Source organism: Streptomyces sp. NPDC004788 (genome assembly GCF_053601115.1).
The window spans coordinates 1-57,671 of sequence record NZ_JBSGBF010000031.1 but is presented as its reverse complement, the minus strand read 5'-3'; the positions used below and the strand labels follow the sequence as shown (position 1 = coordinate 57,671).

At 73.5% G+C, this 57,671-nt stretch carries 46 protein-coding genes; 17 read left to right on the top strand and 29 right to left on the bottom strand.

What is annotated here, in order from left to right; translation table 11 throughout:
- Positions 1-19 precede the first annotated feature (19 nt).
- The 8 genes from ACWEJX_RS16385 to ACWEJX_RS16350 all read right to left on the bottom strand — a co-directional run bounded on the left by ACWEJX_RS16385 (position 20) and on the right by ACWEJX_RS16350 (position 13,542).
- Positions 20-139 (bottom strand): ALQxL family class IV lanthipeptide, encoded by a 120-nt coding sequence (locus tag ACWEJX_RS16385; RefSeq protein ID WP_451608114.1) that lies wholly within the window; start codon positions 137-139, stop codon positions 20-22.
- Positions 140-210: 71 nt separating this feature from the next.
- Entirely contained in the window at positions 211-324 is a 114-nt protein-coding gene (locus ACWEJX_RS16380) for an ALQxL family class IV lanthipeptide (RefSeq protein WP_451608113.1), read from the bottom strand.
- 79 nt (positions 325-403) lie between these two features.
- Complete coding sequence (locus ACWEJX_RS16375) at positions 404-517, bottom strand: ALQxL family class IV lanthipeptide (RefSeq protein ID WP_451608112.1); 114 nt, start codon at positions 515-517, stop codon at positions 404-406.
- Positions 517-2,361 (bottom strand): prolyl oligopeptidase family serine peptidase, encoded by a 1,845-nt coding sequence (locus tag ACWEJX_RS16370; RefSeq protein ID WP_451608111.1) that lies wholly within the window; start codon positions 2,359-2,361, stop codon positions 517-519. The genes ACWEJX_RS16375 and ACWEJX_RS16370 overlap by 1 nt, the downstream gene beginning before the upstream one ends.
- Positions 2,358-5,228, bottom strand: coding sequence for a class IV lanthionine synthetase LanL (lanL, locus tag ACWEJX_RS16365; protein WP_451608110.1), 2,871 nt, complete (start codon positions 5,226-5,228; stop codon positions 2,358-2,360). The genes ACWEJX_RS16370 and lanL (ACWEJX_RS16365) overlap by 4 nt, the downstream gene beginning before the upstream one ends.
- Positions 5,229-5,568: 340 nt before the next feature.
- Positions 5,569-8,538, bottom strand: coding sequence for a helix-turn-helix transcriptional regulator (locus ACWEJX_RS16360; protein WP_451608109.1), 2,970 nt, complete (start codon positions 8,536-8,538; stop codon positions 5,569-5,571).
- 193 nt (positions 8,539-8,731) lie between these two features.
- A complete protein-coding gene (locus ACWEJX_RS16355) occupies positions 8,732-11,320 on the bottom strand; it encodes a SpoIIE family protein phosphatase (RefSeq protein ID WP_451608108.1) in 2,589 nt (862 codons plus the stop codon).
- Between the two features lie 227 nt (positions 11,321-11,547).
- The gene (locus tag ACWEJX_RS16350) at positions 11,548-13,542 is read right to left on the bottom strand and encodes a ricin-type beta-trefoil lectin domain protein (RefSeq protein ID WP_451608107.1); all 1,995 of its coding nucleotides are present in this window, start codon (positions 13,540-13,542) and stop codon (positions 11,548-11,550) included.
- Between the two features lie 202 nt (positions 13,543-13,744).
- Here ACWEJX_RS16350 and ACWEJX_RS16345 point away from each other — a divergent pair, with 202 nt between their 5' ends.
- Complete coding sequence (locus ACWEJX_RS16345; RefSeq protein ID WP_451608106.1) at positions 13,745-14,401, top strand: TetR family transcriptional regulator; 657 nt, start codon at positions 13,745-13,747, stop codon at positions 14,399-14,401.
- A 53-nt stretch (positions 14,402-14,454) separates the two neighbouring features.
- Here ACWEJX_RS16345 and ACWEJX_RS16340 read toward each other — a convergent pair whose 3' ends face one another.
- Complete coding sequence (locus ACWEJX_RS16340; protein WP_451608105.1) at positions 14,455-14,931, bottom strand: ATP-binding protein; 477 nt, start codon at positions 14,929-14,931, stop codon at positions 14,455-14,457.
- A gap of 285 nt (positions 14,932-15,216) precedes the next feature.
- On the opposite strand from ACWEJX_RS16340, the gene ACWEJX_RS16335 reads away from it, so the two are divergent.
- Genes ACWEJX_RS16335 through ACWEJX_RS16325 form a run of 3 tightly spaced genes read left to right on the top strand, consistent with a single transcriptional unit; the run spans position 15,217 to position 18,361 of the window.
- Complete coding sequence (locus ACWEJX_RS16335) at positions 15,217-16,473, top strand: extracellular solute-binding protein (protein ID WP_451608104.1); 1,257 nt, start codon at positions 15,217-15,219, stop codon at positions 16,471-16,473.
- Positions 16,474-16,508: 35 nt separating this feature from the next.
- Positions 16,509-17,495: a carbohydrate ABC transporter permease gene (locus tag ACWEJX_RS16330; RefSeq protein WP_451608103.1), complete on the top strand. Its 987-nt coding sequence runs from the start codon at positions 16,509-16,511 to the stop codon at positions 17,493-17,495.
- The gene (locus ACWEJX_RS16325; protein ID WP_451608102.1) at positions 17,492-18,361 is read left to right on the top strand and encodes a carbohydrate ABC transporter permease; all 870 of its coding nucleotides are present in this window, start codon (positions 17,492-17,494) and stop codon (positions 18,359-18,361) included. Before ACWEJX_RS16330 ends, ACWEJX_RS16325 begins: the two co-directional genes overlap by 4 nt.
- A gap of 30 nt (positions 18,362-18,391) precedes the next feature.
- Here the strand turns inward: ACWEJX_RS16325 and ACWEJX_RS16320 are convergent, their stop codons facing one another.
- Complete coding sequence (locus ACWEJX_RS16320; protein WP_403789884.1) at positions 18,392-19,177, bottom strand: DeoR/GlpR family DNA-binding transcription regulator; 786 nt, start codon at positions 19,175-19,177, stop codon at positions 18,392-18,394.
- A 186-nt stretch (positions 19,178-19,363) separates the two neighbouring features.
- On the opposite strand from ACWEJX_RS16320, the gene ACWEJX_RS16315 reads away from it, so the two are divergent.
- The 4 genes from ACWEJX_RS16315 to ACWEJX_RS16300 are packed head-to-tail and all read left to right on the top strand — an operon-like array spanning position 19,364 to position 23,024.
- On the top strand, positions 19,364-20,236 hold the full coding sequence (locus tag ACWEJX_RS16315; RefSeq protein ID WP_451608101.1) for an SIS domain-containing protein: 873 nt from the start codon (positions 19,364-19,366) through the stop codon (positions 20,234-20,236).
- Positions 20,237-20,253: 17 nt separating this feature from the next.
- Complete coding sequence (locus ACWEJX_RS16310; RefSeq protein WP_451608131.1) at positions 20,254-21,222, top strand: ROK family protein; 969 nt, start codon at positions 20,254-20,256, stop codon at positions 21,220-21,222.
- The gene (locus ACWEJX_RS16305) at positions 21,219-22,154 is read left to right on the top strand and encodes a 1-phosphofructokinase family hexose kinase (protein WP_451608100.1); all 936 of its coding nucleotides are present in this window, start codon (positions 21,219-21,221) and stop codon (positions 22,152-22,154) included. Before ACWEJX_RS16310 ends, ACWEJX_RS16305 begins: the two co-directional genes overlap by 4 nt.
- 9 nt (positions 22,155-22,163) lie before the next feature.
- Positions 22,164-23,024, top strand: coding sequence for a class II fructose-bisphosphate aldolase (locus ACWEJX_RS16300; protein WP_451608099.1), 861 nt, complete (start codon positions 22,164-22,166; stop codon positions 23,022-23,024).
- A gap of 363 nt (positions 23,025-23,387) precedes the next feature.
- Here the strand turns inward: ACWEJX_RS16300 and lanL (ACWEJX_RS16295) are convergent, their stop codons facing one another.
- The 4 genes from lanL (ACWEJX_RS16295) to ACWEJX_RS16280 all read right to left on the bottom strand — a co-directional run bounded on the left by lanL (ACWEJX_RS16295) (position 23,388) and on the right by ACWEJX_RS16280 (position 28,797).
- Positions 23,388-25,997, bottom strand: coding sequence for a class IV lanthionine synthetase LanL (gene lanL / locus ACWEJX_RS16295; RefSeq protein ID WP_451608098.1), 2,610 nt, complete (start codon positions 25,995-25,997; stop codon positions 23,388-23,390).
- Positions 25,998-25,999: 2 nt separating this feature from the next.
- Positions 26,000-26,182 carry an SflA family class IV lanthipeptide gene (locus tag ACWEJX_RS16290; RefSeq protein WP_451608097.1) on the bottom strand — a complete coding sequence of 61 codons (183 nt, stop codon included), beginning with the start codon at positions 26,180-26,182 and terminating at the stop codon, positions 26,000-26,002.
- A 158-nt stretch (positions 26,183-26,340) separates the two neighbouring features.
- Positions 26,341-27,795: an MFS transporter gene (locus ACWEJX_RS16285; protein WP_451608096.1), complete on the bottom strand. Its 1,455-nt coding sequence runs from the start codon at positions 27,793-27,795 to the stop codon at positions 26,341-26,343.
- Positions 27,796-27,852: 57 nt separating this feature from the next.
- Positions 27,853-28,797, bottom strand: a complete 945-nt coding sequence (locus ACWEJX_RS16280) for an NADP-dependent oxidoreductase (protein ID WP_451608095.1) — start codon at positions 28,795-28,797, stop codon at positions 27,853-27,855.
- 101 nt (positions 28,798-28,898) lie between these two features.
- On the opposite strand from ACWEJX_RS16280, the gene ACWEJX_RS16275 reads away from it, so the two are divergent.
- The gene (locus tag ACWEJX_RS16275; protein WP_451608094.1) at positions 28,899-29,921 is read left to right on the top strand and encodes a GlxA family transcriptional regulator; all 1,023 of its coding nucleotides are present in this window, start codon (positions 28,899-28,901) and stop codon (positions 29,919-29,921) included.
- A 64-nt stretch (positions 29,922-29,985) separates the two neighbouring features.
- Here ACWEJX_RS16275 and ACWEJX_RS16270 read toward each other — a convergent pair whose 3' ends face one another.
- Positions 29,986-31,128, bottom strand: coding sequence for a carboxylate-amine ligase (locus ACWEJX_RS16270; RefSeq protein ID WP_451608093.1), 1,143 nt, complete (start codon positions 31,126-31,128; stop codon positions 29,986-29,988).
- 140 nt (positions 31,129-31,268) lie between these two features.
- Here ACWEJX_RS16270 and ACWEJX_RS16265 point away from each other — a divergent pair, with 140 nt between their 5' ends.
- From ACWEJX_RS16265 to ACWEJX_RS16250, 4 genes are all read left to right on the top strand, one after another.
- A complete protein-coding gene (locus ACWEJX_RS16265; protein ID WP_451608092.1) occupies positions 31,269-32,702 on the top strand; it encodes an NAD(P)/FAD-dependent oxidoreductase in 1,434 nt (477 codons plus the stop codon).
- Between the two features lie 297 nt (positions 32,703-32,999).
- Positions 33,000-34,532 (top strand): Re/Si-specific NAD(P)(+) transhydrogenase subunit alpha, encoded by a 1,533-nt coding sequence (locus ACWEJX_RS16260; RefSeq protein WP_451608091.1) that lies wholly within the window; start codon positions 33,000-33,002, stop codon positions 34,530-34,532.
- A 1-nt stretch (position 34,533) separates the two neighbouring features.
- Complete coding sequence (pntB, locus tag ACWEJX_RS16255; RefSeq protein ID WP_451608090.1) at positions 34,534-35,952, top strand: Re/Si-specific NAD(P)(+) transhydrogenase subunit beta; 1,419 nt, start codon at positions 34,534-34,536, stop codon at positions 35,950-35,952.
- A 214-nt stretch (positions 35,953-36,166) separates the two neighbouring features.
- On the top strand, positions 36,167-37,375 hold the full coding sequence (locus ACWEJX_RS16250; RefSeq protein WP_451608089.1) for an MFS transporter: 1,209 nt from the start codon (positions 36,167-36,169) through the stop codon (positions 37,373-37,375).
- A 241-nt stretch (positions 37,376-37,616) separates the two neighbouring features.
- Here ACWEJX_RS16250 and ACWEJX_RS16245 read toward each other — a convergent pair whose 3' ends face one another.
- From ACWEJX_RS16245 to ACWEJX_RS16180, 14 genes are all read right to left on the bottom strand, one after another.
- Positions 37,617-38,408: an ABC transporter permease gene (locus ACWEJX_RS16245; RefSeq protein ID WP_451608088.1), complete on the bottom strand. Its 792-nt coding sequence runs from the start codon at positions 38,406-38,408 to the stop codon at positions 37,617-37,619.
- A complete protein-coding gene (locus tag ACWEJX_RS16240; protein WP_451608087.1) occupies positions 38,405-39,397 on the bottom strand; it encodes an ATP-binding cassette domain-containing protein in 993 nt (330 codons plus the stop codon). Before ACWEJX_RS16240 ends, ACWEJX_RS16245 begins: the two co-directional genes overlap by 4 nt.
- Before the next feature lie 167 nt (positions 39,398-39,564).
- Positions 39,565-40,404: a DUF4097 family beta strand repeat-containing protein gene (locus tag ACWEJX_RS16235; RefSeq protein WP_451608086.1), complete on the bottom strand. Its 840-nt coding sequence runs from the start codon at positions 40,402-40,404 to the stop codon at positions 39,565-39,567.
- A gap of 72 nt (positions 40,405-40,476) precedes the next feature.
- Positions 40,477-41,022 (bottom strand): hypothetical protein, encoded by a 546-nt coding sequence (locus ACWEJX_RS16230; RefSeq protein WP_451608085.1) that lies wholly within the window; start codon positions 41,020-41,022, stop codon positions 40,477-40,479.
- Between the two features lie 257 nt (positions 41,023-41,279).
- Positions 41,280-41,741: an N-acetyltransferase family protein gene (locus tag ACWEJX_RS16225; RefSeq protein ID WP_451608084.1), complete on the bottom strand. Its 462-nt coding sequence runs from the start codon at positions 41,739-41,741 to the stop codon at positions 41,280-41,282.
- A gap of 57 nt (positions 41,742-41,798) precedes the next feature.
- The gene (locus ACWEJX_RS16220; protein ID WP_451608083.1) at positions 41,799-42,482 is read right to left on the bottom strand and encodes a response regulator transcription factor; all 684 of its coding nucleotides are present in this window, start codon (positions 42,480-42,482) and stop codon (positions 41,799-41,801) included.
- Positions 42,479-43,717: a sensor histidine kinase gene (locus ACWEJX_RS16215; RefSeq protein WP_451608082.1), complete on the bottom strand. Its 1,239-nt coding sequence runs from the start codon at positions 43,715-43,717 to the stop codon at positions 42,479-42,481. Before ACWEJX_RS16215 ends, ACWEJX_RS16220 begins: the two co-directional genes overlap by 4 nt.
- Positions 43,718-43,740: 23 nt before the next feature.
- Positions 43,741-44,475, bottom strand: a complete 735-nt coding sequence (locus tag ACWEJX_RS16210; RefSeq protein WP_451608081.1) for a hypothetical protein — start codon at positions 44,473-44,475, stop codon at positions 43,741-43,743.
- A 361-nt stretch (positions 44,476-44,836) separates the two neighbouring features.
- Positions 44,837-46,309, bottom strand: coding sequence for a hydrogenase large subunit (locus ACWEJX_RS16205; RefSeq protein WP_451608130.1), 1,473 nt, complete (start codon positions 46,307-46,309; stop codon positions 44,837-44,839).
- Positions 46,310-46,492: 183 nt separating this feature from the next.
- Positions 46,493-48,169, bottom strand: a complete 1,677-nt coding sequence (locus tag ACWEJX_RS16200) for a proton-conducting transporter transmembrane domain-containing protein (protein ID WP_451608080.1) — start codon at positions 48,167-48,169, stop codon at positions 46,493-46,495.
- On the bottom strand, positions 48,169-48,870 hold the full coding sequence (locus ACWEJX_RS16195) for a hypothetical protein (RefSeq protein ID WP_451608079.1): 702 nt from the start codon (positions 48,868-48,870) through the stop codon (positions 48,169-48,171). The genes ACWEJX_RS16200 and ACWEJX_RS16195 overlap by 1 nt, the downstream gene beginning before the upstream one ends.
- On the bottom strand, positions 48,867-49,832 hold the full coding sequence (locus tag ACWEJX_RS16190; RefSeq protein ID WP_451608078.1) for a respiratory chain complex I subunit 1 family protein: 966 nt from the start codon (positions 49,830-49,832) through the stop codon (positions 48,867-48,869). Before ACWEJX_RS16190 ends, ACWEJX_RS16195 begins: the two co-directional genes overlap by 4 nt.
- The gene (locus ACWEJX_RS16185; protein WP_451608077.1) at positions 49,829-51,910 is read right to left on the bottom strand and encodes a proton-conducting transporter transmembrane domain-containing protein; all 2,082 of its coding nucleotides are present in this window, start codon (positions 51,908-51,910) and stop codon (positions 49,829-49,831) included. The genes ACWEJX_RS16190 and ACWEJX_RS16185 overlap by 4 nt, the downstream gene beginning before the upstream one ends.
- A complete protein-coding gene (locus ACWEJX_RS16180) occupies positions 51,907-52,389 on the bottom strand; it encodes an NADH-quinone oxidoreductase subunit B family protein (RefSeq protein ID WP_403789908.1) in 483 nt (160 codons plus the stop codon). Before ACWEJX_RS16180 ends, ACWEJX_RS16185 begins: the two co-directional genes overlap by 4 nt.
- Positions 52,390-53,022: 633 nt before the next feature.
- Between ACWEJX_RS16180 and ACWEJX_RS16175 the strand changes: the two genes are divergently transcribed.
- The 4 genes from ACWEJX_RS16175 to ACWEJX_RS16160 all read left to right on the top strand — a co-directional run.
- Complete coding sequence (locus ACWEJX_RS16175; protein WP_451608076.1) at positions 53,023-53,613, top strand: hypothetical protein; 591 nt, start codon at positions 53,023-53,025, stop codon at positions 53,611-53,613.
- A gap of 241 nt (positions 53,614-53,854) precedes the next feature.
- Positions 53,855-54,580, top strand: coding sequence for a response regulator (locus ACWEJX_RS16170; protein WP_451608075.1), 726 nt, complete (start codon positions 53,855-53,857; stop codon positions 54,578-54,580).
- A gap of 920 nt (positions 54,581-55,500) precedes the next feature.
- Complete coding sequence (ctaD, locus tag ACWEJX_RS16165; RefSeq protein ID WP_451608074.1) at positions 55,501-57,156, top strand: aa3-type cytochrome oxidase subunit I; 1,656 nt, start codon at positions 55,501-55,503, stop codon at positions 57,154-57,156.
- Positions 57,153-57,671 (top strand): hypothetical protein (locus ACWEJX_RS16160; protein ID WP_451608073.1); only part of this gene is annotated, 519 nt, incomplete at its 3' end. The genes ctaD and ACWEJX_RS16160, both read left to right, overlap by 4 nt.

The window sequence follows — 57,671 nt, the reverse complement described above, 5'->3', positions numbered from 1 at the left end:
CGCGGCAGTCGCCGGGGTCCTACTCGCCGCCGGTGGCGAGGCAGGTGGCGGGGCAGCTGACCGAGCAGGAGAACTGGCAGATGAGGGCCTGCTCCTCTTCGGCGGGAAGCTGCTGCAGGGCGTCGAGGTCGAGCTGCATGGTGATCACCTTTCAGTAAGGGGGTGCGGCGGCGCTCCGGCGGAGGACCGCGTCGGGTCGGGCGACGGTCGTCAGGACGCGTCGGCCGAGGTGTAGGGGCAGGTCATGCTGCAGGTCCAGCCGCAGATGGCGGCCTGCTCCTCCTCGGTGGGAAGCTGCTGCAGGGCGTCGAGGTCGAGCTCCATGGGTGGTCACCTCCTTTCAGGGGGGGGTGAGGTGCGGCAGTCCTCCGGCGGAGGACCGCGGCGGGCCGGGCGACGGTCGTCAGGACGCGTCGGCCGAGGTGTAGGGGCAGGTCACGCTGCAGGTCCAGCCGCAGATGGCGGCCTGCTCCTCCTCGGTGGGAAGCTGCTGCAGGGCGTCGAGGTCCAGCTCCATCAGTGATCACCTCCTCTCGGGACGGGTGCTGCCGGTACGGATCCGGGCGGGCCGGGGTGGCCCTCTCCGGTGAGGAACCGCACCACCGATGCGACGACCGGATCGGCGGTTCCCGTCCCGAGCGCGGCGTGACCGCGGTCGGGAAGCTCCAGGTAGTGGAAGTCGGTGCCGGGGCGGCGGCCGAGGGCCGCGAGCCGGGCGGCCAGCGCCCTCGAGTGGGCGACCGGTGTCGAGTCGTCACGGGCGCCGTGGACGAGGAGCAGCGGCGCTTCCAGGGCGGGGGCCAGGCGCTCCGCGTCCCGCGGCCCGAGCCGGTCGTGCAGGACCGTCAGCCCGTCCAGACGCTCGACCATGCTGCGGATCTGCGCTCCGCCGTCGGCGTGCAGCCGCGGACCGGACAGGAACGGCGCCACGGCCGCGCAGGCCGCCCAGCCGCCGGGTTCGGCCGCCGCCGCGATCAGGGCCAGGAAGGCTCCGTAGCTGACCCCGTACAGGGCCGGCCGTCCGCGTCCCGTACCGCGTTCGCGGGTCAGGAAGCGTCCGACGGCGGTGACGTCGGCCAGGTCCGGGCCGCCCCACGCCCCCTTGACGGCCAGCGTGTGGGCGGCGCCGTAGCCCGTGCTGCCGCGCTGGTTGAGCGCGACCACGGCCGGGCCGGCCGCCGCCAGCGCCTGCAGGAACGGGTCGAAGGCGAGGGTCCAGCGGCTGTTGGGGCCGCCGTGCAGGGCGAGCACGACCTGTCGGGCGGTGCGCCAGTCGGGCCCGTACACCACGGCTTCCACCGGACCGTCCGCCCCGGGGAAGGTCTCCAGGCGGGCCGGAAGGTGGCCGGGACGGGCCGGTTCGGGGAGTTCGAGGGCGGTGCCGGCGGGCGGCACCCAGGCGAGGGCGCGCGGCCGGCCCGGGTCGGAGTGCGGCAGCCACAGCCCGTTCCTGGTCCACGCCGCCGTCGGCAACAGGTCCCCCGGCGGCATGTCGACGTGCCGGGCGTGGCCGGAGACCGGGTCCAGGAGAGTGAGGTGCGACCTGGCCCCGGAAGCGGTGAGCAGGGCCAGCCGGTCGCCGTCCGGGTCCAGCGCGAGCGGGTGGACGGCGCCGGGGAGACCGGTGTCGCCGTGGACCGCGCGCGGGGGCGCTTCGCCGTCCAGGTCCGCCAGGGCGAGCCGGTTGCCCTCGGGGGTGAGCCGGGCGAGCAGCACCTGTCCGGCGGCCGCCGCCAGCACATGGGCCGGATCGCTCAGCACCGTCAGGTCGCGCAGGCCGCCGTCGCGCAGGTCCAGCACGAGCGGCCGTGAGACCCCGTCGAGCAGGCGGGTGAAGAGCACCCGGTGGCCGAGCACGATCCCGCCGAGCAGCTTGCCCGGGACCCGGGCCAACTCCTCGAAGCGGGGCCGCTCCTCCCGCACCGCCACGACGAGCGTGTCGGGTGCGGCGCCGCCGCTCACGCCGAGGGCCAGGAGTCCCGGCCCCTCGGGTGCCGGAAGCAGCCGCAGCGGCCGCCCGCCGGGCACGGAGAGGGTGTCCCGGTGCCCGTCGGCGGTCAGCCGGGCGAGCGACTGCGCGCCGCGCGCCCCGTACCAGGAGGACAGCACGCTCGTGCCGTCGAGGGGCAGGAGCTGGGTCCAGGTGGGATCGGTGCGCAGGCCGGTCCGCAGTTCGAGGCGGGGACCGGTGGGGCCCAGACGCCAGCCCTCGGCGAAGTGGCGCCCGTCGGTGTCGGTCGCCACGCAGGCGGCCCGCAGGCCGTCCGCGGAGAACTTGAAACTGGTACGGGTCGTCACCTCGGCGCCGGTCGGCGCGGCCCGGTGTCCGTCCGGCGGCAGGACCGCGGTACGGGCGCTCACGGCCGCACCTCCGTACAGCCGTCCTGCTCGCCCCGCGCGGACGCGGGGGTCGCCGTGGCCGCCGGACCGTCGGCCATCCAGGGCCGCGGTCCGCCGTGCCGCAGCCGGAGCAGGAAGCCGACGACACCGCTCAGACCGACGTTCCAGTCGGCGGTGACGTCCCGTCCGCTCTCGTCGGCGACGAGCAGGCGGCCGTCCCGGACGGTGTGCCGGGCGTACAGCGACGCCGCCAGCTCCTGCGCCCAGTCCCGGTACGGACCGCCGACCGCGTCGGCGAGGTCGAGCAGGAACTCTCCGTTGCCGGCCAGGCCGTGGCAGGCGGCGGTGGACGAGTTCCACCGCATGCCGCGGACCGCGATCGCGGCCTGCTCGGCGGCGAGCAGGTGGGCGGGGTCCTGGGTGTCCTGCCAGAGCCGGACCAGGAACGTCCCGACACCGGACGCGCCGCTGCACCAGTGGTACAGCATCCCGCTGCCGGGCGCGTCGTCGCGGTCGGTGCGCCAGCGGGCGCCCCACGGACCCCGTTCGGCTTCGGCGACAAGGGTGTTGCCGGCATCGACGGCGGCATCGAGGTACGTCCGCTCGCCGGTGGCCCGGGCCGCGGCCAGCAGCGTGTACCCGACGCCGGCGACGCCATGGGCGAAGCCGAGGTGCCGGATGCCCGCGAGGGCCGAGTCGAAGTCCTTGGGGACCGGCCAGTAGACCCGGTCGCCGTCGTACTCGGCGGCGGCCAGCAGGGCGTCGGCGGCCTCGGCCGCCCGCCGGCGGAACTCCTCCCGTCCGGTGGCGTGCCACAGATGGAGCTGGGTGAGCGCGCTGCCGGCGGTGCCGTGGCAGACGTCCGGGTTGGGCCAGCGCACCGGCAGGGCCAGCGCCAACTCGGTCGCGTGCGCGGCCAGTTCGGGGTCGTCGAGGCGGCGCGCGGCGTCGTGCAGCGCCCAGGCGGTGCCGGCGCGGCCGAAGTACAGCCCGGGCAGCGGCTGCGGCACGTCGGTGCGGCGGCGGTCGAGCCAGCCGGCCACCCGCGCCATGGCGGCGCGCAGGTCGTCGCGGTCGCCGGCGGGGCCGGCGTGGATGTCGGCGAGGGTCAGCAGGCCGAGCACGCCCGCGGCGCCGTGCTGCACGTTGCAGGCGTCGCTGGTGCTGCCGAATCCCGTACTGGGCCACAGCCGCGGGGTGTCGTCGCCCGGGTCCGGGAGGGTGGCCAGCAGATGGGCCAGTCCGTCGTCGACGAGGAGCTGCTGCATCCGGGGGGCGAGCCGGTCGGAGGGCAGCCGCCCGTCCGGAGAGCCGTCGCCCGAACCGCCGCCCCGGGGCCGGTCGTTCGCCGGGCCGTCGACGTCGAGCCCGTCCAGGAACTTGCCCAGCCGGGCGAGGGTCCAGCGTGCTTCCGGCGCGTCGCAGGTCAGTCCGAGCACGGCGGGCGCCAGCAGCCGGGCGGCCCGGTTGCGCACCCCGCTCATGGCGAGCAGGCCGGCGAGCTGCGGCCGCCGGGACGGTGACGCGGGGCGGTCTTCCGGGAAGGCGGGGGCGGTGCCGACGGCCAGGTAGAAGAGGACCGCGCCGAGCGCGTACAGGTCCGACTGGAGGCCGGGCGCCGGGCCGAACCGCGGCCCGCGGGCCAGCTCGGGACCGGCGAACCCCTCGGTGAATCCGCGGGTGGTCCACTGCCCGGGGCGGACCGCGAGCTCCGGGTCGATCAACCGCAGTCCGCCGTCCGGGCCCACCATGACGTTGTTCGGGGTGAAGTCCCGGTAGACCATCCCCCTGGCGTGCACCTGCGCCAGCAGCGCGGCGAGCCGGCGGGCCGTCTCCACCACCCGCGCCGGCTCCAGGCCCGCCAGCCGGTCGGTGCGGTCCAGCTCGTCCTGCACCCACTGGGTGAGGGTGCTCCCGGGCAGGGACTCCTGGACGAGGAAGGTGTGGCCGTCGAGGTCGAACAGCTCGACGTGCCCTGCGGCGATCCCGTCGAGCTCCGTGAGCGCGGCGGACTCGCGGCGCAGCACGTCCCGGGCGTCCTCGCCCGTCACCCGGGTGCCGACGTGCGCCCGGGCCTGCTTGACCACCACCTCCGCGCCGGTCCGGTGGTCGAGCGCCCGGTAGATGCCGCCCCGGGCCGAGTGCCGGATCGCCTCGCGGATCTCGTACCGGTCGACGAGCAGGACCGGCCCCGGAGTCCTGGGCGCGGCCGGTGCCGGAGTCCGGGGCGTGGCCGGTGCCGGAGTCGTGGAATTCCCCGGCTCCGCCGGGAAGGGCGACACGGCCCAGGCCGGCGGGGAGAACCACGGCTTGCGCAGGTCCTCCATGGTGGTGCCGTCCGGCGCCTGGACCCGCAGCTGGTGGCTGCCGTCGTTGGTCAGCACCGGCACCCCGCCGTACACGCCGTAGCGGTAGTGCACCAGGCTGCCCGGGCGCAGCCGCCGGTCGGAGAGGATGGCCGGGCCGGGCAGTCCGGCGGTGGCCTCGTCCAGGGCGGCGGCCAGCGTGCGCAGCTGCTCGTCGTCCGCCGGGTAGCAGGTGACGATCTTGCCGCACTGGGCGCGGTCGTAGCGGTCCGAGGTCATCTCCTCGACCACCGCGATGCTCTTGGCGAACTTGAAGCCGCAGCCGGCCGCGACCAGGACGGTCGCCGCGCGGTGCACCACCTCGGGAGCCGAGAGCCGGGTCGCGGACAGGTGCAGTTTCCAGCCCTGGATCCGCTCCTTGCGCCCGGGCGGCATCACCCGGCACCAGACGTCGTCCTCGGTGACGGTCCAGTCGTGTGCGTCGTGCTCGGCGAGGACCGCCTGCGCCAGGCCCCGCAGACGGAAGCCGCCCGCCGATCCGGCCGTGGCGCTCCGCTCGCTCGACCCTCCGACCTGCTGCACCTGCTGCCTCCCGTCCTCGTGCCGCCCCGGTGTCCGCCGGGCACGGGAAGGAAGCTAATGCGGCGGGTGCGCATCGCAGATCGTGGATTCCCGCAGGCCCAACCCGTATTGGGCGGCCCTCGGCGGGGCTGCGGGAAACCACGACACGTACGTACGGGAGTACGTGCCGGGGTACGTACGGGAGTCCGGGAAACGCGTCGGCCCCGGCGCCTTCCCGTGGTGCTGCGGGAAGGCGCCGGGGCCGCTGATGGAGCCGCATGGGGCCGCTGATGGGGCCGTATGGAGCCGCTGTCGGGCCGCTGTCGGGCCGCTGTCGGGACTCTGCCGGGACCGCTTCGGGTCAGACGGAGTCCAGGGCCTTGGCGAGCGCCCCGCGCCGGGCGATGCCCAACTTGTTGTAGACGCGCGTCAGATGCGTTTCCACGGTGCGGACGCTGACGAACAGCCGGGCGGCGATGTCCTGGTTGGTGAGCCCTTCGAGGACCAGGCCCGCGATCTCGCGTTCCCGGGCGGACAGGACGGAGTCCGCCGGTCCGCCGGCTCTCGGCGCGGACGGCCCGTGGTCCTGTGGGCGTTCGTCCTCCGCACGCCCCGACCGGAACGGCCGGTGCTCGTGCGGGCGGCCCCCGGACGGGGAGGGCGAGAGCGCGTACGCGTCACGCAGCTGCGCCGCCGTCCTGCGCAGGCCGTGCGCGCCGGCCCGTTCGAACTGGCCCTCCGCGGCGTCGACCGCCCGGGCGAAGCCCTCCGCGTGCCCCAGGGTGCCCGCGGAACGGGCCGCCACGAGGTACGCCTGACCGGCCTTGACCGGCATCCCGGCCGCCGCCAGCCGTTCGCCGGCCCGGCTCGCGAGATCCGCCGCCCACTCGTGCTCGGCGCGCACGGCCGCGAGCCTGGCCTCGGCGAGCTGCGCCACGGCGGCGGTGATCGCCAGACCGGGGACCGGGATACGGGTCGCCTGCGCGACGTGCCCGGCGACCGCCTCGACGTCCCCTTCACGGGCCCAGAACTCGGCCGCGAGGGCGTGGCCGTTCACGGACATCGGATCGGTGCGCTCTCCGTTCGGAGAGCCGAGGAGCCGGACCGCCTCCGTCGGCGGGATCAGAGTGCCGAGGGCCAGCGCGGCCTCGATCCGGACGTGCCGGACGAAGCCCGCCCACATCCAGGTCTCCGGCTCCGGGTAGCCCTCCAGGAGGGCCAGGGCCGGCGCGGCGGCCTCGGGGCCGGCTCCCCACATGACGGCCCGCAGCCGCAGGGCCGCCGCCGGCGGCAGCATCTCCGTGGTGCCGAGTGCCCGGCCCAGTTCGAGCGCCGCGTCCGCGGCCGCCAGCGCCTCCTCCATGGGACCGGACTGGACCAGCAGCGCCGCGCGAACGGAGTGCAGTTCCGGGAGCATGTAGCGGTGCCGGTGGGTCTCGGCGAGCGCGATGGCCTCCTCGACCCGGCGCGCGCAGCGGTTCGGACGCTCCAGCAGGATCTCCGCCCAGCACAGGTCGGGCAGTCCGCCGAGGAGCCGCAGCCGCTCGCTGCCCGTGAGGCAGTCGGCCAGGCGCTCCGCCGAGTCGAGTGCGTCGACGGCGCCCGTGACGTCCCCCCGGATGATCAGACAGAGGCTTTTGAGGGTGTCGGCGGCCGCGGCGAGCTCGGGGCGGTCCGACGGGATGTCGAGGGTGGCGAGTCGGCCCAGACATCGCTCCCATCCGCCGAGCATCATCTCCCGTCTGGCCAGGCTGATTTCGGCCTCCACCGGCGCGCCCGGCCGGCCGGCCGCCGCCTTCTCTGCAAGGGCTGCCGGGCCTGCCGTACCGCACTGCCGGCGCGTGAACGGTCCCGAGCCGGCCGGTGCGTCCTTGGCGGCTCCGGTCTCGCGCAGCAGCCGGTAGGCGCGCTCGCCCCGGCCGCGCAGCCGCTCGCCCAGGGCGAGGAGATCCGCCGCGGCCGTCGAGCCCCCCGCCGAAGCGGTGAGCAGCGGACGCAGCACCCCGGCGGCTTCGTCGAGCCGGCCGGTGACCGTGAGCGCCCGCCCCAACAGCACGGCGGCCCGCCGCAGTTGATCGCTGTCGCCCCGGTCGCCGAGCACCCGCAGGACGATGCGCAGGCGCCGGATGCTGGTCTCGGGCGCGTCGTGCAGCTCCGCCCGGGCGATGTCGATCAGCCGGGCCAGCTCGTCCCCGGACGCCGTGTGGGCCAGGTGTTCGACGTGCGCGGCCCAGGCACCGGGGGCGGCGCCGCGCCGGTCGAGGTGGGCGGCGGCCCGCCGGTGCGCCTCGACCCGCCAGGCCGGGGCCGCGACGCGGTAGCCGACCGATCCGAGAAGCGGTCTGCCGAACCGGTACCACCCGGCGCTGCCGACCACGCAGCCGTGGTCCGCCAGTTCGTCCAGGGCGGTGCCGACCTCGCGCTCCGGCAGGCCGGCCACCTCCGCGACGAGCGCCGGGTCGAACTCCGCCCCGGCCACGGCGGCGGCCTGCAGCACCGCACGGGCGAGGGCCGACAGGCCGCCGAACTCGCCGAGCAGGTCGGGGTCCGGGTGCCAGCCGTCGAGGAGGCCGGCCGGCCGGGGGTCGCCCGCGGCCAGTTCGGCCGCCAGCTCGTCGGCCAGGTCGGCCGGGAGCCCGGCCGTCAGGGAGTGCAGGGCGCGCAGCTGGCGGGGGTTGCCGCGGCCCGCCGCGACGAGCCGGCGCTCGCGGGCTGGCGGGGCCCCGGGCAGCAGCAGGCCGGCGTCGGCCGGGGCGAGCGGGCCGAGCGCGATCCGCAGCGCCACGGCGTCCCCGAGGGCCCGCGCCAGCCACGGCGGACAACCTCCGGAGCGGTGCGCGAGCACGAAGCCGAGCCGCTGGTCGGCCGGCCCGCGTAACAGGTGTTCGAGCAGCCGCAGGGACTCCTCGTCGGCCCACTGGAGGTCGTCGAGGACCAGGACCACCGGGGTGGGACCGGCGTTCTCCAACAGGGCCTCCCGCAGCCTGCGGTGCCTGCGGTGGCGCTGTGACGCCACCGCGACCGGCTGCTCGCCGAACTCCTCCAGCAGGTCCAGCGCCGAGGTGCGGTACAGGGCGTGCATCAGCAGCCCGTAGGGTACGTCGGCGTCGGCCGGCGTGGCCGCCGCCCGCAGCACCACGCGCCCCGCCGACGCCGCCCGCTCGCCCACGGCCGCGAGCAGCCGGGTCTTGCCGACGCCGGCCGTCCCCTCGACCACCGCGACCCTGCTCGTTCTACGGCCGTCGGTCAACAGCCGCACGAGCTGGTCGAGTTCACCGTCCCGCCCGACCAGCGGTACCGACGGCGCACTGGTCGTGTCCGCCGTCGTCACCGCATCCGTCACCGTTCGAAACACCAACATCTCCCCTGATGCCAGCGGGCACGGTGCCGACCGCCCGTCCAGGACGATCGCCACCAGACCTTCACGTCTCGCCCGTAAGATCCCCCGAACTGAGGCCGATCATCGCTTCCGGTCGCCCTTCCTGTCGAGAGGCCGATCGGCTGCGGATGGCCGGGGCCGCGAGCTAGGAGAGCGGCCGGTCGCCGGCGGGCAGGGCCTGTTCGGCCCAGATGACCTTGCCTTCGGCCGTGTAACGAGTGCCCCAGTGCTCGCTGATCTGCGCCACGAGGAACAGTCCGCGGCCTCCCTCGTCGGTGCCGGCCGCGTAGCGCAGGTGCGGGGCGGTACCGCTGCTGTCCCACACCTCGCAGGTCAGGGTGCGATCGCGCAGGAGACGCACGCGGACCGGCGCCGCGCCGTACCGTATGGCGTTGGTGACGAGCTCGCTGAGGATCAGTTCGGTGCTGAAGGCGAGTTCCTCCAGGCCCCACTCCTGGAGCTGCTCGGCCGCGCGGCTGCGCACGGCGCCGACCTCGCTCGGGTCGAACGGCACGTCCCACTGGGCGACCTCCCCGGGCCCCAGGGTGCGGGTCCGGGCGATGAGCAGCGCGATGTCGTCGGACGGCTGACCGGGGAGCAGGGCGTCGAGTACGGCGCGGCGGCTGGCGTGCGGGTCCCGGTCGGGGTGGCTCAGCGCCGCGCGCAGCTCTTCCACGCCCTCGGTGATGTCCCGGCTCCGCTCCTCGACCAGCCCGTCGGTGTACAGGACCAGCTGACTGCCCTCCGCCAGGTGCAGCTCCGCCGTCTCGAAGGGCATGCCGCCGAGACCCAGCGGAGGGCCCGCCGGCAGTTCCGAGATCGTCGTCGTGCCGTCCGGGGCGACCACGAGCGGTGGCATGTGTCCGGCCCGTGCCATCGTGCAGTTCTGGGAGACCGGGTCGTAGACGGCGTACAGGCAGGTCGCTCCGAGGACGCCCCCGTTGGGGGCGGTGCCGTCGCCTTCCCGGTCCATGCCCTGGACGAGGTTGTCGAGCCGGGCGAGGAGTTCGTCGGGCGGCAGGTCGAGGGAGGAGAAGTTGTGCACCGCGGTCCGCAGCCGCCCCATGGTGACCGCGGCGTGCAGGCCGTGCCCGACGACGTCTCCGACGACGAGCCCGACGCGGCTGCCCGGCAGCGGGATCACGTCGAACCAGTCTCCGCCCACTCCGGACTGCGCGGGCTGGTAGAAGTGCGCGACGTCCACGGCGCTCTGCTCGGGCAGGTCCTGCGGCAGCAGACTGCGCTGGAGCGTCACGGCGAGGTTGTGTTCGCGGGTGTAGCGGCGGGCGTTGTCCATGGTGACCGCGGCGCGGCCGACGAGCTCCTCGGCGAGGGACAGGTCGTCCTCGTCGAAGGGTTCCGGCTTCTGCGACCGCCAGAAGTTGACCACCCCGAGCACGACGCCCCTGGCTCTGAGCGGAGCCGCGATGAGCGAGTGGATCCCGTAGTCGACGATCGCCGACGTCCGCTGCGGATCCTGGGCGTGCCAGCCCGGCGCGTTGTCGAGGTCGGGTACGAGTTCGGCCGCGCCCGTGCCGTATCCGCGGGCCTGTGGCGTGGACGGCAGGAAGTCGATGAGGGTGCCGAGCGGATACAGCGGGTGATCGGAGCGGATGCCGTCGACCGCCGTGCGCCGCATGTCGGCGCCCGGGCCGGGCTCGTCGCCGTTCAGCACCGCCTCCGCCAGGTCGACCGTGACGAAGTCCGCGAACTGGGGAACGGCGACGTGTGCCAGTTCCTCCGCGGTGCGCACGACGTCCAGCGTGGTCCCGATGTCGCCACCGGCGTCGTAGAGGAGCTTGAGCCGCCTGCGGGCCGTCTCGGCCCGGCTGCTCAGGAGCTGCATCTCGGTGGAGTCGCGGATCGTGACCGCCGAGCCCCGCGGGCGGCCCCCGGGGTGAGTGGGCCGCTGATTGACCACGAGCAGCCGGTCTCCGGCCTCCAGCACCTCGTCGGTGGCCACCCGGCCGGAGAGCAGCAGGTCCGCCATCCGGCGCTCCAGGCCGACCTCGTCGACCGAGCGTCCCTCGGCGTCGTCCGGCAGGCCGAGCAGCCGTCGGGCCTCGTCGTTCGCCAGCAGCAGCCGTCCTTCGCCGTCGGTGATCAGCACCCCTTCCCGGACGGCGTGCAGCACCGCGTCGTGGTGCTCGTACATCCGGGTCATTTCCTCGGTGCCCAGCCCGTGGGTCTGGTGGCGGAGTCTTCGGCTGATCAGCGCCGTGCCAATGGTGGCCAGCGCCAGACCGCCGGCGATGGACAGCAGGACGACCGGCAGCTGCCGGTCGGCGATGCCGGTCACGCTCTTCACCGTCAGACCCGCCGAGACGAGGGCGACGACATCGCCGTGGGGCGAGGTGACCGGCACGATCGCCTGGATCTCCTTGCCGAGCGGCCCGTGCACGCTCTCGGTGTGCACCTGTCCGGCGAGCGAGGGTCCGATCGTGCCGACGAACCGCTTGCCGATGCGGTCGGGCTGCGGGTGGCTGTAGCGGATGCCGTGGGTGTCCATCACCACGATGAAGTCCACCCCGGCGGCCTTGCGGGTCTCCTCGGCGAGTGGCTGCAGGATCGAGGAGGGGTTCGGCGTCTTCAGCGCCTCCTGCAGACCCAGGGACTTCGCGAAGGTCTGCGCCACGGAGACCGATCGGTCGCGCGCCTCGCGGTCGACGTCGTGCCGCGACTGCAGCACCAGGGCCGCCAGGGCCCCGGCGGCGAGCAGCACCACGATCGCCACCTGAAGGACGAAGACCTGCCCGGCGACGCTTCCGAATCTTCTGCCTAGGTTCGACCGCACCGGCACGGCGGACACGAGGGACAGGACGCGCTCACAACCCCAGTTGTAGCACCTTCACGCGGCCAGGTCCTCCGGTGCTCACGGTGCGCGTCGGGACCGCCGCACAGGGTCTCCGCTCGACTCAGGGGGTGCGGACGCCGGTCCGCACCCCGTCGGGCCGGTCGCGGTCAGGCGGCCGGCGGAGCGTTGAAGGGGGCGGCCCAGGTCTGGTTGGTCTGGATCGCGCTGGGGGCGGCGCCGCAGGTGTACACGCCCACGGGGGTACCCGGCGTGGTGGCGCCGGCGTAGACGTCGAGGCAGAGGTTGGTGCCGGCGAGCTTCAGGTTGCCGTCGCGGTTGTAGCTCCAGGTCTGGTAGCCCGGGGCGGACCCGCAGGCGGCGACGCCGACCCACTGGCCCTGCTGGCCGTTGATCACGCCGGCGGAGGCGGAGCTCTGGGCGGTCAGGCAGAGGTTGGCGGTGCCGGCCTGGAGCAGCAGGACGGAGCCGTTCGCGTTGCGCTGCCACTGCTGGTTGGAGCCGCCGGAGCAGTTGTAGACGTCGACGGCGGTGTTGGTCGTGCGGGACTGGTAGTTGTCCAGGCAGAGCGAGGCCTTGGACCAGCTGCCGCGGGAGGCGGTGATCTGGCCGCGCGGGGTGGCGGTGGAGCCGGCCGGCGGGGTGACCTTGAGCATCGCGCTGTCGTGCGAGCCGATGGTGAGCGTCACCGACCCGGCCGAGGTGCTGGTGGAGTGCGCCCACAGGTCGCGCACGGTGTAGTTGCCGCCGCCGCTGCTGAAGCCGAGGGAGGCCAGGTCGAGCGTGTAGCCGGCGGAGGCGGCGCCCTTGTTGAGGACGACCACGGCCCGGCTGCCGTCCGCCAGCGGCTTGACGACCACGTCGATGCCGTTGGACGCCGCCGGGGTGCCGTCGGCGTTGGCGCCGCCGCCCGAGACGCGGTAGCCGCCGGCGCCGAGCGGGTCCTGGTCGACCGCGATGACCTCGGGGTTGCCGAGGATGCCGATGGAGGCGTTGAGGTGCGCCGCCTCGGCCGGATGGGCCGCGATGTAGGAGGGCTCGAACTTGCGGGCGTCGGTGGAGATCACCAGCGGCGCGGCCATCGCGGAGAACAGCGACATCTGGCTGCGCTCCTCGGCGGTGGTCATGCCGTTGTCGCCGATGAGCAGCATGTCGGCGTCGTTCCAGTTGCCCGGACCCTGGTAGCGGGCCAGCTCCAGGGTGCTGTCGACGCTCTGGTAGGCGCCGAAGTTGTAGCCGGACTGCACGCCCAGCGGCTGGTTCCAGGGGTCGGTGGCGCCGTTGTCGTAGTCGTTGTAGATGTCCGGGCCGACGCGCCAGAGCTGGCCGAGACCGCGCACCCAGTTCATCGCGCTGAACTTGGTGGAGCCGTTGCCGTACGCGGCGGGGGCGGAGATGTTGAAGACCACGTTCGGCTTCGGGGTGCCCGCCTTGTTGGCGTTGGTGACGGCGGTGCTGAGGGCGTTCGCCATCCGGGTGTCGAGCGTCTGCATGGGCTCCTGCTGACCGCAGTTGTCGTACTTGAGCGTGTCGACGCCCCAGGAGACGAAGGAGTCGGCGTCGGCCTGCTCGTGGTACTCGCTGCCGTTGGCCTGGTTGGGCGAGGTCGGCGTGGTGGTGGAACAGGTGTGGGTGCCGGACGTCTCGTAGATGCCGAACTTCGCCCCGAGGCTGTGCAGATACGCGCCGTAGGCGGTGAGCTCGTAGTCGAAGCCGGGCTGCTTGGTGCTGTCGCGGACGTCGGTCCGGGCGCCCCAGTTCGCCGCGCCGTGCAGATAGCCGGAGCTGTTGCGGTACATCCAGCAGTCGTCGACGGTGATGGTCTTGTACCCGGCCGCGATGAGGCCGGCGTCGGCGAGGCCCTTGGCGTTGTCCTGCATGTACTGCTGGAACGAGTAGTTCAGCCGCGGGGAGCCGTCCAGCGGGGCCTGCGGTGTGCAGGTGGACCGGGCCCAGTTGTTGAAGCCCATCGGCGGAGCGGCGGCCAGCGGCCCCTGCGGGGTGGCGGCCGAGGAGTAGTTGGCGGCCGGGGAACCGACGCCGTCGTCGGCGACGGCGGGGCCCGCGGCGAACGCGGAGGCGGTGACAAGAAGAGCGGTGCTCAGCAGGACCGGTGCGGTCCTCCGGGGAATGCGCTTGTGCACGAGGGGGGTCCTTCCCTTGATGAGTGAAGATGCGTTAAGTAGGTTCTAACGCTCAACTTCAATCACTGGTGCGCAAAGCTTCGAGGGTCGCCAGGCGCGCCGTCAAGGTGTCGGAGGAAGGCCGTCGAGGTGTCCGCGGAAGCGGCGGCGCCAGGGCGGGGGCGCGAGGATTTTCCGGGCGCGCTCTGGCTAGATTGCTCGGGTGAGCACACGACGACCCCGGGGCCCGTACGCCAAGACCGCCGCCAAGCGGCAGGTGATCCTCGACGCGGCACTCGCCGCCTACGCCGAGGCCGGCAGCCGGGGCGTGTCCGTACGGGACATCGCCCAGCGGGTCGGGATGACCGACGCGGGCGTCCTGCACCACTTCGGCAGTCGTGAGGCGCTGCTCACGGCGGTGGTCGAGGCCCGTGACACGGCGGCGTCCGAGGCCTACAGCCCGGAGACGGTGCTGTGGCGGACCGAGCTGCTCGCCCAGAACGCCGCCACACCCGGACTGGTCAAGCTGTTCCTGGACATCGCCGCGGCCTCCGCCGATCCCGACCACCCGGGGCACGCCTTCTTCACGGAGCGGTACCGGGGTCTGCGGCTCCAGATCGCCGCACTGCTCGCCGCCGGCCCGCCGCCCGCCCACGGCACCGACGAGCCGGCGACGGACGCCGACGCCGACTGGGCCGCCCGGATCCTGCTGGCCGCTACGGACGGCATCCAGCTCCAGTGGCTGCTGGAGCCGACGATCGACATGGCCGGGGACATCGGCCGGCTGCGGGAGGTGCTCCTGGCCGCACTGGCCGGACCGCGGGAGGAGCGGACTCCCACTCCTCCCGCGACCGGCTCCGGGGACGCCGCGGCGTCCTAGTCCGTCTCCGGCGTACCAGGGTCGGACAGCTCCCTGGTCCGCCTGCGGGCGGATCAGAGTCGGACAGCTCCCTGGCCCGCCTCCGGCGGGGCCTGCTCGAACGCCGCGCCCGCGGCGAGGGTCACGGCCACCCGCGTGCCGCGTGCCGTCCGCACGATCGCGCAGTCCACGGCGTACGCGCGGACGAGCGGCAGACCGCGGCCGCAGCAGGCGGTGGCCTCGTCACCCGGCAGCCGGGGGCGCCGGGGGCGCCACCTGCCGGTGTCCCGCACCTGGAGCGTGAGCGAGCGGCCGGTGGCCGTCAGGAGCAGGGCCACGTCCCGGCTGCCGCTGTGCCGGACCACGTTGGCGGCGAGCTCGGTCACGATCACCCCGAGCGCCTCGTCGATCTCGTCGCCGAGTTCCCAGCGGCGTGCCGCTTCCTGGGCGAAGCGCCGCAGCGGTGGGACCGCGTCGACGGTCGCGGGCATCACGCACAGGGCCTGACGCTCGTCGCGGGTGAGCGGGCTGTCTTGGGTGGCCATCGACATGGGGGGCTCCTCGGCGCCTGGGGGGACGGGGCGCGTGGCGGCCGGAAAACCGCCGGTTGTGCCACGGTAAGCACGAAAACTTTGAATGTCTAGGTTTTTGCCGCACCGCGTCGGTGGTCACCCCCTGCGCGGCGGTCCTCGTGCACGCCCGGCGGTCACGAGTGGATAACTGAGCCGGGCGCGCGGGTGACATCTGGCGCGACTGATGCTCTAAGTTGAGCGCTACGCGCCAACCTGCTCAGTTTCGCGCGCCAACCTCTCTTCGTGAATCAGGCGGTAGTTGCCATGAAGCGACGTCTCTTCCCCCTGTCCACCGCCGCCGTCGTCGGCTCGCTCCTGCTCTCGGCCTGCGGAGGCGGGTCCGGCTCCGCGACCGGCCCGGACGGTGTCACCACGATCTCGTTCGTCGCGGCGGACTACGGGTCCAACGGGGACAACTCGAGCCAGGCGTACTGGCAGGACGTCATCAAGGCGTTCGAGAAGAAGAACCCGAAGATCAAGGTCGACCTCCGGGTCATCAACTGGAACGACATCGACGCCCAGGTCAAGACCATGGTCCAGAACGGGAACCAGCCGGACATCCTCCAGACCGGCGGTTACGCCGACTTCGCCAAGAGCGGCTTGCTGTACCCCACCTCGGACGTGCTCTCGGTCGGCACCGAGGGGGACCTCATCCCCGCCATGGCCGACGCCGGGCGCCAGGACGGCACCGCGTACGGCATCCCGTTCGTCTCCAGCGCGCGGATGTTCCTCATCAACGACGCCCTGTTCCGCAAGGCCGGCCTCGACCCGAAGAAGCCGCCGCGGACCTGGGCCGAGGTCACCGCCGACGCGACCGCGCTGAAGAAGGCCGGCGTCGAGGTGCCGCTCGGCGTGCCGCTGGGCAAGGAGGAGGCCCAGGCCGAGGCGTTCATCTGGATGATGGGCAACGGCGGCGGCTACCAGGGCACCGGCGCGAAGTACGAGATCAACTCGCCCGCGAACGTGGAGACGTTCACCCAGCTGAAGAAGTGGGTCGACGCGGGCCTCACCGAGAAGAGCCCGGCCGCGGTCAACCGCACCGACCTCACCAAGAACTTCGCCTCCGGCAAGGTCGGCATGCTCAACGGCTTCCCCGGCCAGCTCGCCGAGCTCAAGGGCCTGGACGTCACCTGGACCGCGATGCCCGGCGCGACCGCGAAGAGCCCCAGCACCCTCGGCGTCGCCGACTGGATGATGGCCTTCAAGAAGGGCGGCCACCGGGACCAGATCAAGGCGTTCCTCGACTTCGCGTACGGCAAGGAGAACACGGTCAGGTTCGCCAAGACCTACAACCTGCTGCCCGTGACCCAGTCGGCGCGCACGGCGCTCGCGGCCGACCCGGCGGTCAAGGACCTCGCGCCCTTCCTCGACATCCTGCCCACCGCGACGTTCTACCCGCTCAGCGACCCGACCTGGCCGGGCGTCTCCGCCCAGATAAAGACCCAGATCGGCAGCGCCCTCGACGACCCGCAGAAGACCCTCGACGCCCTGCAGCAGGCGGCCGAGCAGGCGGGCCGGTGACGGGCCGGGGCGGCATGTCCGAAACGAGAACGCACGTGTCCACCAGCACCTCTCCCCGTACCGCCGACCGGCGGGCCCACGCGGCCCGCCGGCCCGCAGCCCCGCGGCCCGGCCGGCGAAACCCCGACCCGCCGGCCGGGCCCCGGCCCCGCTCCTGGTTCCGGCGCCTGGGCGCCCTGCCCTGGATCGCGCCCGCCGTCCTGCTCATCCTCGCCGTGGTCGTCTGGCCGGTCGTCGAGATGATCCGCACCTCGCTGCGGAGGATCGACACCTCGGGCACGGACCTCGGTCCGGCCGGACTCGACAAGTACCGCAAGCTGTTCGCCGACCCCCGGATCGCCGACGTCCTCACCTGGACGGCCGTGTGGACGGTGGCCGTCGTCGCGCTGACGATGCTGCTGTCGCTCGGCCTGGCCCAGCTGTTCAACCAGCGCTTCCCCGGCCGCCGCGTCACCCGCTGGGCGCTCGTCGCGCCCTGGGCGGCGTCCGTCCTGATGACCGCCATCGGCTTCCGCTGGATGCTCGACCAGGTCGCCGGCGTCCTCAACCGGGTGCTGCTCGACCTCGGCCTGATCGACTCGGCCGAGGCGTGGACCGGCGACGCCGCCCACGCGAAGCCGTGGCTGATCGCCGTCGCCGTCTTCGTGTCGCTGCCCTTCACCACGTACACCCTGCTCGCCGGGCTCCAGACCGTGCCCGGCGAGGTGTACGAGGCGGCCCGCGTGGACGGCGCCTCACGCCTCCAGACGTACCTGCGGATCACGCTGCCCCTGCTGCGGCCGGCGTTCCTGGTCGCCCTGGTGATCAACCTGATCAACGTCTTCAACTCGTTCCCCGTCATCTGGGGCATGACCCAGGGCGGCCCCAACGCCGACACCGCCACCACCACGGTCTTCATGTACATGCTGCGCAGTTACGACGTGGCCGAGTCGGCCGCCCTGTCGGTGGTCAACTTCGCCGCCGTCATCGTCATGGTCCTGGTCTTCCTCAAGGTCAGCGGCTGGAAGGAGACGGACCGATGAGCACCACGACCCTTCACCCCGGTGGCCGTCCTCATCCGCGTCCCCGGCCCCGCCCTCGCACGAAGACCGTGCTGCTCACCGTCACGGCCTGGGCGCTGGCGGCGCTCTTCCTGCTGCCGTACGCCGACATGGTGATCACGGCCGGGCGTCCGGCCGGCGAGCTGCGCGACAACGGCTATCTGCCCTCGCACTTCGACTGGTCCGCGTTCACCAGCGTCTGGAGCGAGACCACCCTCGGCCAGAACCTGGCCAACACGCTGCTGATCGCGGGCGGTTCGACTCTCCTCGTCCTGCTCGTGGCGCTCCCCGCCGCCTACTACACGGCACGCGTCCGCTTCCGCGGGCGCAACGCCTTCCTGCTCCTCGTCCTCGTCACGCAGATGTTCCAGCCGACCGCCCTGCAGGTGGGCCTCTACCGTGAGTTCCACGCGCTCGGCCTGCTGGACACGACGACCGTGCTGATGGTGGCCAACGCCGCCTTCAACCTCGCCTTCGCCGTCTGGATCATCAGCGCCTACATCGGCTCGATCCCCGTCGAGCTGGAGGAGGCCGCGATGGTGGACGGCTGCGGCCGGGCCCGCGCGCTCTTCCGCGTGACCCTGCCGCTGGCCATGCCGGGCATCGTCACCGCCGTGATCTTCACCTTCATCGCGGCGTGGAACGAGTTCATCATGGGGCTGACGCTCACCACCTCGCCCGAGCGGCAGCCCCTCACCGTCGGCATCAACAACATGATCGGCGCCTACAGCGTGCAGTGGAACCAGGTGTTCGCCGCGTCGCTGGTGGCCATCGTGCCCGTGGTCGCGCTGTTCGCGGTCATCGAGCGCCACGTGGTGTCCGGGCTCACCGCCGGCTCGGTCAAGTAGCCCGGACAGCAGGCTCCTCGGCCCCGTCCGTCAGACGCAGTGGACGTCGACGCCCTGGGCGGTGAGCTGTTCGACGAGGTCGTCGGGGGCGTCGTGGTCGGTGACGAGGGTGTGGATCTCGGGGATGGTGCAGACGCGGGCGAAGGCGCGTTGGCCGAGTTTGGTGGAGTCGGCCACGACGATGACCTTCTCGGCGCGTTCGGCCATGGCGCGGTTGGCGCTGGCTTCGCCCTCGTCGTGGGTGGCGGCGCCGAAGCGGGGGTCGACGGCGTTGACGCCCAGGATGGCGTAGTCGAGGGAGAGGCCCTGGAGGACCATCGCGGCGAGGGGCCCGGTGAGTTCGTAGGACTGGGGGCGGGCGACGCCGCCGGTCACGACGGTCTTCACGTACGGGCGGACGGCCAGTTCGTTGGCGATGTTGACGGCGTTGGTGACGATGGTCAGGGCGGTGGAGCCGCCGTGTTCGGCGAGGTCGGCGCGGGTGGCGAGTTCGCGGGCGACTTCGGACGTGGTGGTGCCGCCGTTGAGCCCGACGACGGCGCCGGGCGGGATGAGCGCGGCGGCGGCGCGGGCGATGCGCTGTTTCTCGTCGGCCTTGCGTGCGGTCTTGTAGCGCAGCGGGAGGTCATAGGTGACACCGCTGAGGACCGCGCCGCCGCGGGTGCGGGTGAGCAGTTGCTGGCGGGAGAGTTCCTCCAGGTCTCGGCGGACCGTCGCGGGCGAGACGTCCAGCAGTTCGGCGGCCTCGCCGACCTCGATGCTGCCGCGCTCGCTCAGCGCGTCGAGCAGCCGCGTCCACCGCTCGTGCGAGCTCATGACCGTTCTCCTCACCTCGTGACGTCGCCTTGCGACATGTCGGAGCCGAGAGTAACCCGGCGCGACGCTTCCGTGATCAATCTTGCGCGTGATTGCTCAAAGTTGAGCGCACAGGCTATAAACGAATCATCTTCAGTCATTCGGCTGGGTGGAGTACCGGCCGACACCGCCTTCGAGGAGGCCCCCGTGAGTCACGTCGACGTGGAAATAGCCGAGCAGCCCGCCTGCTGGCTGCGGGCACTGGACATGCGTCCGGCCGGACTGCCGCGGGCCGGCGAACGGGTCGCGGTCGTGGGCTGCGGCACCTCGCTCTACATGGCGCAGGCGTACGCGGCACTGCGTGAGGACGCCGGGCTCGGCGAGACCGACGCCTTCCCGGCCGCCGACTTCCGGGCCGCGCGCCGCTACGACCGGGTCGTGGCCATCAGCCGCTCCGGAACCACGACGGAGGTGCTCGACGCGCTCCGCCGGGCCGGCGACACCCCGACCGTGGCGCTCACCGGAGACCTCGACACCCCCGTCAAGGACGCCGCCGGCACCGTCGTCGACCTGTCCTTCGCCGACGAACGGTCCGTCGTGCAGACCCGCTTCGCGACGACCGCGCTGGTCCTGCTGCGCGCCGGCCTCGGCCCCGTACCGCAGGACCTGCTGCGGCAGGCGCGGCACGCGCTGGCGGCTCCGCTCCCCGAGGAGCTGCTGAGCGCCGGCCAGTTCACCTTCCTGGGCACCGGCTGGAGCACCGGTCTGGCGCACGAGGCGGCGCTGAAGCTGCGCGAGGCCTCCGGATCGTGGACGGAGTCGTATCCGGCGATGGAGTACCGGCACGGGCCCATCAGCGTCAGCGGCCCCGGCACCGTCGTGTGGTTCTTCGGCGAGCCGCCCGCCGGCCTCGCCGACCAGGTCCGGGCGACCGGCGCGTACCTCACGGTGTCGCCCGGTGACCCGCTCGCCGACCTCGTCCGCGCCCAGCGCCTCGCCGTCGCCCTCGCCGGGCGCCGCGGTCTCGACCCGGACCAGCCGCGCAACCTGACCCGCTCGATCGTCCTCACCGGCTCATGACCACCGCCACGAGCACCATGGGCACCACGAGCACTGTGAGCATCACGAGCACCGCGCGAACGGCCTCACGGAGGGTCGTCGCCCTGGACGTCGGCGGCACCTACATCAAGGGCGGCAGCCTCATCGAAGGCGCGACCGCCCTCGACCACACGGACCGCTGGTACACCCGCGCCGACCGCGGCCCCGAGGCGGTCCTGGAGACCGTTCTGTCCTGTGCCGCGGAACTCGTGGAACGCTGCCCCGACGCGCAGGCCGCCGGGATCGTCGTCCCCGGCATCGTCGACGAGGAGTCCGGACTCGCCGTCCTCGCAGCCAACCTCGGCTGGCGCGGCGTGCCCGTCCAGGACTGGCTCGCCGAACACCTCGACATGCCGGTCGCCTTCGGCCACGACGTACGCGCCGGCGGACTGGCCGAGGCCCGGATGGGCGCCGGCCGCGGCTGCGCCGACTTCCTCTTCGTCCCGGTCGGCACCGGCATCGCCGCCGCCGCCTTCAGCCGGGGCCGCGCGCTCACCGGAGCCCACGGCCGGGCCGGCGAGCTCGGGCACGTCGTCGTCCGGCCCGGCGGCGCCCGCTGCCACTGCGGCGCCAGGGGCTGCCTGGAGACCGTGGCCTCGGCCGCGGCCGTCGCCCGCCGCTACGCACGCGCCACCGGCTGGCACGGCATCAGCGCCAGGGACGTCCAGCGGCGCGCCGAGACGGGCGACACGGTGGCCGCCGCCATCTGGACCGAGGCGATCGAGGCGCTCGCGGACGCCCTGGCCGCCGCGGTCACGCTGTACGACCCCGAACGCGTCGTCCTCGGCGGCGGCCTGGCCCGCGCGGGCGAGGCCTACCTCGCGCCCCTGCGCGACGCCCTGACCCGGCGGCTGACCTTCCAGGCCGTACCGCACCTCACCGAGGCCCGGCTGGGCGACCGCGCGGGATGCGTGGGCGCGGCACTGCTGGCGCACGACCTCCTCGAACAGGCATGGGTGCGCCCGTGATCCTCACCGTCACCCTCAACCCCGCCCTCGACATCACCCACCGCGTCGACCGCCTCAGCCCCCACTCCGCGCACCGCGTCCGCGACGTCGGCGCCCGGGCGGGCGGCAAGGGCGTCAACGTCTCCCGGGTCCTGCACACCCTCGGCCTGCTCACGCTCGTCACCGGCCTGGCCGGCGGCCCGACCGGTGAGGCGGTACGCCGCGAGCTCTCCCACGCGGAACTGCCGGAGCGGCTCACGCCCATCGACGGCGAGACCCGCCGCACGGTGGCCGTGGTCGACGAGCACACCGGCGACACGACGACGCTCCTCGAACCGGGTCCGGTCGTCAGGCCGCACGAATGGCGCGACTTCCTCACCGGCTTCGACGCCTGCCTGGGCCCGACCACGGTCGCCGTGCTCTCCGGCAGCCTCCCGCCCGGCCTCCCCGCGGACGCGTACGCCACGCTCGTCCGCGCCGCGAGGGCCCGGGGCGTCCCGGCGATCGTGGACACCAGCGGCCCGGCGCTCCTGGCCGCCCTGCCGGCAGGCCCCGCCCTCGTCAAGCCCAACGCGGACGAACTGGTCGAGGCCACCGGTGAACGGGACCCACGGCGGGCGGCGGAGGCCCTGCGCGCCGCGGGCGCCGAAGCCGTGGTCGCCTCCCTCGGCCCGGACGGCCTCCTCGCGGTGGACTCGTCGGGCGCCTGGCGCGCCACGCCTCCCGAGCGGCTGCGCGGCAACCCCACCGGCGCCGGGGACGCGGCCGTCGCCGCCCTGGCCCGCGGCCTGGCGGCCGGCGTCTCCTGGCCGCGGCGGCTCGCCGAAGCGGTGGCCCTGTCCGCCGCGGCCGTCGCCGCGCCCCTGGCCGGTTCGTTCGATCCCACCGTCCACCAGCGCCTGCGCGGCGCGGTGGACGTCCAGTCCCTCCCGCCCCTTCCGCCTCACTCGTAAGGAACCGTCATGCCTCTCGTAGGTACGGGGGACATTGTCGCCCCCGCCGCGCACGCCGGACACGGCGTGGGCGCCTTCAACGTCGTCCAGCTCGAACACGCCCAGGCGATCGTGGCCGGCGCGGAGGAGGCCGGTGCGCCGGTGATCCTCCAGATCAGCGAGAACGCGGCCCGCTACCACGGCGGCCTGCGGTCCATCGGCCTGGCCACGCTCGCCATGGCCCGTGCCGCCCGGGTCCCGGTCGCGGTCCACCTCGACCACGCCACCGACGACGACCTGGTGCACGAGGCCGTCGAGCTCGGCTTCACGTCGGTCATGTACGACGCCTCGGTCCTCCCGTACGGGGAGAACCTCCGCGCCACCGGGGCGATCACCGCCCACTGCCACGCGGCCGGGGTCTGGGTGGAGGCCGAGCTCGGCGAGGTCGGCGGCAAGGACGGCGTGCACGCCCCCGGCGCCCGCACCGACCCGGCGGAGGCCGCCGCCTTCGTCGCCGCCACCGGAGTGGACGCCCTCGCGGTGGCCGTGGGCACCTCCCACGCCATGCTCACCCGGGACGCGGCACTGGACCTCGCCCTGATCCGCGCACTGCGCGAAGCCGTCCCCGTACCGCTGGTCCTGCACGGCTCCTCCGGCGTCGCGGACGACGTGCTGACGGCGGCGGTCGACCACGGCATGACCAAGGTCAACCTCGCGACGCACCTGAACCGGGTCTTCACCCTGGCCGCGCGCGAGGTGCTCGACGGCGACCCGTCGCTCGTCGACACCCGCCGCTACCTCGGCGCCGGCCGCACCGCGATGGCCGAGGAGGTGACGCGGCTGCTCGGCGTGCTCAGGGCTCCGGCCGCGTCGGCGGTGCCCGCCCGCTGACGAGCCGGGGCGGAGCGGGCGTCGGCCGACCCCGCCCCGGCGTCACGAGGACGGACCCGACCGGTCCCGAGCCGGCCGGCTGGGGACGCGACGGGGGTGCGTCGAGCGGCCGACCGGGTGTGTCCAGGGGATGGCCGAGAGGGCCGAGTGCGTGGAGCGGCCGACCGAGTGCGTCCACCAGTCGGCCGGGTGCGAGTGCGTCCAGCGGCCGGTTGGGTGCGAGTGTGTCCAGGGTCGGCCGAGTGCGTCCGGCGGCCGGCCTGGGGGCGTGGCGTTCTCGGTCGGCGGCCCGGGTCGCCGACCGCAGCGCCTCGCGCTCGCCGGTCGTCCCGGTGGCGTGGACCGCGACGGCGGGGGCCGTGGTCAGGCGAGGAGACCGAGCCGCGTGCCGCCCCCGGCGCGCAGGCGCCGGAAGAACGCCAGCACGCCCGCGGAGCCGCCGGCCCAGGTGGCGCTCGGCCGGGCCAGACCGGTGTCCGGGAACACGGGCCGGGACCAGGTGCCGCCGCTGCGGCTCAGGACGAGCAGGGCGACGGTCTCGGCCGCGTCCCGGAACTCCTCGGACCCGGTCACCGCCGCGACGTCCACCATCAGCTCGCCCACTCCGGCCAGTCCGCAGCACTGCGTGACCAGCGGCATCCGCGGTGCCAGCGCGGCGCAGGCGCGCGCGGTCCGCCGGGCGAGGTCGAGGTGTCCGGGTTCGTCGAGGCGGTCGGCGGCCCTCAGGAGTACGGTGCCGATGCCGGCCAGGCCCCGGCACCACGAGCCGTAGCGGCGGGTCGCCCCCGGTGTGGCGGCCGCCGCGATGATGTCCGGCGTCACGGCGGCCAGCCGCGCGGCGGCCTTCGCGGAGCGGCTGATCGCGTCCGGGTCCCCGGTCTCGCCGCCGTACTCGAGCAGGAAGCAGGCGACGCCCGCCGCGCCGTGCGCGATGCCCTCGCGGAGGGCGGCGGTGCCGGCCGTGTCCGGGCCGGTCGGGGTCAGCCTGGCGGTGCCCGACGCCAGCATCCGGTCGCAGCCGGCGGCGACGGCGAGGTGCCGGTCCGCGGCGTCCCGGTCGCCGGACCGGAGGGCGTGCCGGGCGAGCAGCAGCCGGCCGAGTCCGATTCCGGCGGCGCCCGCGATCAGGTCCGCCTCCGGAGGCCCGCCGTCCGGCGCGCGCTCCGGCAGGACGGCGTACCCGTCCCGCGCGGCCGTCGCCGGGACCGCGTCCGGCCGCGCCTCCCACCCCGCTTCGGCGAGGAAGAGTTCGACGCCGGTGCGTCCCGTGTAGAAACCGGGTGGCAGGTTTCTGGACTGCTCCGCCGTCCACCGCGCCAACTCCGTGACAGCGGAGCGCACATGGGGTCGGTGGACGTGCTGGAGGAGTTCCAGGCCGAGCCCCGAACTGCCGCCGTACACGTCGATCGAGGTGGGGACGTTCAGCCGCGCGGCCCGTACGGGATCCACGATCGCCTGCGCCTCACCGACGCAGTACGCGGTCGTGTGCTCGATGATCTCGTCCAGCAGATCGTTGTCGATCCGGGGGCGCGCGGGCCGGCGTGCGGACGTGGCCCGGCCCCCGACCGCGCCCGTCTCCGTGCCGGTGCGCAGACGGTCGGCGGCCGCGGTCCGTACGGCCGGGTCGAAGCTCAGCAGGCCGGTGATCGACGCCCGGATCTCCCGGTGGGCGGGCCCGGGCAGCGCCCAGGCCAGACAGGCCAGGGTCCGGTCCCGGTTGACCTCGTGGGCGGTGTCGACGATCACCGGGTCCATGCCGGTGGCGGCGAAGTAGAGGGTCGCGCCGAGGGAGTAGTAGTCGTCGGCGGGGGCGGCCGGGCCGGTCGCGCGCAGAACCGGCTCGCTGTATCCGGGGGTCGCCCCGCCCGGGCCGGCGCCGTCCCGCTCGCTGATCCCGAAGTCGATCAGATGGCAGTGGTCCGGGCCCGATTCGTCGAGCACGACGTTGTCGGGCTTGAGGTCGCGGACGACCACGTTCCGGCCGTGGATCGCGTCCAGGACGCGCAGCAGCCGGGAGGCGAGGTCGGACAGGGCGCGCGCCGGCCGGGTGCCGTCGTCCCGCGCGGGGCCGTCCCCGTAAGGGCCGTTCTGGTAGGGGCCGTTCCGCAGGACCTCCCTGCGCAGGTCCCGGTCGCCGCAGCTGGTCAGCACCAGGTACTCGTCCGACCGGTGAGCGAAGTAGTCGAGCGCGCGGGGCACACCCGTGACGCCGTCGAGCGCGGCGAGGACCGCGCGCTCGTTGCGCAACCGGTGGCGGGCGTCCGTGCCGGACTCGTCCTCGCCGACGAAGGCCCTCGCCTGTTTGACCACCACGGGCCGCCCGAGCGTGCGGTCGACCGCGCGGTAGACGTTGCCGCCGGGTGCGCGGGCGATGCCGGCGGTGACCTCGTAGCGTCCGCCGCCGAAGCCGGGCGCGGACGGCTCGGAACCGGCGCCGGGGCCGGTCGTGAACGGGTCCTCGGCCCAGGGCGGGCACCGGTAGCGGCCGACGGCGAGGCCGTCGAAGATCTGTCCGTCCGGCCCGGTCATCACGGATTCGAGCCGTCCGCTCCGGCCGGTCCGGTAGTCACCGGTGAACGGGCCGTAGCGGTAGTAGACCGGGGCCCCCGGGTCGACCCGCCGGTCGCTGACGACCTTCGGGCCCTCCTGGCCACGCAGTGCGGCGGCGAGTTCCCGGGCGACCGCGACCACGGTGCCGGCCGGCGGGTAGACGGTGATCGCCTTGCCGACGGCTCCGGCGCTCACCGCCCCGGAGTTGAGGCGGCGCAGCGTCTCCGGGTCCCGGGCGAACTTCGCGTGACAGACGTGTCGGGACAGCACCGGCAGGACGAGCCGGGTCACGGCGTCGAGGTTGCCGGGGCGCGCCGAGACGTGCAGTTTCCAGCCGTGTTCCATCGCCGGCATCCGCGGATCGGTCAGGTACGACCAGGTGTCGTCGGACCAACCGCTGCGGCCGGCGATGGAGACGGCCACCGCTACGAGTTCAGGTCGCAGGCGAAGCGGGTGGTGGCGGTCACCCAGGGGTCGGCGAGACACGCCGTGTACTCACGGTCGCCGCGGTCGTCGTCCTCGAACGCGATCGCCTCGTCGTCGATCTCCAGCGGACCCGCGTCGCGGATTCCGTCGACTTCCAGAAGTTCGGGCACGGCTACGGGCATGTGACGCCTCCATGTCTTGTCGTGCGCAGAAGTGCAGGAAACGGCCCAGACGGGCCGGTGGGCCCGCTGAGCCGAGAACTCGCTGGACAAAGGTAGGGAGGGGGCGAACCCGCTGACAAGGGGTCAGGTGGCACTTCTCGGACCGTTGATCGCCGCGGTCACGGCCGGGGCGTCGGCGCCTTCGGCAGCAGGAAGACGACGACTCCGGCGACGACGGCGATGGCGCACACGGCGAAGGAGGCGACGGCGAAGGCGTGGCCGGCGGCGGCGACCCTGCCGACCGCCCCGGGACGGAACGAGCCGAAGAAGACCGCTCCGACCACCGCGACGCCGAGCGCGCCGCCGCACTGCTGGGCCGTGGACAGGACACCTGAGGCGACGCCGGCCGACTCCGGTTCGACGCGGCTCAGCACCGTGTTGAGCGCCGGCGTGATGACCAGTCCGCCGCCGACGCTTTGCAGAACGAGGGTGGGAATCACCAGGAGCGGCGTGATCCGGGGCCCGGACACCAGCAGGAGGCCGGTCGCCAGGTAGCCGCTCGCCAGGACGACCGCGCCGATCTCGAGGACCCGGCGTCCGTACCTCGGGACGGTCCGGCTCGCGACCATGCTGAACACGAAGAACGCGGTGGCGGCCGGCGCCTGGACGAGGCCCGCGCCCAGCGCCGACATGCCGAGGCCGTGCTGCATCGTCACCGACAGGGCCAGGTAGTACGAGTAGATCAGCGCGTACAGGGCGAGGACGAGGACGATTCCGAGCGCGAACGAACGCTGCCGGAAGAGCGTGAGCGGTACGAGCGGATCCCCGCCGCGCCGTTCCAGCCTCCGCTCGACCGCGACGAACAGGCCGAACGCGACCGCGCTGCCGGCGAAGCAGGCCCACACCCACCACGGCCAGCCCGCCTCCTGCCCCTGGATCAGCGGCAGCACGAGGAGGAAGAGAGCCGCGCTGAGCACCAGGACCCCGGGCAGGTCCAGCGTGCGGCCGGCGGCGGAACCCGTCGCCGGCAGGTGCCGCAGGGCGAGCAGGAACAGGGCGGCACCGATCGGCGCGTTCACCCAGAACACCGTGCGCCAGCCGGCGCCGAACAGGTCGGCGCCGATGAGCAGTCCGCCGACGAGCTGTCCGCCGATGGTGGCCGCGCCCATGACGATGCCGACCGCCCCGTACACGCTGTGCCGCCTCGCCGCCGGCACGAGCACCGTGACGTAGGCGAACACCTGCGGCACCATCAGGGCCGCTCCCAGGCCCTGGACGACACGCGCGGCGATGAGGCCGCCCGCGTTCGGCGAGAGCGCGCAGGCGACCGATGCCAGGGTGAACAGGGCCACGCCGAGAAGGAAGATCCGCTTGCGGCCGTACAGGTCGGCCAGGCGGGTGGCGGTGATGATGAAGACCGCGTAACTCAGCTGGTAACCCGCCAGGATCCACTGGACGTCGCCGGGGGAGGCATGCAGATCCGCTTCGATGGCGGGGCCCGCGACCACCACGATGAAGGAGTCGAGGACGGCCATGAACAGGGCGGTCAGGACGACCGCGGTCGTCATCCACGGAACGGCGTCGGCCTTCGCGACGGTCGCCGGCGGGCTCGCCGACTGCTGAACAGGTGACACGACTGGAAACCTCTGTGTGCGTCGGAGTCCTTGATGCTGTGCTGCGATGACGTCTCGTCAGTCGACCAGGAGCACCAACTTCCCCGTGGTCCTGCCGGTTTCACCGAGCCGGTGGGCCTCGGCGGCGTCCGCGAGTGGGAAGACGGCGTCGACGTGGACCTTCAGCCTGCCGGTCTCGACCAACTCCGAAACGGCCAGAAGCGCTCGCCGGTCCGGCTCGACCAGCATGAAGCCCGAGCGGACGGAGCGCGCGGCAGCGGCCGCGGCGAGCGCCTCGGTCTCGCGTGCCGGCAGGGTGATCAGCGTGCCGCCGTCGCGCAGCACCGCCAGCGAACGCTCCTGGTAGTCCCCGGCGATCGGGTCGATCACCACGTCCACGTCGGAGACGACCGAGGCGAAGTCGACCGCCGTGTAGTCGATCACCTCGTCCGCGCCGAGCCCCCGCACGAAGCCGTGCTTGCCCGCGCGGGCCGTGCCGATGACGTACCCGCCGTACGCCTTGGCGATCTGCACCGCCAGGTGCCCCACGCCCCCCGCGGCCGCGTGCACCAGGACCCGCTGCCCCGCCCGCAGCGCCGCCGTGTCCACCAGGGCCTGCCACGCCGTCAGCGCGGCCAGCGGCAGGGCCGCCGCCTGTACGTGGTCGAGCCCGGCCGGCTTGGGGGCGAAGTGCCGGGCCGGAGCGGCCACGTACTGCGCGTAGCCGCCGACCATGCGCGGAAAGCCCGGCATGCCGTACACCTCGTCGCCCGGCCGGAAGAGCGTCACGCCGCGGCTGACGGCCTCCACCACGCCCGACACGTCCCACCCCACGATGCCGTCACCGGGGACGTACAGGGTGCCGGCCGCCCGGGTCTTCCAGTCGACCGGGTTGACGCCCGCGGCGCGCACCCGCACCAGGATCTCCGTCGGACCGGGCACCGGCCGCTCACGTTCCACGACCTTCAGCACCTCCGGCCCGCCCGGCTCCTCGTAGGCGACGGCCAGCATCTTCTGCGCCATGCGGATCCACTCCTCGTCTCGTTCGCGGTCGACCACCAGCCTGGTGTCGCCGAACACCCGAAACGAGTGGCCAGATCGCCAACAAGTGAGAGGATCTGGCCATGCAGCGAGCGAAGGAGAAAGCCGTGCGCAAGGCCGCGCCGAAAGCCGTGCACCGTGTCGTCGTCCTCGCCCTCCCGGGTGTCGTCCCCTATGAACTGGGCATCCCCGCCAAGGCGTTCGGCCTCGCCCGCGGACCGGCCGGCGAGCGGCTCTACGAGGTGGTCACCTGCACCGTCGACGGCCGGCCGGTGCGCACGAGCGAGGACTTCTCGATAGCCGTCGAACACGACGCGAGCGCGATCGCGACCGCCGACACCCTGATCGTGGCGCCCATCGGTGATCCGGTGAGCGCCGACGACCCGCTCCCCGAGCCGGTCGCCGCCGCCCTGGACCGGCTCCGGCCCGGCACCCGGCTGGTGTCGATCTGCACGGCATCCTTCGTCCTCGCCGCCGCCGGGCTGCTCGACGGCCGGCCCGCCACCACCCACTGGATGTACGCCGAGCGGTTCCGCGAGCTGTTCCCGCGGACCCCGCTCGACCCCGACGTGCTCTACGTGGACGACGGCGACGTCCTCACCTCGGCCGGCGCCGCCGCCGGGATGGACCTCTGCCTGCACCTGATCCGCCACGACCACGGCAGCGAGACCGCCAACCGGGTCGCCCGGCTCTGCGTCGTTCCGCCCTGGCGTGACGGCGGACAGGCCCAGTACATCGCCCGGCCCGTCCCCGACGCGACCGGCAGCGACACCGCCGGGGCCCGGGAGTGGGCCCTCCGGCAGCTCCACCAGCCTCTCCAGCTCGCCCAGTTGGCCGACCGGGCGGGCATGAGCGTGCGCACCTTCAGCCGTCGTTTCCTCGCCGAGACCGGCCAGACCCCCGGCCAGTGGCTCACCGCCCAGCGGCTCCAACTCGCCCGCACGCTCCTGGAGTCCAGCGACCTGCCGGTCGACCGCGTCGCCGAGCGGGCCGGCTTCGGCAGCGCCTCCTCGCTGCGCCAGCACCTGGCCACGGCGATCGGCGTCTCACCCGCCGCGTACCGCCGCACCTTCCAGGGCCGCGACCGAGGAACCACGCGCACGTGACGCCGGCTCGGCAGCGGCCGAGGTGCCGTTGCCGACCCACCCCGGAGTGGCGCGGACGACCCGCTCAACGCCTTTCGGCTGCCGGACCGGCCGTCGGGGTGACGTTCCCCGGCTGCTCCGTCATGGCGTTCATCAGGTAGTCGACGACGCCGATGAGGCCGCCGCCGTCCCGATGGGCGGCCCGTTGGCGGTCGGCACCGTTGCCGACGGTGCGCAGCACGGCCCACCCCTCCGTCACGGTCTCCAGATCGCCGTTGCGCAGCAGCGACGGCCGGAGGTCCGCCAGCATGTCCTCCACGAGGGCGGTCGCCGGGACGAGACGGTGACGGCGCAGGTCGACGGCTTCGCCGGCCAGGCCGTCGCGGGCCGCACGCCAGCAGGCGGTGCGCAGGATCTCCGGGGACGGCCGTAAGGGGGGCCGCCCGGCTTCGATGTCGGTCAGGGCGGTGCCGACCAGGGCCCGGACGACCGCGGCGAGCAGCACGGTGTCCTGTGCGGTGGCCGTGGCGTCGGCGACCCGGATCTCCACGGTGGGGGCGTGGTCGGAGGGCCGGATGTCCCAGTACAGTCCGCCCCGGTCGAGGATGCCGCCGGTCGCGGTGAGACCGGAGACGAGCTCCTCGAAGTGCGCCCGTGACGTGACGTACGGCGGCGGGCCCGCGGCCGGCCAGCGGGCCCAGGCCAGCGTGCGCCAGCTCGTGTAGCCGGTGTCCCGGCCCTGCCAGAAGGGCGAGTTGGCCGCCAGCGCGATCAGGGCCGGAAGCCGGGGCCGCAGATGGTTGCCGACCTGGAGAGCCGTTTCCAGGTCGGGCATGCCGACATGGAGGTGGCAGGCGCAGATGCTCTGCTCGTCGTCCAGGGCGCCGAAGGCGGCCACGCTCCGCGCGTACCGGGGTCCTTCGGTGATCGGGGGCGGCAGCGGCTGGGGCAGCACCGGTGTGCCGCTGGAGATCACGCCCAGGCCGAGGCGTGCGGCGGCGCGCGCCACGGCCGCCCGCATCGACCGCACCTGCGCGGCGAATTCGCCGAGACGGGCATGCGGATCGGTGCGGGCCTCGACCTGGTAGCTCGTGATCTCGGTGGTCACGCGGTCCCCGAGCTCGGCGGCGGCCTCGGCCACCACTTTCGCTGCCTCCGGTCTCAACTCCCGTGTCACCGAGTCGACCAGGAGGTACTCCTCTTCGGCGCCGACCGTCAGTGGGGTCATTCGGTCATCGTGGCACAGACGGTGTCGTTCGGGGAACGACGCCCGGGCCGTTTCAGACGTGGCCGAGGATCCGGTTCCCGGGGCGCGCTTCCGAGGCGCTCTTCCGGTGCGCGGCGCCGCGCTGTTCACTGGTCGGAGTCATGCAGTCCCGAGCACCGGAGGCCGCTGTGCGCGACGGACACCCGCCGCGGGAGACGGACGTGCTGGTGGTGGGGGGCGGTCCGGCCGGCGCGACGGCGGCCGCGCTGCTGGCCCGCCAGGGTTTCGAGGTCACTCTGCTGGAGAAGGCCCGCTTTCCCCGCTACCACATCGGCGAGTCCCTCCTGCCTTCCCTGCTGCCCCTGTTGGACCTGCTGGGCGCCCGGGAGGCCGTCGAGCGGCGTGGCTTCGTACGCAAGACGGGCGCCTTCTACGACTGGGGCGGCCAGGAATGGGCCCTGACGTTCGACGGCCTGGGCCCGGCCGCGCCCTACAGCTTCCAGGTCGTCCGCTCGGAGTTCGACCAGACGCTCCTCGACCACGCGCGGAGCCAGGGCGTACGGGTCCACGAGGAGACGGCGGTGCGGGCGGTCGGTTTCGACGAGGGGCGCGCGAAGACCGCGGAATGGACCGCCGGGAACGGCCGCGAGGGCGTGACCTCGTTCCGGAGCCTGGTGGACGCGTCCGGCCGCGCCGGGCTGCTGACGGCCCGCCAGTTACGGACCCGCCGGTTCCACGACGCCTTCCGCAACGTCGCCGTCTGGGGCTACTGGCGGGACGCGGAACCCGCGCCGGACGCCCCCGAGGGCGCCATCCGCCTCTACTCACTGCCCGACCACGGCTGGTTCTGGGCCATCCCGCTGCACGACGGCACCCTCAGCGTCGGCCTCGTCACCGACAAGCGCTCCTTCGCGGAAGGCCGTCGGGCGCTCGGCGGGACCGAGGCCCTCTACGCGGACCGGCTGGACCGCACTCCGGCCCTGGCCCGCCTCCTGGCCGACGCCGACCGGGTCACCGACCTGCGGGTGGAGAGCGACTACTCGTACGTGGCGGACCGGTTCTGCGGACCGGGATGGTTCGCGGCCGGTGACGCGGCCTGCTTCCTGGACCCCCTGCTGTCCACCGGCGTCCACCTCGCCATGCACAGCGGCATGCTCGCCGCCGCCTCCGTCGCCGCCACCCTGCACCAGGACGTCGGCGAGTCCGAGGCCACCGACTTCTACCAGGGCGCCTACCGGCACGCCTACGAGCGCCTGCTCATCCTCGTCGGCGCCTTCTACGACATCCACCGGGGCCGCGACGCCCACTTCCGCCGCGCCCAGCGGCTGAGCCTTCGCGACCAGCGCCCACTGCGGCTGCACGAGTCCTTCCTGAACATCGTCACCGGCGTCGAAGACCTCCACGACACCCAGGACGACACGGTCTCCCACCTGTTCGGCGCGCTGCGGGAACCCCTCGCGGGCCATGAGCGCGTGGGGCTCGGCGGGCACGGGGCGAGCGCGATGACGCCGTGGCCGACGGCTCCCGGCCGGGCGGTCGCCGGCCTCAGGCTGACGCTGGAACCCCGCCTGGGGCTGCGCCGGGCCGACGGCTGACCCGCACGGGCGGGCTCCGGGCCCGTGGTCGGGGTCGCGCTCGCAGGGCCGACGAGCGCCGGGCGTTTCGTCACCTGGCGACCGGATTCCGCACGTACAACCAGAACTCCGGCACCTGCCCGTCCGGTCCCGGTTCCTGTTCCGGCCGATGTTGCGTACGCCTCACCAGTGAGTGCTGTTCAGGGAGAGCCCCCGGCGGCCAAGCTGTGCGGCGTGGGTCCGGGTCTTGGGCGGGCGGACTGCTGATCGTGTTGAGAACACGCCGTTGACGGCCAGAGCAGCGAACGGAGAACACACGTGATTGTCGGAGTCCTCAAGGAAGCGCGGGCAGGTGAGAACCGCGTCTCGGCCACGCCGGCCACGATCGAGCCGATCCGCAAACTCGGATACGACGTCGTCGTCGACTCCGGCGCGGGCGCCGCGGCCGGCTTCACCGACAGCGCCTACGAGGCCGCCGGTGCCACCATCGGAGACGCGGCCGCCGCCGATGTGGTCCTGGGGGTCAACGCCCCGACTCCCGCGCAGCTCGACCGGGTGAGGCCCGAGGCGACGGTGATCGCGCTGTTCGCGCCCGCGTTCGACCCGGCCATGGTCGAGGAGCTCGGCCGCCGCCCCTTCACGGCGCTCTCGATGGACGCCGTACCGCGCATCAGCCGGGCCCAGTCGATGGACGTGCTGTCGTCGATGGCGAACATCGCCGGCTACCGGGCCGTGATCGAGGCGGCGCACGCGTTCGGGCGGTTCTTCACCGGCCAGGTGACGGCCGCGGGCAAGGTGCCGCCGGCGAAGGTGCTCGTCGCGGGCGCGGGCGTCGCGGGTCTCGCGGCGATCGGTGCGGCCGGGTCGCTCGGCGCGATCGTGCGGGCGACCGACCCGCGGCCCGAGGTGGCCGATCAGGTCAAGTCGCTGGGTGGCGAGTACCTGTCGATCGAGTCCCCCGAGGTGGAGGTCTCGAAGACGGGCTACGCCAAGGAGATGGGCGACGACTACAAGGCCCGCGAGGCCGAGCTCTACGGCGCGCAGTGCCGTGACGTCGACATCGTCATCACCACCGCGCTGATCCCGGGGCGCCCCGCGCCGACGCTGATCACGGCGGAGATGGTGGCGAGCATGAAGCCCGGCTCGGTGATCGTCGACATGGCCGCCGCCAACGGCGGCAACGTCGTCGGCACCGTGAAGGGCGAGAAGGTCGTCACCGACAACGGCGTGACGATCATCGGCTACACCGATCTCGCGGGCCGGCTCCCCGCGCAGTCCTCGCAGCTCTACGGCACGAACCTGGTGAACCTGCTCAAGCTGATGACACCGGCCAAGGACGCGCAGCTGGTGCTCGACTGGGACGACCCGGTGCAGCGCTCGATCACCGTGGTCCGCAAGGGCGAGCTCGCCTGGCCGCCCCCGCCGGTCCAGGTCTCCGCGGCCCCGGCCCCGGCCCCGGCGGCCCCCGCGGCCGCGGCGGCGCCCGCGCCGAAGAAGGCGCCGATGTCGGCGAAGCAGAGGTTCGGCGCCGTCGCCCTCGGTGCGCTGGCGCTCTTCCTCACCGCCGGGTTCGCGCCGGCGGCGCTGCTGCCCCACGTCACGGTCTTCGTGCTCGCGATCGTGATCGGCTACTACGTGATCGGCCATGTGCACCACGCCCTGCACACACCGCTGATGTCGGTGACCAACGCGATCTCCGGGATCATCGTCGTCGGCGCGCTGCTGCAGATCGGGCAGACGAGCACGACGGTCACGGTGCTGTCGTGCGTGGCGATCCTCCTGGCCAGTATCAACGTCTTCGGCGGCTTCGCGGTGACGCGTCGCATGCTCGCCATGTTCAACCGGAGCTGACATGTCTGCGACTCTTGCCGCACAGGCGGCCTACCTCGTTGCCACGCTGCTGTTCATCCTCGCGCTGGCAGGACTCTCCAAGCACGAGTCGGCACGGCTCGGCAACGCCTTCGGCATGCTCGGCATGGGCGTCGCGCTCGTCGCGACGATCGTGCTCGCGGCCGACGGCGACATCGACGCCGCCGGCCTCGGCCTGATGCTCCTGGCGATGCTGATCGGCGCGCTGATCGGTCTGCAGCGCGCCCGCGGCGTCGAGATGACCGGCATGCCCGAACTCATCGCGCTGCTGCACTCCTTCGTCGGTCTGGCGGCCGTCCTCGTCAGCTGGAACGGCTTCCTCAACGTCGAGAACCACCCGGACGGACCCGAGGCCAAGGCCCTGGACGCGCTCGGCACGCTCGGCATCCACCACGCCGAGGTGTTCATCGGCGTGTTCATCGGAGCGGTGACCTTCACCGGCTCGATCGTGGCGAACCTGAAGCTCTCCGCGAAGATCGACTCCAAGCCGCTGGTCCTGCCGGGCAAGAACGCCCTCAACCTCGGCGCGCTCGGCCTGTTCGTCGCCCTGACCGTCTGGTTCGTCGTCTCGCCCGCGCTGTGGTCGCTGATCGCGGTGACGGCCGTGGCGCTGGCGCTCGGCTGGCACCTGGTGGCCTCGATCGGCGGCGGCGACATGCCGGTCGTGGTCTCCATGCTCAACAGCTACTCCGGCTGGGCCGCGGCCGCCTCCGGCTTCCTGCTCGGCAACGACCTGCTGATCGTCACCGGCGCGCTGGTCGGCTCCTCGGGTGCCTACCTGTCGTACATCATGTGCAAGGCGATGAACCGCTCGTTCATCTCCGTGATCGCCGGCGGCTTCGGCATCGAGGCGCCCTCGGCCTCGGACGTCGACTACGGCGAGCACACGGAGATCACCGCGGAGAGCGTCGCCGAACTGCTCGGGGCGGCCCGTTCCGTGGTCATCACGCCCGGCTACGGCATGGCCGTCGCGCAGGCCCAGTACCCGGTCGCGGAGCTCACCTCGAAGCTGCGCGCGAAGGGCGTCGACGTGCGGTTCGGCATCCACCCGGTCGCCGGCCGGCTGCCCGGCCACATGAACGTGCTGCTCGCCGAGGCCAAGGTGCCGTACGACATCGTGCTCGAGATGGACGAGATCAACGAGGACTTCGCCGAGACCGACGTCGTCCTCGTCATCGGCGCCAACGACACCGTCAACCCGGCCGGCGCCGAGGATCCCAGCAGCCCCATCGCCGGCATGCCGGTGCTCACCGTCTGGGAGGCCGGCAAGGTCATCGTGTTCAAGCGCTCGATGGCCTCCGGGTACGCGGGCGTGCAGAACCCGCTGTTCTTCCGCGAGAACACCTCGATGCTCTTCGGTGACGCGAAGGCACGGGTCGAGGACATCGTCGGCGCGCTCTGACCCCGACGGGCTCGAGGGTCCCGGCACGCACAGGGCCGGGACCCTCGGTCGGGTCGGCCCGCTCATGTCGGCCCGGCCGTACGGGCCCGGCCGTACGGGTCCGCCCGCTCGGGTCGGCCCGGTCGTGCGGGTCCGCCCGTACGGGTCCGCCCGCTCGGGTCGGCCCGGTCGTGTCGGCCCGGTCGTGCGGGTCCGCCGGGTTACGGTCGCCGGCATGGCGGGTGAGCGACAAGGGTGGCTGCGGTGTCTGCTCGGCGGAGCGGTGTTCGTGGTGTGCATGATCGGGACCACGCTGCCGACCCCCCTCTACCCCCTCTATCAGGAGAAGTTCGGCTTCTCCGAACTCACGGTCACGGTGGTCTACGCCGTGTACGCCTTCGGTGTCATCGGCGTGCTGCTCCTCGCGGGCAACGTCTCCGACATCATCGGCCGACGGCCCACACTGCGATTCGGCCTCGGGTTCGCGGCGGCGAGCGCGGTCTGCTTCCTGCTCGCCGACTCGCTGGGCTGGCTGTACGCGGGCCGGCTGCTCTCCGGGCTCTCGGCGGGTCTCTTCACCGGAGCCGCCACCGCGTACGTCATGGAGCTGGCCCCGCCCGGCGGCGGCTCGCGGGCGACGCTCGTGGCGACCGCCGCGAACATGGGCGGCCTGGGCTGCGGCCCGCTCCTGGCGGGACTGCTCGCCGAGTACGCGCCCGAGCCGCTGCTGCTGCCGTTCGCCGTGCACCTCGGCCTGGTCGCCGTCTCGGCCGTCGTCCTGCAATGGCTGCCCGAGACGGTGGCGGACCGGCAGCCGCTGAGCGCCGTACGCCCGCAGCGCCCCGCCCTGCCGGCCGAGGTGCGGCCGGTGTTCGTACCGGCGGCGGTCGCCTCCTTCGCCGGCTTCGCCCTGTTCGGCGTGTTCACCTCGGTCAGCCCCGCGTTCCTCGCCCGCTATCTGCACGTCGACAACCACGCCGTCAGCGGCCTCGTCGTCGCCCTCGCCTTCTTCGCCTCCACCGGCGGACAGGTCGCCGCCGGCCGCGTCGGGCCCGCGCGCTCGCTGCCGCTGGGCTGCGGCATCCTCTTCACCGGCCTGGTCCTGCTCGCCGTCGCCCTCTACACGGACCTGTTCGTCTTCGTCGTCCTGGCCGCCGTCGTCGGCGGCACCGGGCAGGGCCTCTCCTTCCGTGCCGCGCTGTCCGCCGTCGCCGCGGCGTCGCCGGCCGACCAGCGCGCGGCGGTCATCTCGTCCCTGTTCGTGGTCGCGTACACGGGCATTTCGATCCCGGTCATCGGCGTCGGCCTGGTGGCGGAGCCGATGGGCCTGGAAGCCGCGGGCCTGGTGTTCATCGCCTGCATGCTGGTGCTCGTGGCGTCCGCCGCCACGTATCTGCTCACACGGGCGCGCCTGCCGGCCACCGACCCGGACCGCAAGGGCTAGGTGTGTGGTTCGGACAGGTGGCTGACGCGGCCGCTCGCGCAGCAAGCGCCCATCGCGGTCCAACGGCGAGCACGCCCGCCGCCGGGCGCTGCGGTCACGCCGCCGCTTCCGTGCCGCCGGAGGTGCCGAACGTGACCAAGCTGCCGAACGGCCTGACGACCGTATCGTCCGCCTCGCCGGCCGTGCGCGCACCCGAGAGGCCGTTCCGGCGGAATCCGGCACGGCCCCCGGTCGGCTCGGGCTATCGCTCGGCGCCGCGGCCGAAGGAGCGGCGGGCCCAGACGTAGCCGGCCAGGGTCAGGCCGACGCACCAGGCCAGGGCTATGTAGCCGCTGTCACCGATCGCGGTGCCCATCAGCAGACCGCGCAGGGTCTCGATCGCGGGCGTGAAGGGCTGGTACTCGGCGAACCAGCGCAGTCCGGTCGGCATGGAGTCGGTCGGCACGATGGCGCTGCCGAGGAAGGGCAGGAAGGTCAGCGGAAGCGGGGTGTTGCTCGCCGACTCCGGAGTCCTGGCCACCATGCCGATACCGGCCGACAGCCAGGTCAGCGCCAGGGTGAGCAGGGCCAGCAGGCCGGCCGCGGCGAGCCATTCGACCAAGGAGGCGTTGGGGCGGAAGCCGATGGCGAGGGCGACGCCGACGACCAGGGCGATGGCGGCCAGGGTCTGTAGGACACTGCCGACGACGTGCCCGGTGAGGAACGCGGCGCGGGAGATCGACATCGTTCGGAAGCGGTTGACGATGCCCTCGGTCATGTCGACGCAGACGCCGACCGCCGTGGCCACCGCCCCCGCGGTGGCGGTCATCAGGATGATGCCGGGGGCGACGTAGTCGATGTACTTCCCGCCGCCGGTCGGCGCGCCGGCGATGCCCGCGCCGAGCGCGCCGCCGAAGGCGTAGTTGAACAGCAGCAGCATCATCACCGGCATGAGGACGACGGAGACGGTCATCGACGGGTAGCGCAGGGCGTGCTTGAGGTTGCGCCGCAGCATGGTCATCGAGTCGCTGACGGCATAGCCGAGGGTGCTCATCGGGTCATCTCCACGGAGGTGTCGGGGGTTCCGGTGCCGGTCAGGGTGAGGAAGACGTCGTCGAGGTCGGGGGTGTGCAGCGTCAGCGACTCGGGCTGGACGCCGGCCGCGTCCAGGACGTCGAGCACGGCCCGCAGCGTCGGGAGGCTCCCGTCGCTCGGGATGCGCAGGGTGAGCTCCTCGGCGTCGCGCGCGGCGGCACCGAAGTGCCGGGCGGCGCTGTCGAGTTGTGCCGGGTCCGTGAAGCCGAGCCGGATGTGGCCGCCGGGTATGAGCCGCTTGAGCTCGTCCGCGGTGCCCTCGGCGACGATCCTGCCGCGGTCGAGGACGGCGATGCGGTCGGCGAGCTGGTCCGCCTCCTCCAGGTACTGCGTGGTGAGGAAGACGGTCACGCCGTCGCGCTCGACCAGGTCGCGGATGATCTGCCACAGGGTCCGGCGGCTGCGCGGGTCGAGCCCCGTCGTCGGCTCGTCGAGGAAGATGATCCGCGGATCTCCGACCAGCGTCATGGCCAGGTCGAGTTTGCGCTTCATGCCGCCGGAGAGCGTCGACACCGGCTTCTTCGCGGCCTCCGTCAGCTCCAGGCGCGCGAGCAGCTCGGCGGCCCGGCGCCGGCCCTCGGCGCGGGGCAGATGCCGCAGGTCGGCCATCAGGAGCAGGTTCTCCTCGGCGGTGAGGAGGCTGTCGACGGCGGCGAACTGACCGGTGACGCCGATCGCGGAGCGCACCTCACCGGGCCGTTCGGCCAGGTCGTGGCCGGCGATGCGGGCCGAGCCGGCGTCGGGGGCGAGCAGGGTGGAGAGGATCTCGACGGTGGTGGTCTTGCCGGCGCCGTTGGGGCCGAGCAGGGCGAAGACCGTGCCCTCGGGGATCGTGAGGTCGACGCCGTCCAGGACGAGCTTGTCGCCGTAGGACTTGCGCAGCCCGAGGGCGGAGATCGCCGGCGCGGCGGTGGTGGTGCCGGTGACGGTGGTGGAGGTGGTGGCCATGGGGGCTCCTGTGAAGTCTCCTGTGAGATGTGACATGGCACAGCTGGGTTCGGAGCCGGGCGTGGCGCCGTGCCGACGCCCGGTTCTCGTGCGTACTGCCCCGGGGCGCGCGGCCACGGCGTGCCGCTCCGGGCGCCGCGGTCAGGCGGGGTGTGCGGGGCGCGTGGTCAGGAGGCGCGGCGGATCACGATGTCGCCGGCCTGGGTGCGGGCGTGGATCTCGACTGTGTCGTCGGCGGAGCCGGGGCCCTCGGCGGCACCGAGGAAGTTGCGCACGGTGCCGACCCGGGAGCTGACGTCCAGCCAGGCCGCGGTGGACTCGCGGATGCCGACCTCGACGCCGCCGACCGAGGTCTGGAGCTCGACCCTGCCGCGGGTCACCTCCTTCACCTGGATGGAGCCGTGGGAGCTCCTGACGTCGACCGACGCCTGCGCGACACCGACCGTGACGGGGCCCGCGGAGGTGTTGACCTTCAGGTCGCCGGTGATCGTGCCGATCGCCGTCTCGCCCATGCCGTTCTTGACGGTCGCCGCGCCCTCGATGCCACCGATGTCGATCCGGCCGGAACCGTGGATCTCCGCGCTCCCCGCCAGGCGGCCGACGCGGATGTCGCCGAGGCCGGTGCGCAGGTTCGCGGCGCCGGTCAGGTCGAGCCGGATGTCGCCGACCGAGGTCTTGACCCGGCATTCCCCGAGCGGTCCCGTGCTCACGTAGTCGCCCATGGGGGAGTTGGCCTGGAGGTGGGAGCCGGCGGGGAGTTCGACGGTCACGTCGATGGAGCCGACCTTGCCGAACACCGAGCGCTTCTTCGGGCCCTTGAGCGTCAGGGTGCCGTTGGCGTACGTGACCTTCGTCTGCTGCACCGTCTTGATGTCGTTGTCGTCGGCGCCGTTGCTCGGCAGCACCTCGACGACGGTGTCCGTGCGCTCGCTCGCGACGATCCGCACGTGACCGAGGTCGAACTCGAGGATCGCGGTGATGGGCTGGGGCGTGTCGTAAGAAGGCATGGCTGTGCCGTCCTCGTGGCTATGAAGGGTGGATGCGCAGGAGGTGAAGAGGGGGCGGGTCGGTGCGGGCCGCTAGCGGACCCAGCCCTGGTAGCTCTGGCCCTTGCCCGGGCGGGCGGCGCGGACAGGAGTGGCCGGCGGTGCGGATCCGCCCGGCTCCAGGGCGGTGGCCACCGCCCGTACCAGCCAGGCGTTGACGGATAGGCCCTCCTGGCCGGCCGCGTGCTCGACGCGGGCCTTGAGGTGGGCCGGGAGTCTGAAGTTGATGCGGGCCGTGCCGCCCTCGTCGGCTTCCGGGGCCGCCGACGCCGATGGCGCCACTGGTGGCGCCATCGGCGCCATGTCCTGCGGGCCCGCGGCGGGCAGGTCCGGTGCCGGCGGTGTCGTCACCACGAACTCGGGGTCGAGCCCCCGCAGCCGCACGTCCACCGAGCCGGGAGCGAGCTCACGGGTGATCTCGTCCGATGCGGCGGACAGTGCGTTCAGCAGGGTCAGCCGTACAGCGGACTCCAGGGGGGTGGTGAGCCGCTCGGCCAGGGCGCGAGCGTCCTCCCCGCCCGCCTCGGCGGCGACCGCGAGCTCGCGGCGGAGGTGATCGACGTAGGGAGTCAGGTCCATGGGAACCATCATGGCGCCAAAGTGGCGCCATGGCAAGCCCCCATGGCGCCAAATGGCATCACATGGCGCCATGCGTGTGCCACGTGGCGCCATCGAGTGGCCTCCGGTGGCGCCGATCCTCACCCATGGCGCCACGGCACCGCAGGTCAGAGCGCCGGGTCGCGGCGCCCCGTCAGCGCGCCAGACGACCCGCGGGAGGGGCAGGGCGTCGTACGCCGGCGGGAGCGACTCCATCCGGTGCCGATCCGACTGGCCGCTCAGGGCTGCATGGCGTCGAACGGCAGAAGGCGATGAAAGACCACCATGGCTTGGCCGGGACCGTTGTAGTCATCGACGGTCTCCGCGTCGAATCCGAGGCGGCGATGGAAGGCGATCGAGCCGGTGTTTCCGAGTGACGTGATCGCCTTCAAGCGCAGCGCGCCGTGGCGATGGGCGGCGTCAGCGAACGCCGCATACAGACGGCGCCCGAGACCGGTGCCGCGGGCGTCGTCCCGAGTGGCGATCAGGTGGACGTACCCGGTGCCGGTCGGGGTGACGAACCCGATGATGTACCCGTGGATCCCGTCCTCGGCGCGGGCGACCAGACAGGTTTCGCCGAACTCCTGCACCAGCGCCAGAAGGTGCAGGGACCGAAGGTCGCGCTCTCCCCAGTACCGGTGGTGGTCGGCAAGAACCTGGTGGATGTCGGTCATCTCGGCCGAGGTGATCTGTGTGCGCATGACACGGATCATGGCAGCCGCGTCCATCGCTCCCAAGGCCGTTACTGATCTCGCCCGTCAATCGGTCGATTGACGGGCGACGCTGACGAGCCCCGACTCGTAGGCACTGATCACCAGCTGCGCGCGGTCCCGCGCACGCAGCTTGCTCAGCAGCCGACCGATGTAGGTCTTGACGGTGCCGTTGCTGAGGTGAAGGTATGCGGAGATGTCGGCATTGGAGAGGCCGCGCGCCACGAGCACAAGGACCTCACGCTCGCGCTCCGTGAGCTCTTCAAGCGAGGAGCCCGGCGCATGGTGCGCATGGGGAAGGCGAGCGAACTCGGCGATCAGACGTCGGGTCACCGAAGGGGCGAGAAGGGACTCTCCGGCGGCGACCGTGCGGATGCCCGCCAGCAGCACCTCGGGAGACGTGTCCTTGAGGAGGAATCCCGCTGCCCCGGCACGCAGCGCCCCGTACACGTACTCGTCGAGGTCGAAGGTGGTGAGGATGAGAACGCGGGTTCCGGCTGTCCCGGGGGATCCGGCTATGCGCCGTGTCGCCTCGATGCCGTCCATGCCGGGCATCCTGATGTCCATCAGCACCACGTCCGGGCAGAGCTGCTGTGCGCTCTCGACAGCTTCGGCCCCGGTGCCGGCCTCGCCCACCGCTGTCAGCCCGGGGGCGGTGTCGATGAGCACGCGGAAGCTGCCGCGGAGCAGGGCCTGGTCATCGGCGACGAGTACCCGGATCGGTTCGGTCACGCGGTCCTCTCCCTGCGGCTCGTAGCCGTGCCGTGAGCGGGTTCGTGCGGGAGACGGGCCGACACAGCGAACCCGCCGCCGGGCCGTGGCCCGGTGGCCAACGTCCCGCCGTACATCATCACGCGTTCGCGCATCCCCACGAGTCCATGACCACCCCTGAGCTCCACCCCGTCGGTCGCGGCCGCGTTCCCGGCTCCGTCATCCACCACCTCTATGTGCACCTCTCTTCGTGAGTCGACCGTGATCGCCACCTGGCACTGTGTTCCGCCGCCGGCGTGCTTGACCACGTTCGTCAGCGCCTCCTGCACGATCCGGTAGACGGCCAGCGCTGTCCCCGCGGGGAGGCCGGCGGCCAGCCGGGTGCGGAGTTCGGTACGAACTCCTGCCCGCTCAGCGCGCTCGACGAGAGCCGGCAGGTCGTCCAGTCCGGGAGGGGGAGCCGTCTGTGCCGAGCCGGGCTCTCGCGTGCGTCGACCAGCGGTGTCGCCGCGGAGCACTCCCAGGGCACGGCGCATCTCGGTGAGCGCCTCCCGACCGGTCTGCTCGATCGCCTGGATGGCATCGCGCGTCTCTTGGGGGCGTGCCTCGGCCACATGGCTCGCCACCGCTGCTTTGACGACGATCACGCTGAGGCTGTGCGAGACGATGTCGTGCAGTTCTCTAGCGATGCGCAGCCGTTCTTCGGCCAGTGCCTCCTCCGCAAGGCGACGGTCCCTTCGGGCCGCTCGGGACCTCCGTTCGCGCACGACACGCCCTGCGGTCCACGCCGCGCCGATGACCAGCCAGACGAGGGCGGCAGTGCCGGCGGCTTCCGTCCACGGGCCGGAGGGCGTCAGGATCGCCTCACCGGTGATGACCGCGGCTGCCGAGACAACCAGGGTCAGGGCGAACGCCGCCGAAGCCCGGCGTGTCGGCTCGATGAGCGCCACCGCGTAGACCGCCAAGGCCGCGGAGATGTACGGGTCACGAGTGATGTCGAGCAGTGTCGCCGTCGCCGAAGCAGCCACGACCACGGCCAGGGCAGGCAGGGGCCACAGGCGCCGAACGGCCGGCGGCACTCCCACACAGACGGCCACCAGCCAGCCCAGCCACCACGGACCGGAGAACCGGGGCAGACCGTCTGACGCACCCTGGTCGGCCAGTGCCACGTACCCGGCTGTCACTACGGCCGCCGCGCAGGCGTCGATCGCCAACAGGTGCGCGCCGGTCGGCAGTCGCCGTCCCATTGTGTGCATCGCTCGACGATACCGATGGACGCTCATCCAGCCTGCCCGAAGAGGAACATCGCGGTACCCACGGCGACCAGCAGGAGAAGCCTTCCGGCGACCGTGGCCGCCCGCGGGGTCCGCCCGTCGCGCAACGCGGCCACGCCCGACGGAACGAGCGCGACGAACAGTCCCGCAGCGGCCGCGACCGATAGAGGGGTCGTTCCCTTCAACACCCCCAGCGGCATCGCCGATGCCAAAGCCAGGGCCGCCGCACGCAACGGTCCCAGCACTCGGGAGCGGTACGCGCCGATGGCCAGCAGGAGCCAGCCGCCCATGATGGCTGCGTTGAGCGTGCTGAAGACGTGGAACGCGCCGTAGGTCTCGCCCACCGTTCGCGTCGCCGATGCCGCCCCCTGCACGGCCGCCAGTTGGAAGGCCAGATGGTCCACACCGGCGTGAAACGCGCGGGCGAAGAGGCCGAGGACCGTGAGCGCGCCGCCCCACAGAGCGAGTTCCCGGAACCTCTCGCCGATCTTGGCCGCGAGCAGCGCGACTCCCGGCCAGAGCAGCACCCACCCGGCGGACACAAAGCCGTACGAGGCCGTCATGAGGTCCGGATGGTGCCCGTACGCACTCAGTTGCGCGGGGAAGAAGAAGTCGAAGCGCAGGCGCAGCAGTACGCCGACGAGCAGCAGCAGGGGGCCGAGGACGAGGGAGGCGCCGCCCACCCAGCGTCCCGGAAAGACAGGATGAGGAACGTCGATTGACGCAGTCGTGACGGTCATGGGGCAACGTTGCTGCAGCCGCACGTGCCGCGTCGTCGGAGCATGGACCACACTTCCGGATCGGACCGTGGTCGTACCGCTTGCCTGCCGTTCGCTTCCGGTCCGATTCTCGTACCGACCGGAAACCATGCTGCCCGGCTCACGCGCGCTCGGCCGACCGGTGCTCGTCGACGTCCCCCGGTGGCCGATGGCCTGGCACGGCAACCGCCGCAAGGCCCGGGCGGGTGCCCATGGCGAGGTTCACCTCCCCGTACGGGCGCACATGCGATCGCGGTACGGGCCTGCCGGCCGTCCCGCACTGCCTGCCGGCCCCGTCGCTCCCCGGCGAAGACGAGTGACGACGCCCGGGAGCGCGACGACGTCAGAGGTCGTTGCCCGCGTACGACAGGTTGAAGCTCTTGTTGGTGAGCGGGAAGTCGGGGACGATCGTGTCCGCGAGCGCCACCGGCAGGGCCGGCCAGTTGAAGAACGACGGGTCGACCGGCTTGACCCGGGTGAGCCGGCCGTCCGCGGTGACCTCCACCCGGGTGGCGATCGTGCCGCGCCAGCCCTCGACGAGCCCCACGCCCGAGCCGGCACCGCCGCCCGATCCGACGCCCGACGCGGACCGCGATCCGGTGCGCGCACCGACCGGGGTGATCATCTCGCCCGGCGCGAGCCCCTCGGCCAGGTGCTCGATCAGGGCGAGCGACACGTCGATCTCCTCGGCCCGCACCAGGAAGCGGGCCAGCACGTCGCCGGTCTCGCGCACCGGGACGGCGACCTCGGTGTCGTAGGTCACGAAGGGGTGTGCCACCCGGGCGTCCGTGCCCGTGAGCCCGCTGGCGCGCGCCACGTAGCCGAGGCAGCCGAGCTGCCGGGCGGCGTCCGCGCCGAGCACCGCCGTCCCGGTGAAGCGGTCGAGCACGGTGGAGTGGCCGAGTGCCAGGCCGGCGATCTCGCGGATGTCGCGGCCGAACGCGGCCAGCCGCCCGGGATCGGGCAGCGCCCGCAGCACCGCGCCGCCCGGCACCACGCCGCCGCGCAGCAGCCGGTGACCCGTGATCTCCGCGTTCAGCCGCAGGAGTTGCTCGCGGATCCGCTGGGCGTGCGCGTTCAGGATCCCGTGGCCGACGTCGTTGCACAGCATGCCCAGATCGGCCACATGGTTGTGCAGCCGCTCCAGTTCGAGGAGCAGCGCCCGGGCGGGTGCGGCGGCGGCCGGGACGACGGTGCCGGTGGCCTCCTCGACGGCGAGGCAGTACGCGAGCGCGTGACCGACGGCCGTGTCGCCGCTGATGCGCTCGGCCAGCGGCAGCCCGGCCTCGACCGTGCGGCCCTGGAACAGCTTCTCGACCCCGCGGTGCACGAACCACAGCCGCGCCTTCAGCCGCAGGATGGTCTCGCCGACGACCGAGAAGCGGAAGTGTCCGGGCTCGATGAGCCCCGCGTGCACCGGGCCGACGGGGATCTCGTACACGCCGTCGCCCTCCACCTCCAGGAAGGGGTACGGGCCCTCCTGTTCGCCGAACGGCGGGGGCGGCCCGGCGTCCGGGAGCATCGGGTACCAGCCCTTGGGCCAGTGGAAGTGCCGCACCAGGCGCCGCGGCAGCGGATGGTCGAGCGGTACGACACCGTGCAGGTCGCGCATCTCGCGCTCGAACCGGCCCGCGGGGAAGGAGAGCCCCGCGAGCGTCGGGATCGCGGGCTTGTCGGGGTCGAGCCGTACGTGGAGCTCGGTCCGGACGTCCGGCGGACCCGCGACGAAGAGCAGCACCACGCGGACCCGGTCCGGGTCGTCGTGATGGGCGGCGACCAGCGCGAGCCGGTGACCGGAGTCGAGCAACTCGGCCACCCGCGAGGTCAGTTCGCGCGTGTCGGTCTCCTCGACCGAGCGGACGGCGTCGGTGGGTGCGGAAGCGTTCGGCACGGAAGCGTTCGGCACGGAAGCGTTCGGCACGGAAGCGTTCGGCGCGGATGCGGTGGGCACGAGGTCGGTACGCGTGGAGTCGGTACGCGTGGAGTCGGTACGCATGGCTCAGTGCCCTCCGATCACGGCGGCGGCCTCGTGGAGCAGGTCGGTCAACGGGCCGGTCGTCAGGCCGAGCGCGGCGCACGTGGCCAGCCCGAGGACGAGCGGCCACACGGCACCCGGCCACGCCCCCGAGTCCAGGTCCCGCCCCGGGTGCAGGTCCGGCCCCGGGTCCCGCCCCTGCTCCGGGTCCCGCTCCGGGCCCGAGGACCGGGCGGGCATCGCCGGGCCCAGCAGCATCCGGGCCGTGCGGACCGCGAGCGCGCCGAAGACGACGAGTGCGAGCAGCAGCGCGACCGTCGCCACCCACCCCAGGCCCGCGCCGAACCCGGCCCGCACGATGCCGAGTTCGGAGGCGAACAGGCTGAACGGCGGGAAGCCGAGCAGCGCGGCGACCGCGAGTCCGAAGGCGCCGCCGAGCCACGGCAGCCGGGCGAGCAGCCCCCGGACCCGTCCGATCAGCGGCGTCCCGGTCAGCCGCAGCAGGTGCCCCGACGCGCAGAAGGCGACCGCCTTCGCGAGCCCGTGCCCGGCGATGTGCAGCAGCAGGGCCGCCCGGGCGAGCGGTGTGCCGATCGCCGCGCCCAGGGCGATCAGGCTCATGTGCTCCATGCCGGAGTACGCCAGCATCCGCCGGTAGTCCCGCTGGGCGAGCAGCAGGGCCGCCGCCACGGCCAGCGTGACCAGGGCCATCCCGGTCAGCAGGCCCCGCGTCAGGCCGGTGCCCAGCGCGGCGGCCGCGATCTGCCCGTACCGCAGCACCGCGGCGAAGGCGACGGGCGCGAGCGCGCCGGACATCAGCGCGGCGACCGGCGCGGGCGCCTCGCCGTAGGCGTCGGGCAGCCAGGCGTGCAGCGGCGCCAGGCCGGCCTTGGCGCCGAAGCCGAGCACCACGAGCGCGATCGCGAGCCGGGTCACGGCCGGGTCGAGCCGGCCGGCACCCGCGACGAGCGTCGGCCAGTCCAGGGCGTGCGCCTCGTCGATGCCGGCCTGCCGGGCCGCGTAGTAGACGAGGACGGTGCCGAGGAAGGCCAGCGCGATCCCGGCCGAGCAGATCACCACGTACTTCCACGCGGCCTCGACGGACCGGCGGGTGCGGCGGTGGCCCACCAGGAACGTGGTCACGATCGTGGTCGCCTCGACCGCCACCCACAGCACGCCGAGGTTCGCCGTGAGCACGGCCAGGCACATCGCGCCCAGGAACGCCTGCACCAGCAGGTGCAGCACGGCCGCGCTCTGGGCCCCCTCCCGCTCCCCGGCCAGGTACGCCGGCAGCGTCCCGCACGCGATGAGCGCGACCGCGCCGACCACCAGCAGCAGCCACACCGTCAGCGCGTCGGCCCGCAGCAGCCCGCCGAACGTGCTGAGCGCCCCGCCGCGCGGCAGCGCCGCCGCCAGAAGCGCGCCGCAGCCGAGCACGACGACGGGCGGGACGACGGCCGAGCCGGGCGAAACGAGGGCCGAGCCGGGCGGGACGAGGGCCGAGCCGGGCGGGAGCCCGGTCGGAACCGGGTCGGCTTCCAGGTCCGGCGGCGTCGGCCCCGCCCCGACCAGGACGGGGGTCCGCAGCGGCTTCCTCACCGGCGTCCGGCGCCGCATCCCGCGCACCGCGTACACGCCGGCGGCGGCGCACGGCGCGGCGACGGGCGCGGTCAGGACGAGAGCGGTCGTGGCGGCGTCCATCAGTCGTGCAGCTCCCGCAGGTCGTCGAGGTCGGTCGTGCCGAACGCGGCCCGCATCCGCGCGGTCAGCAGGTGGAGCACCAGGACCGCGAACAACACGTCGAAGGAGACGCCCAGTTCGACGACGAGCGGCACCCCGGAGGCGGCGAGGAACGCGGTCGCGGTGATCCCGTTGTCGAGCAGCAGGAAGCCCACCACCTGGGAGAGCGCCCGGCGCCTGGTGACCAGGACGAAGAAGCCGATGAGCACCACCGCGAGGCCCACCGGCAGCGCCCGGGTCGCGGGCGTCGGGTCGAGCGCGACCAGCGGGCGGGCCACCGCGCGGGCGAGGAGGGTCAGCGCGGCCGCCGCCAGCAGCGAACCGGCCACGTTCACCAGCGGCCGGGTCTCCCGGGCCTCGGTGCCCCCGGTGTCGTACGGGCTCCGGTCGGCCGTCAGCGCGGTCAGCGCCCGCCGGACCAGATACGGCAGCACACCCGCCCGCAGCACGCCGACACCGACCGCCACCACCACGAGGTCCGCGCGCCCCTCGTGCCCGCCGAGCAGCGCGGCGATCGCGGCCAGGGCGACGCCCTGGAGCGCGAACGCGCGCACGACCGCGGCGAGTTCATGACGCCAGAGGACCAGGACGGCGGCGAGCAGGAAGGCCCCGCAGGCCAGATCGAGGAGCTGGGAGTACGGGGTGGAGGCGAGGTCCGTCATGTCCCGGCTCCCTCTCCGCTCAGGAAGGACGAGGCGGCCACCGCGAGCAGCGCCAACAGAAAGGAACCGGCGAGCAGTTCGGGCACCCGGAAGAGCCGCAGCTTGGCCCAGCACACCTCGGCCGCCGCGAGCAGCGCGCCGAGCACCGCCACCTTCGCCACGAACACCGGCAGCGCCACGGCGAGCGCGCCGGCCGACGCCGTGGTGGCGATGCCCCACGGCGCGAACAAGGAGGCGAGCAGCCCGAGCAGGACGGTCAGCCGCAGCTGCGCCCCGAGCTCGACCAGCGCGAGGTCCCGGCCCGCGTACTCCAGGACCATCGCCTCGTGCACCATGGTCAGTTCGAGATGGGTGGACGGGTTGTCCACCGGGATCCGCCCGGTCTCGGCCAGGACGGCGACGGCCAGCGCGGCCGCCGCGAGCAGCCCGGCGGGCGAGACCAGCCGGTCCGGCTCGCGCACGGCCCCGTCGACGATGGCCGGCAGATTGGTGGTCCCGGCCGGCGCCGACAGCGCGAACACCGCCATCAGCAGCGTCGGTTCGACCAGGGCCGCGATCGTCATCTCCCGTGACGCGCCCATGCCGCCGAACGCCGTGCCGCTGTCCAGGCCGGCCAGGGCCAGCGTGACCGTGCCCAGCGCGAGCAGCGCCACGACCAGGATCAGGTCCGCGCGCCGGGCGACCGGGGTGTCGGTGGAGACCAGGGGCACCAGCGCGGCCACCACCAGGGCCGTCGCCACGAGCAGGACCGGCGCGGTGCGGAACGCGGGCCCCGTCCCGGCCGGGCCGATCGGCTCACGGCGCAGCAGCTTCCGCACGTCCCGCCACGGCTGGAGCACCCCGGCGCCCGCCCGCCCCTCCAGGCGGGCCCGCACCTGCCGCATCAGCCCCGTGAGCAGCGGGGCACCCGCGACCACCGTGCCCACCTGGGCGGTCACCGCCGCGTATCCGAGCGCGCTCACCAGCCCACCACCAGCACCACGAAGAGGGACAACAGACCGAGGAAGCCATAGCCGAGATAGAGATGGACGCTGCCGCCAGCGAGCCGGCGCGCCCCACGGCCCGTTCGGGCGAGCGCGCCGAGCACCGGCTCGTACAGCCGGTGCTCGATCCGGTCGGGCACCCGGTGCCGGAAGCGCACCCGCTCCACCAGATAGGCCGACTCGCGGGCGTGGGTCACCGCCACGTCCTGCTCCGGCGCGAGCACGTCGTCGAAGACCCGCTGGAGGGGCTCGGCGAACGAGGTCGCCGTGTACGCCATGCGCGCGGTGGGCGCCCCGCCGCCGCAGTCCCACAGCCGGGCGCCCGCCCGCCGGTGCCGGGCCTCGGCGCCGTACACCCGGCTCAGCGCGCCGGTCAGCGCCACCGCCCCGGTGAGCGCGGCCGCCACCCACAGCGGTGAGAGCGAGGTCGAGATGTCGTGCAGCCGCACCCCGGTGCCGCCGTTGCTCGCCGCCCCGGTGCCGCCACCGCTCGCCGCCCCGGTCCTGGAGAGCGCGACCGCAGCCACGGCGCGGTCCAGGGCCGGACCCAGCAGCCCCGGCACGAGCGCGAGTCCCGCGCAGGCGACCGCGAGCACTCCGAGGGCGGCCAGCATCAGCGGCGGCGACTCCTCGGCGCGGTGGGCCTGCCGCCCGCGCGGCCGGGCGAAGAAGCCGACGCCGAGCGCCTTCACGAACACGACCGCTGCGATGCCCGCCGACAGCGCGACGAGCCCGACCGCGAGCGGCAGCGCGATCGCGACGGCCAGGCCCGGCAGTTCGAGCCCGTGGATCAGCGACTGCAGCAGCAGCCACTCGCTCACGAAGCCGTTCCCGGGCGGCAGCGCCACCGCGCCGAGCGCGCCCACCGCGAACAGACCGGCCGTCACCGGCATCCGGGCCCGCAGCCCGCCCAGCCGGTCGAGGTCCCGCACTCCGGTCGCCCGCACCACCGAACCGGCCGCGCCGAACAACAGGGCCTTGAACGCCGAGTGGTTGACGACGTGCAGCAGCCCCGCCGACAGCGCGAGCGCGGCCAGCGCGCTGTCGCCCTCGGCCGCGAAGAGCCCCGCCGCGCCCGTGCCGACGAGCACGAGCCCCATGTTCTCGGCCGTCGAGTGGGCGAGCAGCCGCTTGAGGTCCGCGGCCATCGCGGCCTGCAGGATCCCGTACGCGGCGGTCAGCCCGCCCAGTGTCATCAGCGCCAGCCACCACCAGGCCGGTCCGCCGCCCAGCAGGTCGAAGCCGGTGCGCACGATCCCGTACACGCCCAGGTTGACCATGGCCGCGCTCATCAGCGCCGACACCGGCGCCGGCGCCTCGGGGTGGGCGCGGGGCAGCCACGCGTGCAGCGGCACCATGCCCGCCTTGGACGCGAAGGCCAGGCCGGTCAGCGCGAACACCGTGCCGCGCACCGCCGGCGACAGACCCGCCGCGGCCGCCCGCAGCGCGGCGAAGCCCTCGCCCCCGGCCGCGCCGGCGAACAGGGCGAGCCCGGCGAGCAGCAGCACCAGACCGAGCTGGGACATCACCGCGTACCAGACGCCCGCGCGCCGCACCTCCGCCCGCTCGCGGTGCTCGACGAGCACGAGCAGGAGCGAGGCGAGCGCCATCAGCTCCCACAGCGACAGGAACGTCGACACCGAGGCCGCGGCGGGGACCAGGACCAGCGTCAGGGCGAAGAGCGGAAGCACCGTCTGCGCGGTGCGAGAGGCCGGTCCGTGGGCCTCGTCGGCGGTGTGCGGGCCGTGCTGGGCCGTGTAGCCGATGCCGTACAGCGCCACGGCGGCCACCACCGCGCCCGCCACCGCCATGAAGAGCCCCGACAGGGCGTCCACCGACAGCGCCGCGCCAGCGAGCGGCAGCAGCCCCGGCAGTCCGGTCGCCCAGCCGGCCCCGCCGAGGGCGGCGACCCCCGCCGTGCCGCCCGCCACTCCGACCCCGGCCGTGCAGAGCCCGGCCACCACCCGCCGGGCCCTCGGCGGCAGCGCCGCTCCGGCCGCCGCTCCCGTCGCGCCGCATCCGGCCGCCGTCGCCAGACCGGCCGCCACGAGACTCACCGCCCGGTCACCCGGCGCAGGGCCGCGACGATCGCCGCGGGCTCCGGGGGACACCCCGGCACGGCGAGGTCGACGGGCACCACGTCGGAGACGGCGCCCTCGATCCCGTACCCCCCGGCGAACTCCCCGCAGTCGATCGCGCAGTCGCCGACGGCCACGACGATCGGCGGCTCGGGCATCGCCTGCACGGTACGGCGCAGGGGCACCGCCATGTTCCGGGTCACCGGGCCCGTCACCAGGGCCACGTCGGCGTGCCGCGGCGAGGCGACGAGCCGCGCCCCGTACCTCTCGGCGTCGTGGACGGGGTTGAAGGCGGCCGCGATCTCGATCTCGCACCCGTTGCACGAGCCGGCGTCCACGCACCGCACCTGCGCCGAGCCGCCGAGCCGCCGGGCCTGGGGGAGCGGTCCGCCTTCGGGCGCCGGCGGTGCGGGCTCGGCCACCCGCCCGGTCGTACGGATCTTGCGCAACAAGCCCATGGACACCACCCCTCCCGCGCCCTCGCGAGAGCCTTTCCACGGCGGCTAACGGGCCCGTGCACGGCCGGAGTTACGGCACTTTCCTCGCGCTTTGCGTGCTTTGTCGAGTCTTGGTGCCGTCGTGGCCGACCGAAAAGGTCAGGAGGAGCGGACCGCCCAGCTTGCGCGCAGGGCTCCACCGAGACCGAGCAGGTGCCAGGTGATCGCTGTCATGCCGTCAGGATCGCAGCCGCACCGACGCCGCGGCCGGCCGTCGTGCGCGGTGTCCCGCGGACCGGCTGAGGGTCAGTCGGCGGGCACGAACCGGACGCCCGTGACGAGGTCCGGGCGGATGCGCACCACATGGGCCGTGCGCTGGTCGGTCCAGGGACGGAGCACGCCCGGTAGCGGGCCGCCTCCTTCGTGCGCCGGCTCGGGAGTACTTCGTACTGCACGGATGCCTTCCAGGGGCCGCGGTGGGACGGGAGCGTCGGCTTCCCGGCGGGTTCTCGCCCTCAGTAGACGTCCGCCGATCCGTGGCCGGAAGGGCCGTTCGGCCCCTGCCACCTGGGGATCCGGGCCTGTTGACTGACGGACGGAGGGGCCTCGGCGGCCCCCGAAGGCGCCCTCGGAGGGGCGGGGAGGAGAGGGAACATGATCGCGGTCGTGGGACACGAGGACCTGCGCGCGGAGACGTCGGCGCTGGTGGAGCGCGAACTGCGGGTGCGCCTGGAGCGCTACGCGGATCCGGCGCCCGGCCTGGTCCGCGCCGGGTCGGGGCCCTCGGTCGCCTTCGCACGTGCCGTACGGGCGGCAGGCCGGCGGCTCGTCGTCCTGCTGCCCGCACGGGGCCCGGTGCCGGCGCCGCTGCCGCCGCGGGTCCTGGAGCCGGCCCGTGCGGCGACGCGGCTCGCGGACGAGGTTCGGCTGCTGGCGTACGACCCGGCGGACCGCGACTCGCGGGTGCGGGCGGACGAGGCGCTGGTCCGCCAGTGCGACCGGATGCTCGCCGTGTGGGACGGTTCGCCCACCGACGGGCGGGACGCCACGGCGCACCTGGTCGCCTACGCGCGCACGCACGGGGTACGGGTGGAGGTGGTGTGGCCGGTCGGGGCGGTCCGGGCGGCCGGCGCGGCCGGGCCGGCCGGTGCGGTCGGGCCGGTTGGTGCGTCCCGGGTGTGCCGGCCCCGGGGCCGGGGGACGGCCGGGCCTCGGCAGGGCGGGCACACCGGGACGCGAGGGTGAGTGGATCATGCTCCCGGCCGGTCCGTGAAGGGCCTTTCGGCCCTTCGGGACCAGGGCCGAAAGGCCCACGCCCGGCATTGCCATACTGGCGCTCTTCTCTCGTACGGCCGGGTGTTCGGCCCGGCCGTCGTCCTGCCCAGGAGTCCTCGGTGAAGCCCTGTCCCACCACCCGTCCGACCGTCCCGCCGACACTCGCCTTCCCGGCCCGTCGCGGCTCCGACGGAGCCCGGGCGGGGCGTCCGTGCTGACCGCCGACGCCTCCGCCGACACCGCCGGCGCGACGCCGATCCGGGTCTTCCTGCTCGACGACCACGAGGTCGTCCGCCGGGGCGTCCGCGACCTGCTCGAAGCCGAACCCGACATCCAGGTCGTCGGCGAGGCGGGGAACGCCCGGGAGGCGCTTGCCCGGGTGCCCGCGATCCGGCCGGACGTGGCCGTGCTCGACGTGCGCCTCGGCAGCGCGACCGGCGGTGACCACGAGGGCGTCGAGGTGTGCCGTGAACTCCGCGCCGAGCTGCCCGATTTGGCCTGTCTGATGCTGACGTCCTTCGACGACGACGAGGCCCTCTTCGATGCCATCATGGCCGGCGCGGCCGGCTACGTGCTCAAGCAGATCGGCGGCTCCGACCTGATCGCGGCGGTCCGTACGGTCGCCACGGGCAAGTCGCTCCTCGACCCGAGGATGACGGCCCGCGTCATGGCCCGGATCCGTGAGCCCGAGCCGGCGCCGGCGGCGGCGGCCGTGCCCGGCGAGCTCGACCGGCTGTCGCCGCGCGAGCTGGAGATCCTCGACCTCATCGGGTTCGGCCTGACGAACCGCCAGATCGCCGACCGGCTCTTCCTCGCCGAGAAGACGGTGAAGAACCGGGTGTCGGCCATCCTCGCCAAGCTGGGCGTGGGCCGGCGGATACAGGCGGCGATGATCGCCGAGCGGTTCCGCGAGGCGCACCGGGGCGACCGCCCGTGACGTGACGGCCCGCCGCCTTCGGCGTGACGGGCCGCCGTCCTTGGCGTGAGGGGCCGTTGTCCCTGGCGTGGCGGCCCGCCGCCTGTGAAGTGACGGGACCGCCGTCCCCGACCTGACGGACACCGCCCTCCCGCCGGGGCGGTCGGTCCACCGTGATCGGCGCGCTCCAGGTGATCCGCGTGCCGCCCTCGTCGGGCACGTCCACGCGGAAGCTGCCCCGGCACTGCTCCGCCCGCGCCCCCATGTTGAGCAGCCCGCCGGTCGGCCGCGCGAGGCCCAGGCCGGCGCCGTCGTCCGTGACCGAGCGGACGAGCCGGTCGGCCGGGTCCGGGACGGCGAGCGCGACGTCCACCCGGCGCGCCCGCGCGTGCCGCGCCGCGTTGCTCAGAGCCTCCGCCGCCACCGCGAGGAGGGCGATGAGCGGGCCGTGCATCCGCTCGGGCACGTCGAGCCGGGGCCAGGGCGGCCGGGCGGGCGGTTCGTACGGGTCCGGAACGGTGTCGGCCATGTGCGTGCGCGGCTCGTCCTGGTGTCGGGCGTCCTCGGGGGTCTCCTTCGGGTGGGCGTCCTGGTGTCGGGCGTCCTCGGGCGGGGTCTCCTCCGGGCGGGCTTCCTGGTGTCGGGCGTCCTCGGGCGGGGTCTCCTCCGGGCGGGCTTCCTGGTACCGGGCGGCCTTCCGTACGGAGCGAGCGTACGTGGCCGGCCCGTACCGGACGGAAGGGGCCGTTCGGCCCGTTGTCGCAGCTCCGCGGGGTCTGTTCGACCCTATCGGGGGCAGGGGGCCCGGCGGCGATCATCTGAGGCGGCCGGAAGCGCGCCGTCTCTCCCCCGTGTGCGGTCGCTTCCGGTCGTTTCCCGCACCGCAGAAGGAAGGTCGCCGTCCGGTGGACGAGGCACAGACACAGCCACGCAGCATTCAGGTGAAGCAGCCGACCGAGCCGGAGCCCGCGGCCACGGACGCCGGCCGGCCCTCCTGGGTGAGCTGGCTCACCACGACCGATCACAAGCAGATCGGCACGCTCTACCTCTGTTCCGCACTGTTCTTCTTCATCATCGGCGGTGTCATGGCCCTGATGATGCGGGCGGAACTGGCCCGCCCCGGCATGCAGATCATGTCGAACGAGCAGTTCAACCAGGCGTTCACGATGCACGGCTCGATCATGCTGCTGCTGTTCGCCATGCCGCTGTTCACCGGCTTCGCCAACTGGATCATGCCGCTCCAGATCGGCGCGCCCGACGTGGCCTTCCCCCGGCTCAACATGCTGGCCTACTGGCTCTACCTGTTCGGCTCGCTGATCGCCGCCGGCGGCTTCCTCACCCCCGGCGGCGCAGCGGACTTCGGCTGGTTCCTCTACGCGCCCCTGTCCGACGCCGTGCACTCGCCCGGCCTCGGCGCCGACCTGTGGATCATGGGCGTCGCGCTGTCCGGCTTCGGGTCCATCGCGGGCGCGGTCAACTTCATCACCACCATCATCTGCATGCGCGCCCCCGGCATGACGATGTTCCGGATGCCGGTCTTCACCTGGAACGTGCTGCTGACCTCGCTCCTCGTCCTGCTGGTCTTCCCGGTCCTGGCGGCGGCGCTCTTCGCGCTCGAATGCGACCGGAAGTTCGGCTCGCACGTCTTCGACGCGGCCAACGGCGGCGCGCTGCTGTGGCAGCACCTCTTCTGGTTCTTCGGGCATCCGGAGGTCTACATCCTGGCCCTGCCGTTCTTCGGCATCATCTCCGAGGTCATCCCGGTCTTCTCCCGCAAGCCGATGTTCGGCTACATCGGTCTCGTCGCCGCGACGATCGCCATCGCCGGCCTGTCGGTGACCGTGTGGGCGCACCACATGTACGTCACCGGCGGTGTGCTGCTGCCCTTCTTCTCCTTCATGACCTTCCTCATCGCCGTCCCCACGGGCGTGAAGTTCTTCAACTGGATCGGCACCATGTGGAAGGGCTCCCTGTCCTTCGAGACGCCGATGCTGTGGGCGACCGGATTCCTCGTGACCTTCACCTTCGGCGGTCTCACCGGCGTCATCCTCGCCTCGCCGCCGATGGACTTCCACGTCTCCGACTCGTACTTCGTCGTCGCGCACTTCCACTACACGCTGTTCGGCACGGTGGTGTACGCCATGTTCGCCGGGTTCCACTTCTGGTGTCCCAAGTTCACCGGCAGGATGCTCGACGAACGCCTCGGCAAGATCACCTTCTGGACCCTGACCACCGGTTTCCACGCCACGTTCCTCGTCCAGCACTGGCTCGGCGCCGAGGGCATGCCGCGCCGGTACGCGGACTATCTCGACTCCGACGGCTTCACCGCCCTCAACACCGTGTCCACCATCGGGTCGTTCCTTCTCGGCCTCTCCTTCCTGCCGTTCTTCTACAACGTCTGGAAGACCGGCAGGTACGGGAAGAAGGTCACCGTCGACGACCCCTGGGGCTACGGCCGGTCCCTGGAGTGGGCGACGTCCTGCCCGCCGCCCCGGCACAACTTCCTCGTCCTGCCCCGGATCCGCAGCGAATCGCCGGCTTTCGACCTGCACCACCCGGAGATCGCGGCGGTCGACCGGCTGGAGAACCACCGGTGAACCCGGTCGTGCCCGGACTGGGCGTCGCGGCCCTGACCGCCTCGGGCTGCGTCTGGTACGTCCCCGCTCTCGCCGACCTGCGCGCCGGCGCCGACCGCCCGGTCTCCCGGCGCCTCGCCGCGGCCGCCTGCCTCGCCGGCTGGGCCACCGCCGCCGTCACGGCCCTGCTGCTCCTCGTCGGCGCGCCCGCCCGGCCGCTGTCCGCCCTGGGGGCGGCCGGAGCCGGCGCGTGCCTCGCCCTCCGTCTCCGGGCGGCCGTCCGGCGCCGCAGCGAGGAGCGGGAGGACGCCGTCTGCTGGACGGCCTTGAAACTCCCGCCGCCGGTGCGGGGAGGCGCGCCGCGCCCGCTGGTCTTCGCCCGCACGATCGGCGCGGGCCTCACCCTCGCGCTCGCCGCGGCCCTCGCGCCGGCCTGGGTGCGCCCGCACGGCATCCCCTTCGCCCTGGCGGCGACGGCGCCCGTGGCGCTCGCCGCCTGCACCCTGCTGACCGCCGTGGCCGTGAGCGCCCCGCGC

Excerpts from the sequence above, each read along its gene's own strand:
- ACWEJX_RS16385 (WP_451608114.1), bottom strand. The coding sequence starts at position 139 with ATGCAGCTCGACCTCGACGCCCTGCAGCAGCTTCCCGCCGAAGAGGAG.
- ACWEJX_RS16380 (WP_451608113.1), bottom strand. The coding sequence starts at position 324 with ATGGAGCTCGACCTCGACGCCCTGCAGCAGCTTCCCACCGAGGAGGAG.
- ACWEJX_RS16375 (WP_451608112.1), bottom strand. The coding sequence starts at position 517 with ATGGAGCTGGACCTCGACGCCCTGCAGCAGCTTCCCACCGAGGAGGAG.
- ACWEJX_RS16340 (WP_451608105.1), bottom strand. The coding sequence starts at position 14,931 with ATGTCGATGGCCACCCAAGACAGCCCGCTCACCCGCGACGAGCGTCAG.
- ACWEJX_RS16335 (WP_451608104.1), top strand. The coding sequence starts at position 15,217 with ATGAAGCGACGTCTCTTCCCCCTGTCCACCGCCGCCGTCGTCGGCTCG.
- ACWEJX_RS16325 (WP_451608102.1), top strand. The coding sequence starts at position 17,492 with ATGAGCACCACGACCCTTCACCCCGGTGGCCGTCCTCATCCGCGTCCC.
- ACWEJX_RS16320 (WP_403789884.1), bottom strand. The coding sequence starts at position 19,177 with ATGAGCTCGCACGAGCGGTGGACGCGGCTGCTCGACGCGCTGAGCGAG.
- ACWEJX_RS16310 (WP_451608131.1), top strand. The coding sequence starts at position 20,254 with ATGGGCACCACGAGCACTGTGAGCATCACGAGCACCGCGCGAACGGCC.
- ACWEJX_RS16300 (WP_451608099.1), top strand. The coding sequence starts at position 22,164 with ATGCCTCTCGTAGGTACGGGGGACATTGTCGCCCCCGCCGCGCACGCC.
- ACWEJX_RS16290 (WP_451608097.1), bottom strand. The coding sequence starts at position 26,182 with ATGCCCGTAGCCGTGCCCGAACTTCTGGAAGTCGACGGAATCCGCGAC.
- ACWEJX_RS16280 (WP_451608095.1), bottom strand. The coding sequence starts at position 28,797 with ATGGCGCAGAAGATGCTGGCCGTCGCCTACGAGGAGCCGGGCGGGCCG.
- ACWEJX_RS16275 (WP_451608094.1), top strand. The coding sequence starts at position 28,899 with ATGCAGCGAGCGAAGGAGAAAGCCGTGCGCAAGGCCGCGCCGAAAGCC.
- ACWEJX_RS16270 (WP_451608093.1), bottom strand. The coding sequence starts at position 31,128 with ATGACCCCACTGACGGTCGGCGCCGAAGAGGAGTACCTCCTGGTCGAC.
- ACWEJX_RS16265 (WP_451608092.1), top strand. The coding sequence starts at position 31,269 with ATGCAGTCCCGAGCACCGGAGGCCGCTGTGCGCGACGGACACCCGCCG.
- pntB (WP_451608090.1), top strand. The coding sequence starts at position 34,534 with ATGTCTGCGACTCTTGCCGCACAGGCGGCCTACCTCGTTGCCACGCTG.
- ACWEJX_RS16250 (WP_451608089.1), top strand. The coding sequence starts at position 36,167 with ATGGCGGGTGAGCGACAAGGGTGGCTGCGGTGTCTGCTCGGCGGAGCG.
- ACWEJX_RS16245 (WP_451608088.1), bottom strand. The coding sequence starts at position 38,408 with ATGAGCACCCTCGGCTATGCCGTCAGCGACTCGATGACCATGCTGCGG.
- ACWEJX_RS16240 (WP_451608087.1), bottom strand. The coding sequence starts at position 39,397 with ATGGCCACCACCTCCACCACCGTCACCGGCACCACCACCGCCGCGCCG.
- ACWEJX_RS16235 (WP_451608086.1), bottom strand. The coding sequence starts at position 40,404 with ATGCCTTCTTACGACACGCCCCAGCCCATCACCGCGATCCTCGAGTTC.
- ACWEJX_RS16230 (WP_451608085.1), bottom strand. The coding sequence starts at position 41,022 with ATGGACCTGACTCCCTACGTCGATCACCTCCGCCGCGAGCTCGCGGTC.
- ACWEJX_RS16225 (WP_451608084.1), bottom strand. The coding sequence starts at position 41,741 with ATGCGCACACAGATCACCTCGGCCGAGATGACCGACATCCACCAGGTT.
- ACWEJX_RS16215 (WP_451608082.1), bottom strand. The coding sequence starts at position 43,717 with ATGCACACAATGGGACGGCGACTGCCGACCGGCGCGCACCTGTTGGCG.
- ACWEJX_RS16210 (WP_451608081.1), bottom strand. The coding sequence starts at position 44,475 with ATGACCGTCACGACTGCGTCAATCGACGTTCCTCATCCTGTCTTTCCG.
- ACWEJX_RS16200 (WP_451608080.1), bottom strand. The coding sequence starts at position 48,169 with ATGGACGCCGCCACGACCGCTCTCGTCCTGACCGCGCCCGTCGCCGCG.
- ACWEJX_RS16195 (WP_451608079.1), bottom strand. The coding sequence starts at position 48,870 with ATGACGGACCTCGCCTCCACCCCGTACTCCCAGCTCCTCGATCTGGCC.
- ACWEJX_RS16180 (WP_403789908.1), bottom strand. The coding sequence starts at position 52,389 with ATGGGCTTGTTGCGCAAGATCCGTACGACCGGGCGGGTGGCCGAGCCC.
- ACWEJX_RS16175 (WP_451608076.1), top strand. The coding sequence starts at position 53,023 with ATGATCGCGGTCGTGGGACACGAGGACCTGCGCGCGGAGACGTCGGCG.